47 protein-coding genes and 2 rRNA genes (1 of these 49 cut by a window edge) are annotated in these 54,681 nt (G+C 39.5%); 26 read left to right on the top strand and 23 right to left on the bottom strand.

Features of this window, described 5'->3' with window-relative positions; genetic code table 11:
- Both OK344_RS04190 and rrf read left to right on the top strand, forming a co-directional pair.
- Window positions 1-109, top strand: a 23S ribosomal RNA gene (locus tag OK344_RS04190); the annotation flags it as partial.
- Window positions 110-254: 145 nt separating this feature from the next.
- Window positions 255-362: ribosomal RNA gene (gene rrf / locus OK344_RS04185) — 5S ribosomal RNA — on the top strand.
- Between the two features lie 297 nt (window positions 363-659).
- Here rrf and OK344_RS13440 read toward each other — a convergent pair.
- Both OK344_RS13440 and hutH read right to left on the bottom strand, forming a co-directional pair.
- The gene (locus OK344_RS13440) at window positions 660-803 is read right to left on the bottom strand and encodes a DUF2059 domain-containing protein (protein WP_407936699.1); all 144 of its coding nucleotides are present in this window, start codon (window positions 801-803) and stop codon (window positions 660-662) included.
- Between the two features lie 229 nt (window positions 804-1,032).
- Window positions 1,033-2,520, bottom strand: coding sequence for a histidine ammonia-lyase (hutH, locus tag OK344_RS04180; RefSeq protein ID WP_265143589.1), 1,488 nt, complete (start codon window positions 2,518-2,520; stop codon window positions 1,033-1,035).
- A gap of 162 nt (window positions 2,521-2,682) precedes the next feature.
- Between hutH and uvrC the strand changes: the two genes are divergently transcribed.
- Window positions 2,683-4,479 (top strand): excinuclease ABC subunit UvrC, encoded by a 1,797-nt coding sequence (gene uvrC / locus OK344_RS04175; RefSeq protein ID WP_265143588.1) that lies wholly within the window; start codon window positions 2,683-2,685, stop codon window positions 4,477-4,479.
- Between the two features lies 1 nt (window position 4,480).
- On the opposite strand, the gene OK344_RS04170 is transcribed toward uvrC, so the two are convergent.
- From OK344_RS04170 to OK344_RS04155, 4 genes are read right to left on the bottom strand one after another with little or no spacing between them, the layout of a single operon-like run.
- Window positions 4,481-5,254: a hypothetical protein gene (locus OK344_RS04170; protein WP_265143587.1), complete on the bottom strand. Its 774-nt coding sequence runs from the start codon at window positions 5,252-5,254 to the stop codon at window positions 4,481-4,483.
- Between the two features lie 33 nt (window positions 5,255-5,287).
- A complete protein-coding gene (locus tag OK344_RS04165) occupies window positions 5,288-8,125 on the bottom strand; it encodes a T9SS type A sorting domain-containing protein (protein ID WP_265143586.1) in 2,838 nt (945 codons plus the stop codon).
- Window positions 8,126-8,137: 12 nt separating this feature from the next.
- Window positions 8,138-9,217 carry a putative type IX sorting system protein PorV2 gene (locus tag OK344_RS04160; protein ID WP_265143585.1) on the bottom strand — a complete coding sequence of 360 codons (1,080 nt, stop codon included), beginning with the start codon at window positions 9,215-9,217 and terminating at the stop codon, window positions 8,138-8,140.
- On the bottom strand, window positions 9,217-10,116 hold the full coding sequence (locus OK344_RS04155) for a DMT family transporter (RefSeq protein ID WP_265143584.1): 900 nt from the start codon (window positions 10,114-10,116) through the stop codon (window positions 9,217-9,219). The genes OK344_RS04160 and OK344_RS04155 overlap by 1 nt, the downstream gene beginning before the upstream one ends.
- A 353-nt stretch (window positions 10,117-10,469) precedes the next feature.
- Between OK344_RS04155 and OK344_RS04150 the strand changes: the two genes are divergently transcribed.
- Window positions 10,470-12,098, top strand: coding sequence for an acyl-CoA carboxylase subunit beta (locus tag OK344_RS04150; protein ID WP_265143583.1), 1,629 nt, complete (start codon window positions 10,470-10,472; stop codon window positions 12,096-12,098).
- Between the two features lie 22 nt (window positions 12,099-12,120).
- Entirely contained in the window at window positions 12,121-12,726 is a 606-nt protein-coding gene (locus OK344_RS04145) for a hypothetical protein (protein ID WP_265143582.1), read from the top strand.
- 64 nt (window positions 12,727-12,790) lie between these two features.
- Here the strand turns inward: OK344_RS04145 and ygiD are convergent, their stop codons facing one another.
- Complete coding sequence (gene ygiD / locus OK344_RS04140; RefSeq protein WP_265143581.1) at window positions 12,791-13,618, bottom strand: 4,5-DOPA-extradiol-dioxygenase; 828 nt, start codon at window positions 13,616-13,618, stop codon at window positions 12,791-12,793.
- Between the two features lie 85 nt (window positions 13,619-13,703).
- Entirely contained in the window at window positions 13,704-14,213 is a 510-nt protein-coding gene (locus OK344_RS04135; protein WP_265143580.1) for a YceI family protein, read from the bottom strand.
- A gap of 214 nt (window positions 14,214-14,427) precedes the next feature.
- Here OK344_RS04135 and OK344_RS04130 point away from each other — a divergent pair, with 214 nt between their 5' ends.
- The 3 genes from OK344_RS04130 to OK344_RS04120 all read left to right on the top strand — a co-directional run bounded on the left by OK344_RS04130 (window position 14,428) and on the right by OK344_RS04120 (window position 17,870).
- Entirely contained in the window at window positions 14,428-15,123 is a 696-nt protein-coding gene (locus OK344_RS04130) for a phosphatase PAP2 family protein (RefSeq protein ID WP_265143579.1), read from the top strand.
- Window positions 15,124-15,190: 67 nt separating this feature from the next.
- On the top strand, window positions 15,191-17,332 hold the full coding sequence (locus OK344_RS04125) for a S9 family peptidase (protein WP_265143578.1): 2,142 nt from the start codon (window positions 15,191-15,193) through the stop codon (window positions 17,330-17,332).
- Between the two features lie 76 nt (window positions 17,333-17,408).
- Window positions 17,409-17,870 carry a DUF1801 domain-containing protein gene (locus OK344_RS04120; RefSeq protein WP_265143577.1) on the top strand — a complete coding sequence of 154 codons (462 nt, stop codon included), beginning with the start codon at window positions 17,409-17,411 and terminating at the stop codon, window positions 17,868-17,870.
- Here OK344_RS04120 and OK344_RS04115 read toward each other — a convergent pair whose 3' ends face one another.
- The 3 genes from OK344_RS04115 to OK344_RS04105 all read right to left on the bottom strand — a co-directional run bounded on the left by OK344_RS04115 (window position 17,871) and on the right by OK344_RS04105 (window position 22,732).
- Window positions 17,871-18,419, bottom strand: a complete 549-nt coding sequence (locus OK344_RS04115; RefSeq protein WP_265143576.1) for an L-threonylcarbamoyladenylate synthase — start codon at window positions 18,417-18,419, stop codon at window positions 17,871-17,873.
- Between the two features lie 65 nt (window positions 18,420-18,484).
- Window positions 18,485-21,523: an SbcC/MukB-like Walker B domain-containing protein gene (locus OK344_RS04110; protein ID WP_265143575.1), complete on the bottom strand. Its 3,039-nt coding sequence runs from the start codon at window positions 21,521-21,523 to the stop codon at window positions 18,485-18,487.
- Between the two features lie 3 nt (window positions 21,524-21,526).
- Entirely contained in the window at window positions 21,527-22,732 is a 1,206-nt protein-coding gene (locus OK344_RS04105) for a metallophosphoesterase family protein (protein ID WP_265143574.1), read from the bottom strand.
- A 127-nt stretch (window positions 22,733-22,859) separates the two neighbouring features.
- Between OK344_RS04105 and OK344_RS04100 the strand changes: the two genes are divergently transcribed.
- Window positions 22,860-23,039, top strand: coding sequence for a VF530 family DNA-binding protein (locus OK344_RS04100; RefSeq protein ID WP_265143612.1), 180 nt, complete (start codon window positions 22,860-22,862; stop codon window positions 23,037-23,039).
- Window positions 23,040-23,103: 64 nt separating this feature from the next.
- Here the strand turns inward: OK344_RS04100 and OK344_RS04095 are convergent, their stop codons facing one another.
- The 5 genes from OK344_RS04095 to gldB form a co-directional block, all read right to left on the bottom strand.
- Entirely contained in the window at window positions 23,104-23,478 is a 375-nt protein-coding gene (locus tag OK344_RS04095) for a YchJ family protein (RefSeq protein WP_265143573.1), read from the bottom strand.
- A 396-nt stretch (window positions 23,479-23,874) separates the two neighbouring features.
- Window positions 23,875-24,378 (bottom strand): DinB family protein, encoded by a 504-nt coding sequence (locus OK344_RS04090; protein ID WP_265143572.1) that lies wholly within the window; start codon window positions 24,376-24,378, stop codon window positions 23,875-23,877.
- Between the two features lie 80 nt (window positions 24,379-24,458).
- Window positions 24,459-25,598, bottom strand: a complete 1,140-nt coding sequence (locus tag OK344_RS04085) for a cystathionine gamma-synthase (protein ID WP_265143571.1) — start codon at window positions 25,596-25,598, stop codon at window positions 24,459-24,461.
- A 106-nt stretch (window positions 25,599-25,704) separates the two neighbouring features.
- A complete protein-coding gene (gene gldC, locus OK344_RS04080) occupies window positions 25,705-26,031 on the bottom strand; it encodes a gliding motility protein GldC (protein ID WP_088469894.1) in 327 nt (108 codons plus the stop codon).
- 39 nt (window positions 26,032-26,070) lie between these two features.
- Window positions 26,071-27,051, bottom strand: a complete 981-nt coding sequence (gldB, locus tag OK344_RS04075) for a gliding motility lipoprotein GldB (protein ID WP_265143570.1) — start codon at window positions 27,049-27,051, stop codon at window positions 26,071-26,073.
- Window positions 27,052-27,137: 86 nt separating this feature from the next.
- On the opposite strand from gldB, the gene nadE reads away from it, so the two are divergent.
- The 3 genes from nadE (at window position 27,138) to OK344_RS04060 (ending at window position 28,877) form a co-directional block, all read left to right on the top strand.
- Complete coding sequence (gene nadE, locus OK344_RS04070) at window positions 27,138-27,926, top strand: NAD(+) synthase (protein WP_265143569.1); 789 nt, start codon at window positions 27,138-27,140, stop codon at window positions 27,924-27,926.
- 104 nt (window positions 27,927-28,030) lie between these two features.
- Complete coding sequence (locus OK344_RS04065; protein WP_265143568.1) at window positions 28,031-28,558, top strand: ribonuclease domain-containing protein; 528 nt, start codon at window positions 28,031-28,033, stop codon at window positions 28,556-28,558.
- 31 nt (window positions 28,559-28,589) lie between these two features.
- On the top strand, window positions 28,590-28,877 hold the full coding sequence (locus OK344_RS04060) for a barstar family protein (protein ID WP_265143567.1): 288 nt from the start codon (window positions 28,590-28,592) through the stop codon (window positions 28,875-28,877).
- A gap of 58 nt (window positions 28,878-28,935) precedes the next feature.
- Here the strand turns inward: OK344_RS04060 and OK344_RS04055 are convergent, their stop codons facing one another.
- The 3 genes from OK344_RS04055 to OK344_RS04045 all read right to left on the bottom strand — a co-directional run bounded on the left by OK344_RS04055 (window position 28,936) and on the right by OK344_RS04045 (window position 33,324).
- A complete protein-coding gene (locus tag OK344_RS04055; RefSeq protein WP_265143566.1) occupies window positions 28,936-29,310 on the bottom strand; it encodes a hypothetical protein in 375 nt (124 codons plus the stop codon).
- 260 nt (window positions 29,311-29,570) lie between these two features.
- Window positions 29,571-30,740 (bottom strand): beta-helix domain-containing protein, encoded by a 1,170-nt coding sequence (locus OK344_RS04050; RefSeq protein WP_265143565.1) that lies wholly within the window; start codon window positions 30,738-30,740, stop codon window positions 29,571-29,573.
- Between the two features lie 37 nt (window positions 30,741-30,777).
- Window positions 30,778-33,324: a TonB-dependent receptor domain-containing protein gene (locus OK344_RS04045; protein ID WP_265143564.1), complete on the bottom strand. Its 2,547-nt coding sequence runs from the start codon at window positions 33,322-33,324 to the stop codon at window positions 30,778-30,780.
- 196 nt (window positions 33,325-33,520) lie between these two features.
- Between OK344_RS04045 and OK344_RS04040 the strand changes: the two genes are divergently transcribed.
- From OK344_RS04040 to OK344_RS04005, 8 genes are all read left to right on the top strand, one after another.
- Window positions 33,521-34,198 carry a response regulator transcription factor gene (locus tag OK344_RS04040; RefSeq protein ID WP_088469901.1) on the top strand — a complete coding sequence of 226 codons (678 nt, stop codon included), beginning with the start codon at window positions 33,521-33,523 and terminating at the stop codon, window positions 34,196-34,198.
- Window positions 34,199-34,207: 9 nt separating this feature from the next.
- Entirely contained in the window at window positions 34,208-35,242 is a 1,035-nt protein-coding gene (locus tag OK344_RS04035; RefSeq protein WP_265143563.1) for a sensor histidine kinase, read from the top strand.
- Window positions 35,243-35,367: 125 nt separating this feature from the next.
- Window positions 35,368-35,946 carry an IS1096 element passenger TnpR family protein gene (locus OK344_RS04030; protein ID WP_265143562.1) on the top strand — a complete coding sequence of 193 codons (579 nt, stop codon included), beginning with the start codon at window positions 35,368-35,370 and terminating at the stop codon, window positions 35,944-35,946.
- Window positions 35,947-36,068: 122 nt separating this feature from the next.
- Window positions 36,069-37,421 (top strand): alpha-amylase family glycosyl hydrolase, encoded by a 1,353-nt coding sequence (locus tag OK344_RS04025; RefSeq protein WP_265143561.1) that lies wholly within the window; start codon window positions 36,069-36,071, stop codon window positions 37,419-37,421.
- Window positions 37,422-37,512: 91 nt separating this feature from the next.
- The gene (locus OK344_RS04020; protein WP_265143560.1) at window positions 37,513-37,953 is read left to right on the top strand and encodes a GreA/GreB family elongation factor; all 441 of its coding nucleotides are present in this window, start codon (window positions 37,513-37,515) and stop codon (window positions 37,951-37,953) included.
- 50 nt (window positions 37,954-38,003) lie between these two features.
- Window positions 38,004-38,798, top strand: a complete 795-nt coding sequence (locus tag OK344_RS04015) for a thymidylate synthase (RefSeq protein WP_265143559.1) — start codon at window positions 38,004-38,006, stop codon at window positions 38,796-38,798.
- A 115-nt stretch (window positions 38,799-38,913) separates the two neighbouring features.
- Entirely contained in the window at window positions 38,914-41,424 is a 2,511-nt protein-coding gene (locus OK344_RS04010) for a M1 family metallopeptidase (protein ID WP_265143558.1), read from the top strand.
- A 102-nt stretch (window positions 41,425-41,526) separates the two neighbouring features.
- Window positions 41,527-42,852, top strand: coding sequence for a hydroxymethylglutaryl-CoA synthase family protein (locus OK344_RS04005; protein WP_265143557.1), 1,326 nt, complete (start codon window positions 41,527-41,529; stop codon window positions 42,850-42,852).
- A gap of 116 nt (window positions 42,853-42,968) precedes the next feature.
- Here OK344_RS04005 and OK344_RS04000 read toward each other — a convergent pair whose 3' ends face one another.
- The 4 genes from OK344_RS04000 to OK344_RS03985 form a co-directional block, all read right to left on the bottom strand.
- Window positions 42,969-43,793, bottom strand: coding sequence for a hypothetical protein (locus OK344_RS04000; RefSeq protein WP_265143556.1), 825 nt, complete (start codon window positions 43,791-43,793; stop codon window positions 42,969-42,971).
- Between the two features lie 110 nt (window positions 43,794-43,903).
- Window positions 43,904-45,133 carry a dicarboxylate/amino acid:cation symporter gene (locus OK344_RS03995; RefSeq protein ID WP_265143555.1) on the bottom strand — a complete coding sequence of 410 codons (1,230 nt, stop codon included), beginning with the start codon at window positions 45,131-45,133 and terminating at the stop codon, window positions 43,904-43,906.
- A gap of 48 nt (window positions 45,134-45,181) precedes the next feature.
- Window positions 45,182-45,817, bottom strand: coding sequence for a hypothetical protein (locus tag OK344_RS03990; protein ID WP_265143554.1), 636 nt, complete (start codon window positions 45,815-45,817; stop codon window positions 45,182-45,184).
- Window positions 45,814-47,859, bottom strand: a complete 2,046-nt coding sequence (locus tag OK344_RS03985) for a TonB-dependent receptor (RefSeq protein WP_265143553.1) — start codon at window positions 47,857-47,859, stop codon at window positions 45,814-45,816. The genes OK344_RS03990 and OK344_RS03985 overlap by 4 nt, the downstream gene beginning before the upstream one ends.
- 105 nt (window positions 47,860-47,964) lie before the next feature.
- On the opposite strand from OK344_RS03985, the gene OK344_RS03980 reads away from it, so the two are divergent.
- From OK344_RS03980 to OK344_RS03955, 6 genes are all read left to right on the top strand, one after another.
- Window positions 47,965-48,885 carry a DnaJ C-terminal domain-containing protein gene (locus OK344_RS03980; RefSeq protein ID WP_265143552.1) on the top strand — a complete coding sequence of 307 codons (921 nt, stop codon included), beginning with the start codon at window positions 47,965-47,967 and terminating at the stop codon, window positions 48,883-48,885.
- A complete protein-coding gene (locus OK344_RS03975) occupies window positions 48,882-49,169 on the top strand; it encodes a chaperone modulator CbpM (RefSeq protein ID WP_088469915.1) in 288 nt (95 codons plus the stop codon). Before OK344_RS03980 ends, OK344_RS03975 begins: the two co-directional genes overlap by 4 nt.
- Window positions 49,170-49,307: 138 nt before the next feature.
- Window positions 49,308-51,662 (top strand): GEVED domain-containing protein, encoded by a 2,355-nt coding sequence (locus OK344_RS03970; RefSeq protein ID WP_265143551.1) that lies wholly within the window; start codon window positions 49,308-49,310, stop codon window positions 51,660-51,662.
- 274 nt (window positions 51,663-51,936) lie between these two features.
- Entirely contained in the window at window positions 51,937-52,308 is a 372-nt protein-coding gene (locus OK344_RS03965; RefSeq protein WP_265143550.1) for a PadR family transcriptional regulator, read from the top strand.
- A gap of 4 nt (window positions 52,309-52,312) precedes the next feature.
- A complete protein-coding gene (locus OK344_RS03960) occupies window positions 52,313-54,022 on the top strand; it encodes a PspC domain-containing protein (RefSeq protein WP_265143549.1) in 1,710 nt (569 codons plus the stop codon).
- Between the two features lie 346 nt (window positions 54,023-54,368).
- Window positions 54,369-54,681: the 5' portion of a 1-acyl-sn-glycerol-3-phosphate acyltransferase gene (locus tag OK344_RS03955; protein ID WP_265143548.1), read on the top strand. Its footprint extends 254 nt past the window's final position; 313 of the gene's 567 nt are visible here — the first part of the coding sequence; it begins with the start codon at window positions 54,369-54,371; its stop codon lies off the right edge, out of view.

Raw genomic sequence — 54,681 nt, 5'->3', positions numbered from 1 at the left:
ATGAGACATCTTTTAAGGGTCGTTGGAGATGACAACGTTGATAGGCTACAGGTGTAAAGTCAGTAATGGCATAGCCGAGTAGTACTAATTACCCGTAGATTTATAGCCTAATAAGGCGCGCTCCCTAAGTGCATCAAAGGTTTACTCTTTGTGAAAGTTTTTATCGATAAAAATAGAACCAAGATATCAGAACCAAGAACCAAGATTTTAGTCTTGCATCTTGAGTCTCGGATCTTGACTCTAAATAACATATTTAGGGTGGTTTTAGCAGAGGGGCTCACCTGTTCCCATTCCGAACACAGAAGTTAAGCCCTCTAGCGCCGATGGTACTGCGAAAGCGGGAGAGTAGGTCGCCGCCAGTTTTTTTTAATCCTCAGTCATTTATTTGATTGAGGATTTTTTGTGTTTATACAACTTACTAAAGGAAAATGCAGTTAAACTTACTTAAAGGAAAGTTTAAATCAAAAAAAAGTATCGTGTAATTTTTATTACAAAAAAACTTCCAACAATAAATTCGTGGAAGCTTTTTATTATAATCTGATCTTTAATAGTAAGTTAACTATTTAGAAGGCATCGGAGGAGGAGGCGATGGATATACCTTTTTGGTAGCAAACGAGATTTCTTTTTCAAGTTTTTGAGTTAGTTCAACTGCCCACATTTTACCGATTTCCATGCTTTCTTGTAGAATTAATCGGGTTTTTATCAACCATTTTCTCACATGTTGTACTATGATAAAATGTTATGAGACTTTCTATTTCCTGCTCAGTAAAATGTTTGGTATAGACGGGAATCAATTTTTCTATAAGTTCATTATAATTAACATATTTTGATGCTTTATCCCAATATTTAGTTGGAAAATCGGGCTAGTTCTTTTTATATTGTTCTATCATATATTCATATGATGTTTTCAGCGCTTGTGTGCTGCCCATCGAATCTAACAGTTCGGATACCTTCGTGTTTTTACTAGATGAGCATTTACCATAAAACTAAACAGCAGAAAACGGCTACTATTATATTTTTTCTCATATTTTATTAATTTACGTCAAATTTTCTCTCACGAATTAATTGCACTATGGCCCACATATCTTCACCAATTAATCTGTCATCTTCTAATTTTTCAACTTTTGTACGAATGAGATTATAAGCATTTTCAACATAATTCGAGCATTTTGCTGGTCTTCGGAACTCTAATCCTTGAGCGCCAAACATAAGTTCCACCGCTAAAATATTTTCTAAATTCCCCAAAACCTGATTGAATTTTCTTCCGGAAATACTTCCCATCGAAACATGATCTTCCTGTCCTAAACTTGTTGGGATTGAATCTGCGGAAGCAGGAAAACACAGTGTTTTGTTTTCGGTTACCAAGGCAGCCGATGTATATTGAGGTATCATAAATCCGGAATTTAATCCTGAACTTTCAACCAGTAATTTTGGCAGACCGTATTTCCCTTCCAATAAAAGATAACTTCTTCTGTCCGATATATTGCCAAGTTCTGCAGCTGCTAAAGTAGCATAGTCTAAAGGTAATGCCAACAGCTGTCCGTGGAAATTCCCGCCGGAAATGGATTCTTCTTCACTTAAAACAATCGGGTTATCGGTGACTGAATTAAGTTCTGTTTCGGCTAAGTTTTTAAGATGTTCGTAGGCATTTCTGCTCGCCCCGTGAACCTGCGGAACACAGCGCATTGAATACGGATCCTGCACGCGGTCACAAAACTCGTGTTCCTTTAGGTTTTCGGAACCTTCCAGAAACGTCAACATTCTGCCAGCTACTTTTCTACTGCCATCAAACGGACGGATATCATGAAGTTCTTTTTTGAATGGGCTGGATGAGCCGCGGTACGCTTCCAATGACATGGCAGCAGTTAAGTCGGCAAGATTTAAAAGATATTCAAACTTGTGAAGACCTAAAATGGCATGAGCTAGAATAAACTGAGTACCGTTAATTAGTCCCAAACCTTCTTTCGGGCCTAAAATCAGTGGTTCTAATCCATGTTTGTTCAGTACTTTGGCTGTTTCTACTATGGAATCATTTTCCCATACTTTTCCAAGACCTAAAAGCGGCAGAACCAAATGTGCCAAAGGGGCCAAATCTCCGGATGCACCAACAGATCCCTGTTCCGGAACGGCAGGGATGATGTCTTTTTCCAGCATCAGAATCATTCTTTCAATAACTTCCAGCGAAACCCCCGAAAATCCTTTCGACAGTGCGTGAATTTTGGCAATCATCATCATTTTGGACAACTCTTTGGCAATTGGTTTACCAACACCCACTGCGTGAGAAATAATGAGATTATACTGAAGTTGCGCCGTTTCTTCTTCTGAAATTTTCACATCGCAAAGTGGTCCGAAACCAGTATTGATTCCATAAACCGTACGGTCGGATTCAACAATTTGCTGAACGTTTTTCTGAGATCTTAAAATTTTGTCTTTTGATTCCTTATTAAGTTTTGCTTTATTGGGATTTGCTAAGATTTCCATTACATCGGAAATGGTAAAGTGGTCTACGCCGTAAATCATCGGTAAATTTTTCTTTAAAAATACAGTTTTTTACGGGATTGTGGAAATATGCGTCGAGGACTGAACAGAGCGCTTTTCTGTAAGGAAAAAGACCTACAGAAAAGGGGAAATGGAAGAGCGAAAAAAACGCCCGAATAAAAATCAATTCCCTATTTTTGTTACATGAATCCTGACCTTGAACTTCAGCTGAAAACTTTACCTTCCGAACCCGGCGTTTACCGTTACTATGATAAAAACGGACAGTTGCTCTATGTCGGAAAAGCCAAGCATCTGAAAAAACGGGTGCTTTCGTACTTTAATAAAAATCTTTCAGGATACAGAACCAGAATTATGGTTGGAAAGATTCACCGGCTAGAAACCACCATCGTTCCGAGTGAATATGATGCGCTGTTGCTCGAGAACAATCTTATTAAAGAGCATCAGCCGTTTTATAATGTAATGCTGAAGGATGATAAGTCGTATCCTTGGATCTGCATCAAAAACGAAAATTTTCCGCGCATTTTTTTGACCAGAACCATGATTAAAGACGGTTCAGAATATTTCGGACCTTATGCGAAAGTTAGTCCTGCAAAAGTTTTGCTCGATACCATTAAACATATTTACAAAATCCGCACTTGTAATCTGAATCTATCTCCGGCAAAAATTGCAGAAGGAAAATATAAGGTTTGCCTGGAATATCACATCAAGAACTGCGAAGGTCCTTGTGAAATGCTCGAAACAAAAGAAAATTACGACCAGAAAATTGATGCAATACGGGGAATTATGAAGGGAGATTTCCGTCAGGCGAAAGATTATCTGGTAAAGCAAATGACAAGGTATGCTGAGAATCTTGAATTCGAAAATGCCCATATGATCAAGGAAAAAATAGATATGCTCGAAAATTATAAGCACAAACATACCGTAGTTAACCCCAATATCGATGATGTAGATGTGTTCGGGATGACGAGTGATGAAACTGCGGCTTATGTGAATTACTTTAAAATTCAGAACGGAAATATCATCCAGAGTTTTACGACGGAGATTAAAAAAATTCTTGAAGAAAGTGATGAAGATATTCTGGAAGAAGCCATGATCGAAATCCGGCAGAAATTCCACTCAGATTCCAAGGAAATCCTGATCCCGTTCCATCTTACGCTGCAGATTCCGAATGTAAAACTCATTGTTCCGAAAGTGGGCGACAAAAAGAGAATTGTGGAACTTTCAGAAAAAAATGCCAAAGAATACCGCATCGAAAAACTGAAACAGGTACAGATTGTAGATCCCGAAAGACATACCAACCGAATCATGGCAGAAATGCAGAAACTGCTGCGGATGCCGACAGAACCACGACACATTGAAGGTTTTGATAACTCGAATATCCAGGGAAGTAATCCGGTTTCGGCGTGCGTTGTATTTAAAAACGGAAAACCAAGTAAAGCAGATTACCGGATTTTTCACCCGAAAACAGTAGTGGGTCCCGACGATTTCAAGACCATGGAAGAAGTGATCTACCGCCGGTATAAACGACTTTTGGATGAAAATGAACCGTTGCCTCAGTTGATTTTGATCGATGGAGGAAAAGGCCAGCTTTCGTCTGCCGTGAAAAGCCTGAAGCTTCTTGGCCTTTATGGAAAAATTACCATCATCGGCATTGCGAAACGGCTGGAAGAAATTTATTTTCCGGAAGATTCGATTCCGCTTTACCTGGACAAAAAATCGGAAACGCTTAAGATTTTACAGCGTGTCCGGGACGAATCTCACCGATTTGGCGTAAAGCATCATCGCACAAGACGGAAAAATTCAACCATCAAATCAGAGCTTGAACAAATCCCGGGAATTGGGGAAAAAGCCATCGAACTTCTGCTTTCAAAACTGAAATCGGTAAAAAGAGTAAAAGAATCTTCCAGGGAAACTTTGGAGGAAATCCTTGGTAAAAGCCGTGGCGGATTGGTTTGGGAGTATTTTAACCCGAATTTGTAATTTATTTTCCTTCAAAAATTTCCTTTCTGAAGCTCCCATCAGCATTGGGTAATTCAATTACGATGTTTCCGTTTTCTAGATATCCTAAAGTTTGCGATCCATCCTGAAGCTGAACTCTGTACACCTCTTTTTTAGTAGTCGCTTTAAAGATGGCGTAAGGTGTAGAATTATTCGGGCTGGCGAGGATAAACTGGCTGTCGGAAATGAAAATCCTGTTCAGCATCATTTTTCCGGTGCTGAAGATTTCTGCTTTATTTTCAGTTTTTGCACCGCTGTTCGGAGTTTGGTGTGATGTTGATTTTACAGGTTCGGCCACAGCTGCGGTATTCGGTTTGGGAGTTTCATTGGTAACCGCCAATTTCACAGGATTTGATACAGGAAATGTTTTCAACGCCGTATTTAAAGCATCTTTAAATCCGGGTTCAAATTCTTTGATGTTTGACTTTCCTTCAAATGAGGCTACCGTTTTTCCGCTGCAGTCTTTGAAGTTTACCTGTATTTTATTTTTAAGGAAAGTGCTGGTGTCCTCAATTTCTGCTTTCAGAACACCGCAAGGGTTATTTTTTGCAGCTTCAGGCCAAGAATCATTGCTCTCACTCACAACTTCGTATTTCCCCGCCTTAAGTTTTGAGCTTAAAATCCCACTCAAACCGTATTTGGCGGATTCGAACTTCCCCGTTTTCGCTGCTATAGAAACATATTCGTAATTGGAAATATTCTGGCTGTAAGCCGCGGCAAATAGAATGAAAAATGATAAGTGCAGAATTTTTTTCATGATAATTTATGTTTGACTTAAACTGACGAATGTTTATTTTTTAATAAATTTTTGAGAAAATCGGCTTCCGTTCTTAGTTGTGATTTCGATAATGTAATTTCCTGTGAGCAATCGCGAAATATCGATGGATTGATGCTGACCGGCGTATTTTCCACTCAGGATTTGTTTTCCCGTTGTGTCAAATATTTTGTATGTCTCGATTTGCGGGGTTTGGTTTTCTTTGATTTTAATAAATGATGTTGCTGGATTTGGGTATAAGATTAATTTGATCTTTTCGCCTCCCGCCGCTGCATTTCCTGTACTGAGATAAACTGGTAATTCGGTTTTCACAATATAAAGTTCTGTGCCTGAACTTTTGGTTTTTGCCACAAAATAAATATAGTCATCATAAGAATGTAATTTTAAAATTTGATCATCAGAAGCGATCTGTTCGTCATTTAAAACGTTGATCGGCAGAGAAATTATGCTTTCAGCGGTTCCGTTTGTCCGCCAAACTTGTGTGTTGTTTTCCCGGAGAAAATATAGATAATTTTTCGCACATGTTAAATTAGAAATCGAAGCGTCAGCATTATAGTTGATGATTTCTTTAGCCGAAGAGGTCGCGGTATTAATGCTCCAAAGCACGCGCAGCTTATCGTCATATGTTCCGTTTCCTACATAAATCTGATTTCCACATTTTTTAAAGGAAGTCTGGGTCCCAAAAAAGTTAGCACTGAGCAGATTGGTGGGCTCCGACTGCAGATCATTAAATCTGAAAACACTTCCATAACCGAGCTGAGACAAAATATATAATTTCCCATCATCGATCAACGTATTGTCGGCAACATTCCAGTCGCCGTATCCCCAGTCATTTGTGGGGAAAGGAATTTCTTTTATCTGCTCGGTATCTCCATTAAAGGCCCAGAGTTTTGTGTTTTTAGCCACTAATAGATGATTGTCAAAGACTTGTAAAAGTCGTGGAACATTGCTGTAGTAATCATTATCCGGAATGTCGAAAGCGATTTTTGTTCCGGTCGCGGTGCCGTCGGTTTTCCAGATCTGTGTTTGGTAATCTGCCGTATACACCGTGAAATATACATTGCCTTTGTAAGAAATACTTTTGGCGTTTTGAACTGTGGAACCAGTCGGGATTTCTTTGATGAGTTCTACGTTATTACTCTCTACATTGTTTTTCCAGACGCGAATGTTTCTTTCCGGATTGGAGCTGTAGGTCGTCACGATGAGCGCTTCATCATTGAGATTTCCAAAAGAAGCAGAACTGTCAAAAGTTTGAGGAAGCGATAAAAACTGCGTCTGCGTTTCCTCACCGTTTGTTTTTGCCAAAGCGCTCGTATATTCCGAAGGTTTTACGTAATAATATGTGCCTACTTTAAAAAGATCGCCCGTTGGCACGCTGTTCCAGCTCGGACTTTGCTTAATGACTTTTGGGATGTCACCTTTAGTGGTAATGCTGTAAAACTGGTTTCCAAACTCACCATCATTAGCGGTGAAAATGAGAGAGTTTTGTGCCGTGGTCTGCAGGTTCGACGGGAAACTTCCTATTTCATGTTGACTGTCTTTAAAAAGTAAAATTTCTGCAGTAGCCGGATCGAACTGAGATAACTCCAGACCAAATTTTTTGGTGTACAGATTAAAGATCAGTTTGTTGTCCTTTTCAACCGCATCGTGCAGTCGTGTTTCGTTGAGGGCGGTTACATTTAGATTTTCATCAAGCAGATAAAATAAGTTATGGGAGGCATTTTCAAGGAGCAGAAGTTTATTTTCCGGAAAATATTTCAGAAAATTCGGGCGAGCATAATCCGGGATTATGATATTTGTCGAAACCGTTCCCGCCATGGTACCGTCTGTTTTCCACAGCCTGTTCCGTTCGTTTATATTCGCGAAAAAGTAAACCGAATCTCCCAAAATCTGCAAACCTGTCCCTTCATTAACCGAGCTTGCAAAATGCATGGTAGCGTTTAAAGCCTTCGTGTTTTCGGCAGTTCCATCGGTGGCAAAAAGATTATTGCCGTCAGTTGAGGTGTTACCAAAGAAAATAAGCTTATTGTTCAGAACCTTGCCGGAATTCACTCCATTGGTCTTAAAAATAAACTTTGCTTTTTTTGTGGCATTATCCAGGGCCCACAAACCATTTCTAGTTCCACTTGAGTCCTGGCCGTAGAAAAACAGTTGACCATTTAAAATATAACAGTCCAGATCTACATGTACGGTCAGCTGGTCATTGGTATCTAAAGATTTTATTTTAAAGGTGCCCGAAGTACCGCCGTCGGTCATCCAAAGTTCATTTTTATACGATGCATCTTTTGCGGCAAACACAAAATAAGACTGGTAAGGAAACGGTTTTTTCTCTATTTCACCTGCCGTCGGCATAAGTAGTTGAGTTCCTGCCGTTGAACCATCAGAAATATAAACTGTTTTATTTCCGGTAATGATGATTTTTTCCGTATTTGAAGTCATTTGCATGACATAATTATCGGGAAATCCGAAAACCTTCCGGGTACCGTCCGTAGTTCCATTAGTTTCCCAAAGTTCATATTTGGAGTTTATTTCTGCGAGGAAGTAGGTTTTTCCTTTAAATAAAAGAAATTGGGGATCGCGCCCGAAAGGTGAGCTCGCATACGGCACAAGCTCTTTCAGAAGCGTTGTTTTTTTTGTGGTGAAATTGTAAGACCAAAGTTCGTAATTCATATTCCAATACCCTGGCGACATATCGTTTTTGGCACCGGCGAAAAGAATTTGATCGTTATATTTAAATAAATTCCGGGCATCTAAGCTACTTTGGTAATTGATTTCGTACAATTCAGCATCGAGCTGTTGAGAAAAACCGAGTGTATAAAATACAGAAAGGACGAGGATGTAGATTTTTTTCATAGGAAAGTGGAATTAGTTTCGGAAATCTCCCATATCGAGTTTTAAGGAGAAAAAGTTGGAGTAAAAATTAGAGCCGCCAATCCCGGAATTGGTAATGGCGTAATCAAGTGTGAGGCCCTGATATTTAATGCCGATTCCCGCACTGGGCTGAAAAGAAACTTTGCGTTTTAAACTTTCGATATCGGTAATATTCTGAAATCTGTTCACGCCTACACGCACGAAAATCATGTCCTGAAATTTCAGTTCCGCGCCCGCATAAGGTGTGATGCTCGCAAAATCTGTGGAAATTACCGCTGCTGTTTTAGTAAAATCGATATTTAAACCTGCTTCGGGCTGCAGTTCCAGATCACGGTTGATCTCAAAATTCTTGCTGATTCCCAAATTCAGTTTGGGCATTGTAATCTCCATTTTATCTTTTGGCGCAGGGTTAAATTCTTCACCATTTACCACAGCTGAAAGTTCTTTTTGATTCACCGTCCAGAAGTTCACCGTTGTAGTTGCATCCCGCAGCATGGCACCATAATTTACGCCATTGTCAGCGTTATAAAGCACGCCAAGATCAAACCCAAAACCGTAACCGCTAGCAAATTTTCCTACATTTCTGTAAACCATTTTTGCATTTACACCAACTGAAAGCCGGTGACTGCCAGGTCGGAAAGCATAGGAAAGGAGTGCCGCGTAATCTGACTGTGAGAAACTGCTGATCTTATCGTAATCAATATTTCCTTCTGAATCGATCATTTGAGTGGTGTTCAGAATATTGTCAACTCCAAGGCGAACAACTGAAATGGCGAAAACACCACCGTTATTATCCAAAGGCTTCGCAAACGCAATATAATCGTATTTCGCAATCGACTCGAAATATTCGGCGTGCATTGCAGCACCCTGCCAGTCGCGGTCAATATCAATTAAACCTGCCGGGTTCCACATAGGCGAATAAACATCGTTCTGGTTTGAAATTACCGCACCGCCCATCGCAAGGCCGCGTGCGCCTGCACCAATATTGAGAAATTCGTTGGAGTATTTCCTGATGATCTGCGCATCAGAAAAAATTCCTGAAAAAATAAAGAGTCCAAAGAATATTTTTTTCATCAAATTTCAACTTTTTGTGTGTTTGCTGTTTTCCTTGCTTTAATAACTCCATTGGCAACAATGGCTAAAATCATAATGAGAGAGGCAATATAAAATACCGGACTCATCTGCTCTGAATCACCAAAGATAAAAAAAGCAAGAATAATCCCATAAACAGGTTCTAAATTAACAGTGAGTATTAAAGTGAACGGAGAGATGTATTTCATCAGTTTTATCGATTCCAACATCGGGAAAGCGGTGAAGACACTTGCCAATAGTATGATTAACGATAAATCGCGGTAACTTATTTCATTAAGCTGTGTAATTTGTCCCGTAACGAGGTAAAAGACAGTTAAAATAAGAAATCCTGCAAAAATTTCGTAGAAAATAATATTTCCTGAACTTGTTTTTCCATAGATTTTTCCGTTGAAAACGGAAAATATTGTTCCAAAGAGCGCAGTGAGGATACCAAAGAAAATCCCTTCTTTGTAATGGAATTCGGTTTTGAAAATCATTCCCATACAGATTACGATCACAATTCCCATGATGACCTCCGAAAGATCAATTTTCCTTTTAAAGATGATGGGTTCCAGAATTGCGGCGAAAAGTGTTGAAAGCGAAAGGCAGCTCAGCGCAATTGAAACATTAGAAACTTTTATCGAATGAAAGAAAAAAAGCCAGTGAAAAGCCATAAATCCACCAATGATTGAAAGCTGTATCAAAAGTTTCCGGGAGATTTTTAAACTGTCACGCTTGAAAAAACGGATGAAGACAAAAAGAAAAAACGCAGCAAAAAGCATTCGGTAAAAAACCAGGATTTGTGCATTTACATGAATGAGCTTTCCCAAAATTGCAGTGAAACCCCATAAAAAAACGATAAGATGCAACCTGAAAAGCGCGGAATTTTTTAACACTGCCATTATTTTTTCAATTCATGCAAATCTACAAATCTCTTTTAAAATTTCAGTTAAAATATTGAATTTGATAGCAATAAATTAAGGAGCAAAAACCCCAAAAGTCTGTTGAACTTTTGGGGCCTTCAAATAATAAACTATTAAAAAAATAAATTAGGAACTGAATTTAAAAAATTCATGAAACTATTTAGGTTTTGTAAATCTTTAACGGGAAATCTGCTAAAATATTTTCAAAACAAAGGTTATTAAATGTTAAAATATGATAATTAATTTTCTGTGATTCAAATATTTACTGCAAAGCATTATCAATAAAGGAATTACAATTAAAAATCTTATCTTTAGAAAAATTTTTTTCACGGATGGATATCGAATTTAATAAAAGAGAAGATCAAAATAAATTAAAACTTGCAGAAATCAACAGGTTATTTGCAGAGATAAAAAAAGGCGGGGGCGAAAAACGTTTGCAAAAGCAGCGCGACGAAGGAAAATTAACCGCCCGCGAAAGAATTGAATACCTTCTTGACAAAAATTCAGAATCCATAGAAATCGGCGGATTTGCAGGTTATGGGATGTATGAAGAAGAGGGCGGCTGCCCAAGCGCAGGTGTTGTTGTCGTGATGGGATATGTATCAGGAAAACAGTGTCTTATCGTGGCAAACGATGCTTCGGTAAAAGCGGGTGCCTGGTTTCCGATCACTGCGAAAAAGAATCTTCGGGCCCAGGAAATTTCAATGGAAAATAAATTACCCATAATTTATCTTGTAGATTCCGCAGGTGTTTATCTGCCGATGCAGGACGAAATTTTTCCAGATAAAGAACATTTCGGAAGAATTTTCCGTAATAATGCGAAAATGAGTTCCATGGGGATCGTACAGATTTCGGCTGTCATGGGAAGCTGTGTTGCCGGCGGTGCCTATCTCCCGATTATGAGCGATGAAGCCATGATTGTAGATAAAACAGGCTCTATATTTTTGGCCGGAAGTTATCTTGTAAAAGCCGCCATCGGTGAAAACATCGACAATGAAACTTTGGGAGGTGCAACCACGCACTGCGAGATCTCCGGAGTTACCGATTATAAAGCCAAAGACGATCAAGACGCGCTGGACCGCATTAAAAATATCATGAAAACCATCGGCAGTTATGAGAAAGCAGGCTTCGACCGGATTGAAAGTTTCCCCCCGAAAGAAGATATCAGCAATATTTTCGGACATATGCCGGCGTCCAGAGCCGATCAGTACGATACTTACAATATTATTAAATGCCTTGTCGACAATTCCGAATATGAGGAATACAAACCGGATTATGGCAAAACCATCATCTGCGCCACCGCCAGGATCGAAGGCTGGAGCGTTGGGATTGTCGCCAATCAAAGAAAACTGGTAAAAAGCGGCAAAGGTGAAATGCAGTTTGGTGGCGTGATTTATTCAGACTCTGCTGACAAAGCGACAAGATTTATTGCCAACTGCAACCAAAGAAAAATTCCGTTGATTTTCCTTCAGGATGTTACCGGATTTATGGTGGGATCCAAATCAGAACACGGCGGAATCATTAAAGACGGAGCGAAAATGGTGAACGCGGTAGCCAATTCTGTTGTTCCCAAATTCACCGTAATTACAGGAAATTCCTACGGAGCAGGAAATTATGCGATGTGCGGAAAAGCATACGATCCAAGACTGATTGTTTCATGGCCATGGAGCGAGCTTGCGGTGATGGGCGGAAGCCAGGCTGCAAAAGTTTTGGCCCAAATTCAGGAATCTACTTTAAAGAAACAGGGAAAGGAGATCAGCGAAGAAGAACATAAGGAAATCCTCGATACAATTTCGAAAAGATATCAGAAACAGACCGAACCTACGTACGCCGCTGCAAGACTCTGGACCGACGCAATTATTAACCCAATTGACACCCGTACGTGGATTTCAATGGGAATTGAAGCTGCCGATCATGCTCCGATTACAGAGAAATTTAATTTAGGAGTTATTCAGGTTTAAAAAATAAAATATCTAAAACAACATGAAAAAAATTCTACTCTTACTCACTTTTTTGAGTTCCACTTATGGTTTTGCGCAGTGTTATATTGAAGGTAATTCTTCAATAACTGTGGGGGAAACGGAAACTTATACGCTAAAAAATAATGCGGGACAATGTACTGACTGCCATCACTGGAGCACTTTTGCACGGAATGTTACCCTTCAGGGTGATGTAAAACAGAGCATTATTAAAGTAAACGCTCATGGGGCAGGACAGTTTATTCTGTCTATGGATATGCTTAGTTCACGCGGAAAGGTGCAGTGCAGCAAAGTGATCGATGTGGTTCCCAAGCCTTCAGCTGAAATTTATAATTCCCCGGCGTGCGATATTGGAACGGAAGGTTTTAAGGAAGTGAAAATAAGCGACGGAACTGTCTCTTTTGTTCCCTCAAAAGCAGAAACTCATTTGAAGTATGAATGGACAGCAGAATATGACAATGGCGAAAAGAAAATATCTGCCGAGAGCGCTGCGCAGTTTGCTTATTCGAAAGAGAAGGGCATCAGATCAGTAAGCCTTAAAGTTTATACCTCGAAATGTATGCGTACTTTCACCAAGACTTACGATGCAAATTACTGGCGGTTTTATTAAAATTCAGAATTCAAAAAAAAGATTCAGGAATATTTCTGAATCTTTTTTTACCTTAACTTTAATCTTAACCAATTCTCACACTGGTCATGCTCAGGCTTCCGCCGATGAGTTCGTCGTTGAACAGCGAGAGGTTTTCGGATTTTTCTTTCAAACCTAAAGAATAAATAAGAGGCAGGTAATGATCCGGACTTGGTACCGCGGTTTGCAGTGCAACACCCTGACGCTGATAGTCGATGAGATTCTGAAAATTACCGTCAAGAAGCCAGTTGTTGGTTTTTTCTCTTGCCTCAACAGCCCAATCCCAGCCTGCGCCAACGGTATTAATGTTTTTCCAGTCGATCATTCTTAAGTTATGCACGATATTTCCGCTTCCGATGATCAGAATTCCTTTTTCTCTTAATTTCTGTAGTTTTTTTGCCAAATCAAAATGATATTGTGGTGGTTTGGTGTAATCAATACTCAACTGGATTACAGGGATTTCTCCGTTGGGGTACAAATGTTTAATAACGCTCCACGCACCATGGTCGAGGCCCCAGCTGTGGTCTTCTTCCACGATTTCGGGAAGCAGGAGTTCTGCGGTTTCCTTAGCCAGTTCAGGATTTCCCGGAGCAGGATACTGCACCTCAAAAAGTTCTTTCGGGAAGCCATAGAAATCGTGAATGGTTTTCGGGTTTTGCATTGCAGTAACAAAAGTCCCGTTCGTGAACCAGTGCGCCGAAATACACAGAATGGCGTTGGGTTTTGGGATTTCTCGGGAAATATTCCGGAAACCCTTAACAAACTGGTTTTCTTCAATCGCATTCATCGGCGAACCATGCCCGAGAAACAGAACCGGCATTTTTTCAGTGCTATTAAACTGTTGAGAAATATTTTCTAAATCGTTAAGATTCATACCGTTAAATCATTTAAAAATGAAAAGAGTTCACCGAAGCATAAAACTTTGGTGAACTCTAAAAAAAATAAACTATGAATTACTTTTATGCTTTTACGAACTGCAGTTCACCTGCGATTTTCACTTCGTCAGAAACCATTACACCACCTGCTTCCAGCGCTGCGTTCCAGTTAAGACCGAAGTCGCTTCTATTAATTTTTCCTTCGAAAGAGAAACCAGCTTTGGTCTGCCCCCAAGGATCTACGTTAATTCCACCAAAATCAACATCCAGTTTCACCGGTTTTGTAACACCGTTAATCGTAAGATTTCCGGTAACCTCCTCATTTAAAGAATCGGTTTCAAAGGTAATTTGGGGATGAGCCTCCGCATTGAAAAATTCTGCTGATTTCAGGTGATTGTCTCGGTCGGTATTGTTAGTACTGATGGATGAAGTATCAATACTTGCGCTTGCTTTTACATTTTTGAAGTTTTCGTCTTCACTTTCCAGATCTACGTTAAAGTTTTTAAATTCACCTTTTACGTTAGAAATCATCATGTGTCTTACTTTGAAAGTAATTTCACTGTGCGACGGGTCTAAATTCCATTTTGTTGACATAATATTTTATTTTTTGGTTGTTATTTAATTTTGATACTGCAAAGATACCTTCAGCGCAAATCTCCGGCATTGATGTAAGATAAGAAAAATCACTGATCTTATGAGGCGGTTATTTACACTCTAAATTTATCCAATAAAACATATTTGTAAGAAAATTTAATATTATTTAACGCAGTAAGGTTTTCTTTTCAGTATTTTTGAGTAAACTTTACGTATGAACCGCTGGCTTTCGTTTGTTCTTTTCTTTAACGTTTTTATCCTGAATTATGCTCAGCAAAAAGACAGCTTAGGGATAGAAAACCGTCCTTTGAGTTTTAATTTGAAAAAAACCATTGTTCCGGTTGCGCTGATGACCTCCGGAATTATTTTCGATGCAAACGGCAGGGAATCCCTAAAAAATGAGGTGGTAGAAGAACGTAACGAGCATCTTTTCGGTTTTACCAATCATCTTGATGATTATGCGCAGTTTGCGCCTTTTTTTGCACTTTACGGTTTCGAACTTGGAGGCATGAAACCCCGTACCGACTGGAAAAACCGTACGGCGATTTTAATGAAATCCCAGTTCGTAAACCTCGGTCTGGTTTATGTCCTAAAAACCACCCTGAAAAGAACCCGTCCGGACGGCACTGCATTTTCCTTCCCGTCGGGTCATACCGCAAACGCATTTTCGGGCGCTACCATGCTTGCCATTGAGTATGGTGAAAATCATCAGTGGGTTCCTTACGTTTCTTATGCATTCGCCAGCGGAATCGGTGTGATGCGCATGGCAAACAACAAACATTACATTTCCGATGTGCTGTTCGGTGCAGGTTTGGGAATTTTATCGGTAAAAGCCGCATACTGGACCCATCAGTACCGATGGAACAGGCAAAAAAGTGAAAGCGATCCTTTTGCCGGAATCATTTACTAGCGCACAAATTAACATTCCTTAACAGATTCGTTTTTATTTCTTATTTTTAGCACATTAAATTTAAGAAATGAAATTTTCAAAATTACCTTTATTAGTGGTTGGTTTCGGGAGCTTAGTGTTTGCCCAGAACCAAAAATATACCATGGCTGAAGCAGTGAACGGACTGCGCAGCAATCTGGCAATTAAAAGTATTCCGCAGTTTTCGTGGAGTGATGATGCGAAATCTTATATCCAGGGAACCAAAAATGCTTATCTGATTACTGAAGTACAAAGCATGAAAGCCGATACGTTGGTTTCATTATATCAGCTCAATAAAAATCTTGCTGCAGATAAAAAACTCAAATCTTTTCCGCAGGTAAAGTTTACAGGAAAAGATAAAGGATATTTTACCAGAGAAGGGAGGTATTTCCGGCTTGAAAAAACCGGTTCGGACTGGAAAATCACAGAATGGACTGCACTGAATGAAGGCGCAGAAAATGTAAAGGTTCTCGGCGATAACAAAACCATCGTTTATACCGTAAAGAACAATCTTTTCATTAACAGAAACGGCAAAACTGTAGCCATTACTGATGATGAAAATGCAGCCATTTTAAACGGACAGGCCGTACACCGAAGCGAATTTGGTATTGATGGCGGAATTTTCGCTGCCCCGAATAACAACAAAATTGCATTTTACAGAATGGATGAAAGCATGGTGACAGATTACCCGATCATCGACTGGGCGCAGACTCCTGCAAAAAATGTCAACATCAAATATCCGATGGCGGGAAATACCTCGCATCAGGTGACTTTGGGCGTGTATGACATTAATTCCCAGAAAAAGACCTTCCTTAATATTGAAGGAGATAAAGAGCAGTATCTTACCGCAGTGACCTGGAGTCCCGATTCAAAGTATATTTTTGTAGGCGTGCTGAACCGCGATCAGAATCATCTGAAAATGAACCAGTACGATGCGGTTTCCGGCAATCTGGTAAAAACTTTATTCGAGGAAAAATCGGATAAATATGTAGAGCCTCAGCATCCTTTATTATTTTTTCCGAACTCCAACACCGATTTCATCTGGCAAAGTCAGCGCACGGGTTACAACCATCTTTTTCATTACAGTCTTGAAAAAGGGTTGATCGCTCAGATTACCAAAGGCGACTGGCTGGTGACGGATATCTTAGGCTTTAATGAAAAAAAGAAGGAAATTTATTACGCTTCCACCCAGGAATCCCCGATGGAAAGACATCTCTACAGAATCAACTGGAATAATTTCAAAACCCAGAAATTATCTGCCGCTCCCGGCATGCATACGGGGATTTTAAGCAAAGACGGAACACAGCTTTACGATATTTACAGCAATGCAACCACGCCGCGCTCTGTAAATCTTTTGAACACAGCGACTTTAAAATCGAAAAACATTCTGACTTCAGAAAATCCTTTAAAAAATTATAAAAGGCCTGAAATTAAAAATGTAACGCTAAAGGCTGATGACGGAACGCCTCTTTTCGGAAAAATTATTCTTCCGACCGATTTCGATGCTACCAAAAAGTATCCGACCATTGTTTATCTTTACAACGGGCCGCATCTTCAGTTGGTGACCAACAGTTTCCCGGCTTCCGGTAATCTTTGGTACGAATATATGGCGCAAAACGGCTATATCGTTTTCACGATGGACGGCAGAGGATCATCTAACCGAGGTTTGAAATTCGAACAGGCAGTTTTCAGAAATTTGGGCGAAACTGAAATGAATGACCAGCTTAAAGGCGTAGATTACCTGAAATCGCTTCCTTATGTTGATGGCGACAGATTGGGAATTCACGGCTGGAGTTTCGGCGGTTTTATGACGACAAGTTTCATGCTTAAACATCCGGAAGTTTTCAAAGTTGGCGTAGCTGGCGGGCCGGTAATCGATTGGAGCATGTATGAAATTATGTATACCGAAAGATATATGGATACGCCACAAACCAACGCGGAAGGATATAAAAATTCTAATCTCCTGGATAAAGTGCAGAATCTGAAAGGTAAACTCCTGATGATTCACGGCGCGCAGGATGATGTTGTTGTTTTGCAGCATTCTATGAAGTTTCTCAAAGCTGCAGTTGACAACGGTGTTCAGCTTGATTACTTTGTTTATCCGGGCCATGCGCATAATGTGATGGGCAAAGACAGGGTTCACCTGATGCAGAAAGTAACCGATTACTTTGATGAGTATCTGAAAAAATAAAAAGAAATCCGGAAATAATTTTTCCGGATTTTTTATTTTAAGATTCGATTGTGTATTTTGGTAAAAAATTAAAGCCATGCAAATTCCGGCAGCCTCAATTGAAGAATATCTTGTAAATGTTCCAGATGAAAGAAAAGAAGCATTAACAAGGTTGTATAAAACTATTTCCGAACATCTTCCCAAAGGTTTTCAGGAAAGTTTAACTTACGGAATGATCGGGTGGAGCGTCCCTTTGGAAACGTATCCGGACGGTTATCACTGCACACCAAACACACCGCTGCCTTTCATCAATTTGGCATCGCAGAAGAATTTCATAGCACTGTATCACATGGGCATTTATGCCGATCCCGAACTGCTGGATTGGTTTGTGAATGAATTTCCGAAACATTCCAAACGGAAACTGGATATGGGAAAATCGTGCATCCGCTTCAAAAAACCTGAAGATATTCCTTTTGAATTAATTGCAGAACTATTGCAAAAAATGTCACCACAAGAGTGGATTTCGCTTTACGAAAAACTTTATAAAAAGAAGAAATAATTATTCGCGGAGGACTTTCACACGGCCATCCTTCCACATTCTTATGACCGAAGATCCTGAATATTGTGAGATTTTGTCGTGATTTTCTTCTGCAACAGCGTCGACAGAACTGATGATTTCCTTGGAAATATCTGAGAACTGCATGGGTGATTTGTCGCCGCTAAAGTTGGCTGAGGTTGAAACAAGTGGCTTATTCAGTTTTCCGATGAGTTTTTTGAGATAATCGTCTTTTACCAGACGGATTCCGATGCTGCCGTCTTCCGCAAGGATTTCATTTGGCAAACCTATAGGATTGTCATAAATCAAAGTCACGGGTTTTTCTGATAAATCCATGATTTCCCAGGCCAGTTCCGGAACTTCTACCAAATCCTGCAGTCTTTTCTCCGATTCCACCAGGATAATCATCGATTTGGATTTTTCCCGCTTCTTGATTTCAAATATTTTATTGATAGCTTCAACATTGGTCGCGTCGCAGCCAATTCCCCAAATGGTATCGGTTGGATAAAGGATGGTTCCGCCGGATTTAAGGGTGTCGATGAGGTTTTGCATAAAAAATATTTGTGGGCGTAAATTTAAAATATTGTTTTCAGATTTCAATAAAACGGTGCGAAGGTTTACATCACCTCAATCAAACTGCCTCTTTCCTCGTCTTTACGGATGTTCAGGGAGACCGGGATTTTCTCTTTCAGTTCTTCCACATGCGAAATAATTCCGACAATTCTGTTTTCCTTTTGCAGACTGGTTAAGGTTTCGAAAACCACATTTACAGATTCCAGATCCTGGGTTCCGAAACCTTCATCGATGAAAAAGAAATTCTTATCTGCTCTCGCATTGGTCTGAACGCTTTCTGCAAGTGCCAAAGCAAGGCTGAGTGATACCTGAAAAGCCTGTCCGCCGGATAAAGTTTTTACACTTCGGGAGCGGCCTTCGTTGAGATAATCGATGATTTCAAAATCGTTGTTTTCATTCAGCTGAAGACTCAGCTGGTTGCGCGTCATGCGGTGAAAACGGATGTTCGCCTGGTCGCAGAGCTGACGGAGATAAATGGAAGATACATACTGCACAAAACCCGCAGCTTTAAAGAGATTCGTCATAATTTTCAGGTTTTCAGCGCGCTTCTGAAGTTTAGAAAATTCTTTCAGTAAAGTCTCTTTTTTACTGAACTCCATGACTAACCTGTCAATCTCTGAACTTATTTTTATAACCGCATTATTGGCGTTTGTTTTTTCGGTTTCAAGGGTTTTAAACTGCGTTCCGGCTTCTGTGAAACGGTTTTCATCAAAATTAAATCCTTCGAGTTTGGTTTCGAGCTCAGAGATTCCGTTTTTTAGCGTTTCGAACTCAATCCTGAATTTTTGGATTTGATTTTTTGCTGCTGCTACATCAATTTTTTGCGCTAACAGAGGTTCAATTTCATTAAGATACGCGAATTTGTTTTCGGTTAAAGCCTTGTTAATCTGGCTGTTGTTTTTTGAAATCTCTTCATTTAAAGATAAACTCCTTTTTTCGAGTTCTTTTTTAGTCGTTTCTTCAGCAGAAATTTTTACCGCAAGTTCCTGTTCCTGTTTCTTTAAATTTTGGTAATTCTGCTCAGCTTCGAGATTGGTTTTTGATAAATCGGAATGTAATTTTCCGACTTCGCTCACACTTTTTTCACGGTAATCATTCCAGCGTACAATCTTCAGATTCGCTTCATTGGTCGTGATTTTGGTTTCAACTTCGTGTTCTTTCAGTTTAAAATCCTGAAGTGCTTCATTATATTTGTCTAACTGTTTCTGAGATTTTTCCAGGTTTTCCTGTTCTGCTGAAATATGTTTCTGAAGTTCGTCGATCTGTTTTTCGATTGCAAAAGATTCAGATTTTTTACTCAAGAATTCTGTTTCATTTTGAGGATCAAATTCTTTCCAGATGAACAGATTTTGATGGTTTTCAACCTGGATTATTATCTCGTTTAAATTTTCCTCCTCAGTATTTAGCCGAGATTGCTGTATTTTCTTTCTTTCCAGAATTTTTTCGACTACTGAAATGTGAGACAGAATCTCTTTTTGCTGGAAATCAATTTGCGCCAAATGCTCATTTAATAAATTCATTTCAGCGGTAACATCATCAATTTCCACAATATGCGGATGCTGCAGTGAGCCGCAAAGCGGACAGGATTTTCCGTCGTGAAGTTCGTCCACGAAATGGGCCAACTGCTGCTGAACTTCGAGCTGGCTTTTCTTTGCTAAACTTTTGGTTTTATCACTTTCAAGCCGATCCATTTTCAACCGAAACTCTTGAGGAAAGTTTTCCGGATCGATGTTGAAAGGCTGTAATTCTTCTTCAATTTTCAGAAGTCCGGTCTTAATTTCAGTGATTTTACTGGTTTGTTTCTGAAAAGAATCGCTTAAGTTTCTTTGTTCAGAAAACCAGTTCCCAACGTTCAGCAGCAAGTTGGTGTCGAGTTTTTTGGGTCGCAGATTTTCAAGCTGAGCATGTAATCCGGAGATTTTTTCTTTGATTTTTTTTTGAAAATTTTCAACTTCCTTTACTTTCGCAAAGCCGTTTTCTGTGCGCTCTTTTAGAGATTTAATGTCCGTTGAATACGTGAGCATCTGAAAAATCAGATTCAAGTCATTTTCTTGAATTTTGGAATCACTTAATGTTTCATATTTCGGCAAAACAGCTTCAAATTCCTTCTTATTTTGATCAACTTTTGATAAGGTTTCTTTTAAAAGTTCTGCATTTAAAGTCTGCTCTTTTTGAAGATGGTGTAATTCCGTTTGAAGTTTTTCTTTTTCTGAAATTAATGGATTAAACGCGCAAGAAATTTTATCATACAAATCCGTTTTTGCTTCCAGTGCATCAATTTTTTCTTTTTCGATAAGAAGTTTTGCGAAGTTTTCTTTCTTCGAATTGAGCAGTTGGAAATCGGTTTTCAGATTTTTTAGTTGCCGGAAATGATCTTCTGCTTTTTTAAATTCAATATTAATGTTTTCGAATTTCTGTTTTTCTGTTTGCAGTAATTCTCGTTGTATTGAGATGTTTTCTTCATTAATATCTTCAAAACCTTTTAGCTGACCTTCCAATTGATTGAGCGCTGCAGTGTTTTTATTGTTTAAAATCGAGGCATTGTTCTGCAGATCATATTGCTGAAGACTGAAAATTTCCTTCATCATATTCGTGCGTTCTGTTGCACCCAATTCGAGAAACTCTTTAAACTGTCCCTGGGGAATAATGATGGTGCGTTTAAAGTTCGCATAACTCAGTCCAATAATTTTTTCGCAATCCGAATGGTCCAGCGGAATCCAGTTTTCGTTGTGTTTTTCGTAAAACGTTGCCTGCACGGGTTTTACATCGTCAAATTTTTTAGAATTCCGTCTGAATTCCCTTTGAACGCGGAAAGTTTTATTTTCATGATTGATGAAATCGAACTGAATGAAGGACTTATTCGCTTTCAGATTCATCATATTGTACGCCCTTTTATCCTGCTTATTGAGGCGTTCGGTTTCGCCGTACAATGCAAAAGAGATGGCTTCTAAAATGGAAGATTTCCCGGAACCGACAGCCCCGAAAATACCGAAAAGTCCGGCTTCCGTAAGGTGGGAAAAATCAATGGACTGCCGCTCTTGATAAGAGTACAAACCTTCAAGGGTGAGCTGAACTGGGATCATAATTTAAAGGTTTTTAATTTCGTTAAACAGTTCGATGAGATCTTCGTTCGGTTCCTGGCCGTTGTTTTTAGTTTTGAAGTAATCTTTAAAAAGCGCCTGGATATCCTGATTTAAATTGATGGTTCTCAACTGATTTTCACTGAATTCTTCATTTTTCATTTTAGGAATTAAATGGACAATTCCGGGGTGAGCCTGATAAATTTTTTTGCGGTCCTCCGCTTTCAAAAAAGTTTCGCTTTCCAGAGTGAGTTCCACCAAGGTATTTTGATTTTCGTTGAGCCATTCAACAGCGTGTTCTATATTGTTGAAGGTTTTTCTTACCAGGGATTTTCCTTGCTGTAAAGCAATTTTTTCAAAAGAAACATGCTGATTCGGCTGTGCCTCGATAATAGAAACAAATTTGGTCTGTCCGGCTTCACTGAAACTGTAGCAAAGTGGGGAAGAGGAGTACACAACGGGTTTTTCAGCCGTCCCGATATTTCTGAAACCGTGCAGATGTCCCAAAGCCGTGTACTGAATCTGAGGTGGAATGCTATCTGAAAAAATAAGATCAGCATTGCCAATTTTAATAGGTTTTTCACCTTCAGGTTCGTCCAGAAGCGGTGTTCCCTTTCTGTTCATGTAAAGATGCGCCATCATAAGGTTTACACCTGCTTCATCACAGAATTCATCAGCCAAACGCTGCCAGTTTTCTGCCAATACCTGATTAAGATCTTCTTCTTTATTTTCACCGAAATATTCTTTCAGGCGGATTTCGTTTGCATAAGGAGTATGAAGAATCCTCACCGGAAATTCCTGATTTTTGAGCTTTATTTCTATAAAACCCGGAACCGAACACGTAATTTTAAACCCATTGAGTTCAAAAGGATTTACAACTGCTTTGGGATGACCAATTAAGACAATGCCACATTCTCGGGCCAGCGGATCGGGTGCATCAATCAGGTTTGGCGAATCGTGATTGCCGGAAATTGCGATGACCGGGCGTTTTCCGTTCAGCGATAAACGTTTCAAAGTTTTGTAAAAAAGTTCGGTGGCTTCAACACTCGGATTGAAATTATCGAAAAGATCGCCGGCAACCAGAACAAGATCAACATTTTGTGCGTCGGCAATTTCTACGATTTCATTCATGACCAGAATCTGTTCTTCGAGTCTCGAAAAACGGTCCAGCCGTTTACCCAAATGCCAGTCGGCTGTATGCAGAATTTTCATGTTCAGAAAAAATTAATGATGAAATGGAACCTGTAGCGATTTCACCTCTCAAATGTAAGGACAAAAAATAGTGATTTTTTACTTTTTACCGCATAAATAAATTGTAATGTTTACTTTTACGGGCATTATGGAACATAAAGATCCTTTACACGGAAAACGTTTAGATGCCATTTTAGAAGAATTGGTTGAATATTACGGAGGTTTTGAAGAGTTAGGGAAACAAATCAATATCAAATGTTTTACCGATAATCCGAGTATCAATTCCTCGGTAAAATTCCTTAGAAAAACTGATTGGGCCAGATCGTAAGTGGAAAGTCTTTATCTCTATGTCCTACGACAGAAAAAGAAGCAGGAGAAAAGGAAACCATAAATTAATCTATAAATTTTCCAGAAACATAATACCATCTTCCGTTCACATTTTCAAAAAGCGAATGTTCATGATGAATTTGCGGTTTTCCATTTTCATCATTATAATAAGCTTTAAATTCTACTTGGTTTAAAGTTGATTTCAAGATTTCCAATTTCGTCCATTCGTTGATTTCTCCCCATTCCTGCAAATCCTTTTTGTTATGGAATTTTCTTTTTGCAGGGAGCGTGGTTTCCATCAAATATTCACCATTCGGAATTGCAAAAGCCGAAAATCTCGATCGCATCAAAGCTTCCGCAGTGGGAGCGTGTTGTTCTACCGAATGAAAGGGTTTACAGCAATTTTCGTAAAGATTTCCAGAGCAACAAGGGCAGTTCATTTTTTAATGGATTTGGTAAATTAAAATTTAGTCGAATGATTTTGTTGAATTTTGAAAATTATTTCTCAGCAGAAACCCGTAATTCTTTTGAATCAAGAAAACCTTTTCTTTCTAAAGTTGAAAAAACAAGATGCACATCAATTTTAATCAATGACATGGCAATAGGTTTATTCAAATATAAAAAATTTTGATAGGTTTTGGCTAAAGCCGAGTCTAGGGATCAAAAAAAATGGGCTAAAGCCCGTTCCTATTGAACTTTGTAAATCATATCCGGAAAAATTATCACAGTTTCAACCGAACTTTTAGTTTCTAATTGGAAAAGTATCAGAAGCGGTGGGCTTTAGCCCACTTTTTAATTTGCGGATAATTTTGGCTTTAGCCAAAACTTATAAAAAATTAAAATTTTGATAAATACCTTTCCTCAATAATATTCAAATGGTGAATTGTATGACCTACGATCAATTTCCCTATCGTTTCTACCGAAATTTCATTTCCATTTGCAACTCCTGTTGCCGAAAGTTGAATTTTATTTAAATTTTCAAAAAAAAGAGTAGAAGATTTCCTCACGGTTTCAAATTCATCGATAAGACTTTGCACCGATCTTTCAGAAGAAAAATAATGTTTTGCGTAGGCTTCTTCGTCCCAACCCGCAAGTTCGGTTTGGTCATTTCGGGCGAAACGAAGAGCACGGTAAGCGAAAATTCTTTCCGCATCAATTAAATGTTGCAAAAGTTCTTTCAGCGTCCATTTTCCTTCAGCATATGCGAAATTTGATTGTTCTTCTGCTAAAAATGAATAAAGTGCAACGGTTTTTTCACTTGTTTTTTTCATTTCTTCCAGCCAATTTTCAGTTGGAATAAGGTCTACATACCGTTGAATGTATTTTTGAAATTCTGTCATGCTCAAAAGTGTAAAAAACCTCCAAGCTTTTCGGAACTTGAAGGTTTATTTTTTAATATTTGCGGCTAATTCTTAGAAATTTAAGAAAAAGCTTTTTCCAAATCAGCAATCAAATCCGCTTCATCTTCAATCCCTACACTTAGTCTTACCAAATCGTCGGTAATGCCTAATTCTGCACGTTTCTCTGCCGGAATCGATGCGTGAGTCATCAACGCAGGATGATTTGCCAAAGATTCTACACCGCCTAGAGATTCTGCCAACGTGAACACTTTTACTTTTTCTAAAAACTTGATGGCATCTTCTTTTTTTCCAGATTTAAAGGTGAAAGAAACCATTCCACCGAAATCCTTCATCTGTTTTTTTGCCAAATCGTGTTGAGGATGAGATTCCAAACCTGGATAAATCACTTTGTCCACGGCAGGATGAGATTCCAGATATTTTGCAACAGCCATTCCGTTTTCCGAATGTCTCTGTACTCGTAATGCCAACGTTTTAATTCCACGAAGAACCAAATAAGAATCGTGTGGACCGAGAATTCCACCGCTCGCAAACTGTATAAAATGGAGTTTTTCGCCCAGTTCAGCTGTTTTAGCAATCAGTGCTCCTGCAATCACATCGGAGTGTCCGCCAAGATATTTTGTCGCGGAGTGCATCACAATATCAGCTCCCAAATCAATGGGTCTTTGCAAATATGGCGTCGCGAAAGTATTATCCACCGCAACCAAAATATCTTTTCCTTTTGCTAAATCTGTTACTGCTTTGATGTCAACCAGTTTCATCAATGGATTTGTTGGAGTTTCAATCCAGATTAATTTCGTTTGATCGCTAATTAAATCAGAAATTTTCGAAACATCGTCAAAATTCACGAAGGTAAATTTCAGTTGATATTTTTCGAAAAGGCGGGTGAACATTCTGTAAGTTCCGCCGTAAAGATCGTCAACCGCAATTACTTCATCGCCCGGATTTAATAATTTAAGAACACAATCGATTGCCGCCAAACCGGAACCGAAAGCTAAACCTCGCGCGCCGTTTTCAATGCTAGCCAAACTATCTTCCAATGCTTGTCTGGTAGGATTTGCCGCTCTGGAATATTCGTAACCGGAATGGATTCCCGGAGATTTCTGCGCAAAAGTTGAGGTTAAAAAAACGGGTACATTCACCGATCCTGTCGCGGATTCATGGTGTTGACCACCGTGGATTACTTTGGTATTAAAATTCATAATTGTATTGCTTATTGCAAATGGCTTTTCGCTTTTGGCTTATCCTATTTGCATATTGTTAAGTTTTAAAGTTGCCATCAGCCAAAGGCCATCAGCAAACCGCCTGCTACATTCTTATTGCCGATTTGGCTGCGAATTCTTCGGCCATTTCCTCCATCCATTTTGCAACATCTTCTTCGCCGGTCGCACGTTCATAAGTATTAGCCAATGACACGAGGATTTGGTGAAGGAACATTTTCATTTGGTCAACCGGCATATCTTTCGTCCAAAGATCAATTCTCAGGGCTTCCATCGCTTTATCATCCCACACGGAGATCATAGTGGCTTTGGTTTCCTGGGCTTCGATTCCGCCATCCTGTGCGTTCCAGGTCATGGTTTCGGGAATGTGGTTTTCGTCGAGTTCTACGTCTATGGTAATCTGGGTTTTTCTCATGATTTATTGGGTTACGGAATCGCGGTAAAGCGAACTCTTTTAATATTTAGGTTTATAATTGCTTTGGTTGAAAATATCCTGAGCGTTCATTTTCAGGAAATCGGTAAGTTTGGTTTCAGGATTTTGCTGAAAGAATTTTCTGGTGATTTGCCATCCGGTGAAAATTCCGACTCTTGGGGAAGATTCGTTATCGATTTCGGTATAGAATTTTGAAAACGGCCCCGGATTGATGAAGCGCTCTTTTAGCCGGAGATCGTCACTGAAAATCAGGTTGTTTTCCACGAAATAATTCCAGATGTTTATTTCGTTTTCTGTTGCCCATTCAAATTGTTTCTGGGAATAATGCATTTTTAAATAATCAGGAAAATCTGGTAAGAAAGCATCCTGAAGGGTCATAATTTTCCCCTGATAAATAATCTCGTCGATAAATTTCTGGTGATTGGGATTTGGCTGCACAAAATAATTTGCTAAAACTTCAGAAACCTTAGGAACGATATTCTGCGGATTCATCGAAGTCTGGAAATACTGCTCCAAACCTTTATAATTAGGATTGTTTTCGCCCATAAATCCAGTAATGTCAATAAAAAGCATATTCACGTCATCTCTGTAAAAAACTGGTTCCATAATTCCGCTCAAAACAGAGGAAAAAAGATAGACTTGGGGTGTTTTAAATTCTGGGAAATAGTATTTGATGTGAGAAAACAAATCCGTTAAATCGCTGTTGAGTTTTGCGATGTCGATCTTAGAAATAGCTTCTTTATAAATCTTAACTTCAGCCGTATCGGCGCGTCTTGTGCTGTAATCTTCATCTGAAACACTGCCCTGAAACCAGGGATATTTCTGTTTGAAATCCTCCAGCGGAACGCCGGTATTGTAAAATTCTTTTGAAATATCGGTGATTTCAACTTTAGGAGCAGGCTCTTTAATCTCCACCGCCCAGATGTTTTCAGCATCTTTTTTGCAGGAAACTGCACCGAAAATGAAAACGGCTGAAAAAAGCAAATATCTAAAAAACTTCATTATTTTTACATCAGATTTAAGAGGCAAAAATAAGGAAAATTTTAAGGATTCTTCCATCTAAGTTCCTCAGTTTAAACCCAGCAAAAATGCAAACAGAAAAAATAACAGAAAAAATAGTTTCGTGGCTGAAAGATTATGCCCAAAATGCAAAAATGAATGGTTATGTAATTGGTGTTTCGGGAGGTGTAGATTCCGCAGTTGTATCCACACTTTGTGCAATGACGGGACTGAAGACACTTTTGATCGAAATGCCGATTCATCAGAAAGAAGATCAGGTGAACCGCGCCTGGGAACATATTGAAGACCTGAAATCTAAATTTTCGAACATTCAAGCCATTTCACTTAACCTTACGCCGGCTTTCGATGAACTATACAGATCCTTTAAGGCAGATGACCAGGAATATCCGGAAGAAAAACTTGCTTTTGCCAATACCAGAGCAAGACTCAGGATGCTCACGCTCTATTATTTCGGACAACTCAACGGACTTCTTGTTTGCGGAACCGGGAATAAAGTTGAGGATTTCGGGATTGGTTTTTATACCAAATATGGCGACGGAGGAGTAGATGTTTCGCCGATTGCCGATCTTTATAAAACCGAGGTTTACGCACTGGCGAAATCGCTGAATCTGGTAGAATCCATTCAGAACGCAATTCCAACCGACGGACTTTGGGATGTGGAAAGAACTGATGAGCAGCAGATTGGCGCAACTTATCCGGAGCTCGAAAAAATTCAGAAAGAATGGGGAACCAAAACAGAAGCGGATTACTCGGGAAGAGATTTGGAAGTGTATAAAATTTTCAGCAGAATGAATAAAGCTGCACAGCACAAAATGCAGCCAATCCCGGTTTGCGATATTCCAGAAGAATGGAGATAAAAAGCCAGGTAAAAAGTAAAAAGAGCCAAGGGAAAAAGAAAAAAGAATCAAGAGAAATTATTCAAGTTTAAAGAAGAATATTGAACTTAATCTAAAATTAAAATATGAACAGACAGAACTTTAAGCTTGTCTTATTTTTTATCATCGGAATGCTGAGCGCATTTTTGGTAATGTATCTTTTCGAGAATTATAAAATCGAAAAAAAACCACAGCCTGAAAACCAGGAAAACGTTGTTGTTAAAAAGCAAACCAGAAACGAAAGTTTTAATGATAATCAGGAAAGAAATTCTTCAGAAAGTTCGGGAAATATTGATGAACTCACCGAAGAGAAACTGGTCATTGATTATGTGAAAGCCAACAGAAAACTTCCGGATTATTATCTTACAAAAGGTGAAGCCCGAAGCCAGGGCTGGGTGGCATCAGAGGGAAATTTATGCGATGTTTTGCCTGGTCGTGCGATTGGTGGCGATAGATTCAGCAACCGTGAAAAGACTTTACCCACAGGAGCACAATATTTTGAGGCGGATGTAAATTACAACTGCGGACGCAGAAATGCCGACCGAATTGTCTTCACCAAAAACGGTGAAGTTTGGCTGACTAAAAACCATTACAAATCTTTTGAAAAGCAATAGAAAAACTTTAAATCACATCTAAAAAATAGAAATGAAAACAGTTTATATCGATTTTACAGACATCGGCGATTATGATGATTTTTATGTCCAGTTAAAGGAAAAACTGACACTTCCGGAATTTTTCGGTGACAATTTGGATGCGCTTTACGATTCACTCACGGGGTTTGTAGAACTTCCGCTTCATATCGAATTTGTAAATATGAGTGTTGACCAGCTCGAAATTTTCGAAGATTTGCTTGTAACGCTCGAGGATGCCGATGACGAACTCGACGATTTTACATTTACCTATTATCTGGAACAGTACGAAGACGAAGAATAAAAAACACCTGCAAATCTGCAGGTGTTTTATTTTATCATGACCGAAGTTTTCAAACCTCTTATTTGGAGGCAATAAAAACAGTAACCGGCAGCGCATAAACGCTGTTCATTTTAGAAGCGTTGTCGAATTTGTATAGAAGATTCGACATCACGTTTTCGATTTCTTTGTTTACATATTTACAGTCGCCGTTTACCGAAACGTGTGAAATTCTGCCGTTTTCAGCAACTTCAAAACTAACAGTGCTGTTGATTTTTCCTTCCGTAAACTCCGGATTGGTAAAATCGAAATTCTGCATTACCAGATTTCTTAACTCACCGAAGCCGTCGTTTGAATTAATTTTAACTTCTTTTATAACGTTGCTGTCTTGCGCGCTGATATTTGAAGTGAATCCTGCTGCTATTAAAATCCCAAAAACCCCGAGTATTTTAGCCATATTTTTCATGTTATTCCTTTTTTTATTTGTGTGAATGAGTAAGTAAATTTCTGTTTTGTTATACAAAGCAAGTAAATTCATTTTTAATTAACAAATAATTCATATTAAATTCACATAGGAAAGTTAAAATTTAATATTGGAACAGAAAAACGGTTTAAAATGCATGATTTCAGGAGATTGCAATATGAACTTAATGTTAACAAAAAAAACCACCGGAAATTCCGATGGTCTAATTTGATATGAGTAGAAGTGAAAAACTATTATAAGCTTGACCAAGTTGCCGCCCAAGATGGAGTTGCAGTTCCGCTTCCAGCTCCCGTTGCACTTGTGTTTTCGGTAAAAGTGTTCGCTTGTACATCAACACTAGCTCCAGCAGAGGATTTAGCGGACGCAATTTTATCTACAGCGTCAAATTTCACATTAGTGATTTTTCCGCCACCGTTAAAATAAGACACTGATGCATCATGTTCTACATTGATTCCTGTTTTCCAGTTAGAAAGGACAACGTTGTCCATTGTTGCATAAGTTCCAAATCTTAGTTTCAATCCGTCGCTTTCAGTTCCGTCGTTTTTAGCACCAATGAAAGTAGCATTTTTGATGGTTGGGTTCGATCTTGGCGAAGCATTGTTATCGTTCGAGTTATTATCCGCCTCGATTCCTCTGTTTCCAACTCCGTTGCTTCTTCTTTTGGTATAAAGGTTCGTTGCAGTTCCGTTCCAGCCTTCTGTCCAGTCTACTGCATCATCTTCGTTTCCTACAGAAATAATATTAGATACATTCACAGTACCACCGAAGAATTCTACTCCGTCATCGGCTCCGTTGAGTACAGCGATGTTGCTGATGGTTGTACCTTTTCCTACACCGAAAAGAGAAAGTCCGTTGAATTCTTTTTCACCTGTAAAGATTGCTCCAGAATATTCGATTCTTACATAAGTTAATGAACCTGAGTTATCATCTGTAGCAGTACCTCCATACGTAGCGTTTCCAACCTCAGCAGAAGCGGTAGTTCCTTTGTTGATAGGAGCTTTACCAGCGATTACAATACCGCCCCAGCTTCCTGGCGTAGCAGCAGGTGAAGTGAATACTACAGGCGCAGAAGCAGTTCCGTTTGCGAAGATTTTCCCACCTTGCTCAACAGTAACATAAGCAGCGGTACCACCAGTAGATTCGATTCTTGTTCCGGCAGGAATTACCAATTGTCCACCGTCTTTTACGTGTACAGCCCCTGTTAATTTATATACTTTAGTTGCATCCAAAGTTACCACCTCGCCAGATTTTACATCTCCTTTAAAATCGTTTGGATTCGCTGCAATTCCTACAGGAGTTACAGGAGTTATTGGATCGTCATCTCCGTTATTACAAGATTGTACAGCAAAAGTTGCAGGTAATAGTAGCGATAGTGCTAATACTTTTAAATGATTCTTTTTCATAATATTTACTTTTAGATTTAATCTATTTTTATTTTTATTAAAATTCGTAGGAAACTCCTACTCCTATGTTAGTTCCTTTTTTATAATCTCTTACAGAAACATCGCCGTTTGTATTTTCTTGTACTCTTTTGAAGCTAGGATTCAGCAGGTTTTTACCACTTACTGAAAATCCGATTCCGTTAGCAAATTTCACTTTTGCAACTGCATCTAATACGTTGATGGCTTTGTCCACAAGGTTTCCTTTGTTTGCATATCCAATAGCGTAGATGTTATCGGAAATATGGGAGTAAGAAACCACCAAATCCAAAGCGTTTTGGCTTCCCCATTTTTGTTCGAAACCAAGGTTCACGTTTGCAAGGAAATCGGACGCACCTTGCATTTTGTCGCTTGATGTTGATGGGTCGATAGAAATTGTGTTGCTGTAAGAAGTTGTGGTTTCTGCAACAACTTTTTCTCTATCAAGATCTTGGTTGGTGTTTAGGTATGTACCGTTCAAGAAAGTGTAAATCCTTGTATTATTGTTTTGGTAAAGATCTTTTCTAAATTCCATTTCCACTCCGAAAACATGACCTTGGTCTCCGATATTCACAAATGAAACTGAATTGGAGGAAGAGTTTACGGTAACTCTGGAAATTGGATTTTGTATGTATTTCCCGAATGCTGTAACAGATATTACTTCACCTTTTTTCGGGAACCACTCCCATTTTAGGTCTGCATTGTAGTTATCTGATGGATAAAGCGCAGGATTACCAAAACTTAGCTCATCAACTTCCTCATACTCATAAGGTGCAATTTCCAAAAGAAGTGGAGTAGTATAAGTTTTAGAAGCGGAGAATCTTAGGTTATTCGTATCGTTTACGCTATATTTCAAGTTTAATGCAGGTAAGATTTTAGAATAATTTTTCTCAACCGTTCCTTCTTTAATAGAAGTGCTGTAATCTATTTTTTGGTCAAGATTATCGTATCTTAAACCGACCTGTGCTGTAAAACGATCACTAAACTTGTACTCTAAATTAGCGTAACCAGCATTATTTAAAACTTCAGAGTTGTAGAACTGAGGAACCAAGGCAGTTTCCGGATTCCATTTGATATCTCCACGGAAAGTTACAATATCAAAAAGTCCTGCAGCATAGTTGGTAGCGTTGAAGAAACTACCGTAATCCCCAGGATTTAGATAATAATTTCCTTGAGATGTGTTGATTCTAAAGTTAAACTGTGTAGCGCGGAAATCACTTTCTTTATATCTTCCGTTGTAACCGAAAGTAAGTTTTACATTTTCGTTAATTTCATAATCCGCGTGGATGTCGCCTACATAATCGTTTTCAATCAGTTTATCAAAATATCTGTGATTCGCTCCAGGATTACTCGCTCCGAAATAATTAGAGTCAGTTCTTTGGTTATAGATGGAGATATTCTGCATTCTGTCTGGTCTGCGGCTATCTAATCTGTTGTACCCAAGGTTCCAATATAATTTCAGTGGAGAAGCAATCTTGTGTTCACCGGCCAGTTGATTGATGAACAAATCATTGGTTTTATAGTTTGCTCTACGAAGCAAAGCTGTTTCTTCAGCTCTATTTTCGTTGGTATCTCTTATGTAACCGGCGTAATTTTCCAATTTTTGTTCCGTAGTGTGGATGTAATTAGAAACAAACTTCAAATTATGGTTGCTGTTCAGTTTGTAATTAAGGTTAATCAATCCTGTAGAATTCGTAGCGTAAGAATATTCAGTTCCGAAAAGATCTTTCATTGCAATTCCTACATTATCGACAGATCTTATGATTCCTTCCTTGTAACCATAGTTGTTATCAAATGAACCGAATCCGAAAACGCTCAGTTTTCCTTGTTCACCAACTTTAAAAGTTCTTCCGAAATCAATACCCAGTGAAGAATTAATCGGTGTGAAAACCGCTCTATCCGCCCATGAAGTTTTGAAAACATAACCGTTATTTACTAAAGCAGCGTTACTTGGTTTATTAATTTGTTTGAATCCGAAATAATCAGGGCCATTTTGCAAATAAAAATTACTTTGATTAATCGCATTAGCATTAACAGACGAACCAAGATTTACTTTAAAATAAGGCTTACCGGTATATACTTTAGAAACAATATCTACATTCGCTCCCGACATGTCGCCCCACACTTTTGGGTTATACACTTTTTCAAGGCCTACATAATCGATCATATCAGTTTTTATGATGCTTAGATCGATGTTTTTATAAACAGGATCATTGGATGGAATCGGCAAACCATTCATCGTAGTGGCATTGCTTCTATCACCTAGTCCACGGATGAAAACCTGGCCGCTGCCTTCCTGTTTTTGTGCGCCAGTGGCTTTGGTAACCGCTACCGATACATCGCCAACTCCCTGTTTTTCGAGTTGGGATGCACCTACACGCTCAATTACTTCCACCGATTTTTTCTGAAGACTTATAATGTTGCTTTCAGAACTTTTTTTAACACTGCCCTGTATGGTAACTCCTTCAATGCGCTTTTCTTTCTTAATGGTGTCGTTCCTTGTTTCCTGTGCGTATAGTATTGTTGTTGAACAGCTTAGAAAAATAACTGCAATACTTAGTTTGCTCATCTTACTTGATTCTTTTTAATAAATTTCTCTCGTTGCAAAGGAATAAAGAACTCACCGCTTTGGTGTTTCTACAGTCTTAAGTTTGTTTTAATAAATTTTGAACATACGACGGCAAATATTAACTAATTGTGAATATTACCGTTAAGTGAACACCTGTTTTCAAAATTGATTAACTTTGAAAGGTTAAATAGTAAAGATGAATCAGAAAAAAATTCTTTTGATTGATGATGAGCAGGATATTTTAGAAATTTTATCCTACAATCTCGAAAAAGAAGGCTACGAAGTGTATACCGCCAGCAATGGCAATGAAGGGATTGAAAAAGCCAAACAGATTATCCCGGATCTTATTCTACTGGATGTGATGATGCCCGAAAAAGACGGTATCGAGACCTGCCAGGATTTACGAAAGATTAAAGAACTCCAGAAAACCCTCATCGTTTTTCTTTCCGCAAGAAGCGAAGAGTTTTCCCAATTAGCCGGTTTCCAGGCAGGTGCCAACGATTATATCGTAAAAATCATTAAACCAAAAATCCTGATTTCTAAAGTTAATGCTTTACTGCAGCTTACCTCGCAGGTTTCGGATACTACAAAGAATATTACGGTGGGAGATTTAATGATTGATAAAGACAACTTCCGGGTTTCTAAAGGCGGACAGCAGTTTCTGCTCCCGAAAAAAGAATTCGATCTGCTTTACCTGCTGGCTTCCAACACCAACAAAGTTTTCAAACGCGAAGAAATCCTCGAAAAAGTCTGGGGAAACGATGTAATTGTGGGCGAAAGAACCATCGACGTACATATCCGAAGACTGCGCGAAAAACTCGGCATCGGTACGATTCAAACGTTAAAAGGCATTGGTTATAAATTAGTTGTGTAAATTTGTAACATGAGGTTTCACCGGCTTACTTTGGTCGCTTCTGTATTTTTAACCGTGGCGATGTCTCTGGTAGCACTGCTTTTCGAATATTCTAACAGTGTAGCTTTTCAGAACCAGAATAATTTTTACCTTACGCTCTTTGCTTGTGTAGTGCTTATTTTTGTGCTGAATTATGTGATTCTGGATTACCTCTTTAATGTTTACGGTAAAAGGCAGGTAAAAGAAATTTCGACCATACTTCCCGAAGGAATTAATCCCGATACCGCCAATGAGATGAATCTGCGCGAACTCGGTGAACGGGTTTCCGAATTCAGCCAGAAAAATGCCACCGAAATGGGAACCATGAAAGAGATGGAAACCTACCGGAAAGAATATATCGGCAATGTATCCCACGAGCTCAAAACACCGCTTTTTTCCATTCAGGGTTATGTGGAAACACTTATGGATGGCGGCGTAGAAAATCTGGCCATCCGGGACAAATATCTGGAAAGAATCGATAAATCTGTCGAGAGACTCCTTAATATTGTAAAGGATCTGGACATGATCAACCAGTACGAATCCGGCGAAATCAAGCTCAATATTTGCAGTTTCGATATTAACAGTGTTATACGCGAAATCATCGATCTTCTTGACCTGGAAGCGGTACGAAAAGACGCCAGAGTACAGCTGCAGACAGTGTCGCCACAGATTTTTGTGAATGCCGACAAGCAGAAAATTTCTCAGGTTCTTATCAATTTAATTTCAAATGCCATTCATTACGCCAACCGCGACAAGGCGCAGATTACCATTAAAACCACCATTCTTAAAAACAAAGTCCTGGTAACAGTAGAGGACAACGGAATGGGAATTAAGCCCGAAGTTTTGCCACGTATTTTCGAAAGATTTTACCGTGTAGAAACCAGCAGAAACCGCAACGACGGAGGTTCGGGGCTGGGCCTTGCAATCGTAAAGCATATACTGGATGCACACGGCGAAAATATCTCCGTAGAAAGTGTATATTTGGAAGGTACACGGTTTACTTTTTTACTGGAAAAAAGCAATTAGAAAACGCAAAATGTAAGCAAAACTTTTTTAATAAAAACGCTGCGATTTCTTTTTTGTCAAAATGCAATTGTTTTATATTTGTATCCGTAAGTTAATTCTAAAATCTATCTAAATTTAAACTAAAAATGGTTTATAAAATCCGTATTATTTTAGATACCAAAGATGATATCTTCCGTGATGTTGAGATCAAGGATAAACAGAATCTCTGGAATCTGCATTTGGGAATCAAGAGCGCATTTACCCTCATGGGAGAGGATTTGTCGCTTTTCAATATTCTTGATGAAGAGGGAATGGTGGTTAAAACGGTGCCGCTGGAAGACATGAGTGACGACGGTGACGGCGAAATAATGTCGGATGTATATATCAGCGAAGCCTTCGAAAAAGTAGGAGACAAAGTACATTTCCAGTACGGTTTTATGGATCTTTGGGAGTTCTTCTGCGAGCTGATCGAAATTATCGACGAGAAGCCTGCCGTAAATTACCCCATCACTGTTTTCCGTTTCGGAAACATGCCGCTGAAAGCACCAAGCAAATCTGGAAAGAAAGCACAGAAGAATTCAACAATACCTTTGGTAGATGATTTCGAAAACTTTGGCGACGATTTTAATACAGGTGAGTTTGCCGACGAAGACGAAGATTTCGATGATGAAGAAGATGACTTTGATGATGATTTCTTTGAAGAAGATGATACTGATGAAGTTTAAAAATACAACCCCGGAATTCCCGGGGTTTTTTAATGACTTTTAACATTCAGTTCCTTCAAAAGATTACTTCCGCAACCCGAATTTAATAAAAAAACCATTACATTTGCTAGCAAATCATCAGCATGAAAAAACTCATACTTTTAGCAATCATCGGACTGGGAATCGCATCCTGTACCACACAAAAATCTACAACAATGAACGAGTTGCCCAGTGAATGGAAACACACCACCAATATCTACGAAGTTAATATAAGACAATATACCGAAGAGGGCACCTTCCGCGCATTCGAAAAAGAAATGCCGCGACTGAAAGAAATGGGAGTAAAAACGCTTTGGTTTATGCCTATCACTCCAATTGCTCAGAAAAATAAAAAAGGACCTTTGGGAAGCCAGTATGCAGCGCAGGATTATACGGCGATCAATCCGGAATTCGGCACGATGGAGGATTTCAAGCACATGGTAAACAAAGCGCACAAAATGGGTTTCAAAGTCATCATCGACTGGGTAGCCAACCACACCGGCTGGGATCATGTATGGACCAAAACAAACCCTGAGTTTTATTTAAAAGATCCAAAAACCAACGATTTCCAGATTGCTTCCGGAATGGATGATATCATCGAACTCGATTACAGCAATCCGCAGATGAGATTGGCCATGATCGAAGCCATGAAATTCTGGGTACGCGAAACCAATATCGACGGCTTCCGATGCGATTTAGCAGCTTGGGTTGAAGTCGATTTCTGGCAGCAGGCCAGACCTGAAGTTGAGAAAGTAAAACCTTTATTCTGGTTAGGCGAATTCGATGAACTCGATAATCCAGATTACGGTAAAGTGTTTGATGCAAGTTACATCTGGAACTGGATGCACAAAACAAAAGACTATAACGAAGGCAAAGCGTCTTTCGGTGATTTAAAAAATCTGCTCGGAAGATATACCGCAATTGGCGACAATTCCATGCGCGCCTGGTTTACTTCCAACCACGACGAAAACACCTGGAACGGAACCGAGTATGAAAAATATGGTCTACTTGCAAAACCTCTAGCGGTATTTTCAGTTACATGGAACGGTGTTCCCTTGATCTACAACGGTCAGGAACTTCCTTTAAAAACCAAGAGACTGGAGTTTTTTACCAAAGATCCAATTCCATGGAACGGAACGTATGAACTTCACGATTTTTATAAAACATTGTTGAATCTAAAGTCGAGCAATCCTGCTTTACGCGGTGGCGATCCGGAAGCAAAAACTATTGCCCTGCGCACTTCTGCAGATGATAAAGTAATGGCTTACCTCAGAAAAAACGGAAAAGATGAGGTTTTAACCGTGCTGAACATGTCTAAAGAAGCAGTAACATTCCAGATTACCGATGACAAAGTGGCGGGCGTTTACAAAGATATTTTCGAAAAGAAAACAAGAGACTTTTCACAGGACAAAGGTTTTGTGCTGAAAGCTGGCGGCTACGCCGTATTCGAAAAATAATCATCAGTTCATAGTAATGATGAATGAAAACGGGCATTAGCCCGTTTTTGTTAAATACAGCGGTAAGGCTTTAGCTAAAATTAAGATAATCATGAATAAATCCGAGATCCTTCAAATCATCCGCGGGAAATTGTCAGAGAAAACTGATTATTTAGAACATCTGATTTCCGAAACCCGCGCCGCCAACAACGAAACCAAAAGTTCGATGGGCGATAAGTATGAAACCTCACGCGAGATGGTGCAGCAGGAAATTAATAACCTTCAGGTTCAGCTTAATGAAAATTTAAAAGCACTGAATTCTTTAAAATTAATCAACACCAACCAATATTCGGTTATTGGTTTGGGTTCGCTGGTTGAAACTGAAAAAGGCTTTTTTTATATTGCGGTTTCTTTGGGAGAAATCAGGTTTCAGGAAAAGAAGATTTTTGTGATTTCTACCGAAAGCCCTCTGGCTAAAGCAATGCAGGGAAAAAGCAAAGGAGACGAATTTATTCTGAATAATTTAAAGCAAAGCATCATCAATCTTTGGTGAAAATTTGCGTATTTTTGAAACATACATATTGCTTAAATTTTCTCCTAAAAATGCAAAACTATCACGATCTTCTCCAGCATATTCTCGATAACGGAACCGATAAAACCGACAGAACCGGCACCGGCACCCGAAGTGTTTTCGGATATCAGCTGCGGTACAACTTATCTGAAGGTTTTCCGCTCGTGACCACCAAAAAAGTCCATTTAAAATCAATTATTTACGAGCTGCTGTGGTTTCTGAATGGCGATACCAATATTAAATATCTTACCGATAACGGTGTATCGATCTGGAACGAATGGGCCGACGAAAACGGTGATCTGGGGCCGGTTTACGGTGCTCAGTGGAGGAGCTGGGCCGGCGCTGACGGAAAAATCGTCGATCAGATTTCGGAGGTCATCGATCAGATTAAAAAAAATCCGGATTCCAGAAGATTGATCGTTTCCGCATGGAATGTTGCGGAAATTCCCAATATGGCGTTAGCTCCTTGTCATGCGATGTTTCAGTTTTATGTTGCCGATGGAAAACTGTCGCTTCAGCTGTACCAGAGAAGTGCCGACGTTTTCCTGGGAGTTCCGTTTAATATTGCAAGTTATGCGTTGCTTTTGATGATGGTTGCGCAGGTTTGTGATTTAGAAGTGGGCGATTATGTACATACTTTCGGCGATGTACATATTTACAACAATCATTTCGAACAGGTGAAAAAACAGCTTTCAAGAACTCCAAAAGCTTTACCAACAATGAAACTTAATCCTGAGATCAAAAATATTTTTGATTTCGGTTTTGAAGATTTCACACTTGAAAATTACGAACCTTATCCCGGAATTAAGGCGCCGGTTGCGGTTTAAGAATAATTCAAAGTTTAAAGTGGAGCAGCAGGCTTCACTTTTTTTTGTAACTTTCTGTAAGAAAACGTGACCTATCATTTTTAAATTTTACACCGAAAAAATCTTTCAAAATATTATGAAGAAAATATTCATTGCGGCTTTATTTCTTGGTACGTTATTCAGTTCCAATGCCATTTTTGCACAAACCGAAACTTCCGGAAAAACCGAATATCGACAAACCCACACCAAATCAACCGAGCTTAAGCATACGAAACTCAAAGTAAATTTCGATTATGCCAAAGAGCAGATGAATGGGGAAGAATGGCTAACTGCCAGTCCGCATTTCTATCCTTCGGATTCCCTGATTCTGGATGCAAAAGCGATGCTTATCCACGAGGTTGCTTTGGATAAAAACGGAGCCAAAACTCCATTGAAGTACGCGTACAAAGACGATATACTCAGAATCACTTTAGATAAAACCTATACCCGAAATCAGGATTATACGGTTTACATTAAATATACAGCACGTCCCAACGAAGTGAAAGACAAAGGTAGCGCAGCAATTACAGACGCTAAAGGTCTTTATTTTGTTAACGCACAGGGAAAAGACGCTGATAAACCTACCCAAATCTGGACGCAGGGCGAAACAGAGGCTAGCTCCGCATGGTTCCCCACCATCGACAAACCCAACCAGAAAACCACTCAGGAAATTTATATGACCGTGCCCGATAAATATGTCACTTTATCCAACGGTTTAATGAAATCGTCGGTTAAGGAAGGCAACGGACTGCGTACCGATCACTGGGTGATGGATAAGAAACACGCACCCTATTTGTTCTTCATGGGAGTGGGAGATTATGCCGTGGTGAAAGATAAATGGAGAAATATTCCGGTAGATTATTATGTTGAAAAAGAATATGAAGCGTACGCGAAACAGATTTTCGGAAACACGCCGGAAATGTTGGAATTCTTTTCTAAAAAACTGAATTACGATTATCCGTGGTCCAAATATGCGCAGATTACCGCCAGAGATTATGTTTCCGGTGCGATGGAAAATACCACTGCGGTCCTTCATCAGGAATCGGCACAGCAAAAACCCGGCGACCTGATCGACGAAAACCGCTGGGAAGATGTAATCTCGCACGAACTGTTCCACCACTGGTTTGGCGATCTGGTAACCACCGAAAGCTGGAGCAACCTTACCGTAAACGAATCTTTCGCCAACTATTCCGAATATCTTTGGAACGAATATAAATATGGAAAAGATTTCGCAGATTATACGTTGATGAAGGCTGCTGAAGGGTATTTCCGCGACCCTTCGAATGTTACCAAAGATTTGGTAAGATTTAATTACCATCACAAAGAAGATATGTTCGATGCGGTTTCCTACAATAAAGGCGGCTCTATTCTTCACATGTTGAGAAATTATCTTGGTGACGAAGCGTTTTGGGCCGGAATGCACGATTATCTGAAAACCAATGAATACGGCACGGGCGAAGCGCATCAGTTCCGTCTGTCCCTCGAAAAAGTTTCGGGTAAAGACCTGAACTGGTTTTTCAATCAGTGGTACTTCAACAGCGGACACCCGAAAGTTTCTTACACCACAACCTTTGAACCGGTGAAAAAAGAAGTGAAAATTACAGTGAGTCAGGACCAGTTGGGCGGTAATTTCCAGTTTCCGTTGGCACTTGATATCTACGAAAACGGAAAACCTGCCAGAAAAAATGTTTGGGTTTCTGCGAAAGATAAAAATGTTTTCACCTTCCCGGTTTCCAAAAACCCCGATTTCATCAATCTGAATGCTGATGGCGTAATACTGGGAGAATTTACTGGCGAGAAAACATCGGAGCAGTATTTTGCACAGTATTCGAATTCCAAGGAATTTTTGAGCCGTTACAGAGCGGTAGAGCATGCTGCAGAGAATAAAGGCGCCAATCCTGCGGCACTGAAAATTTTGGTGGCAGCCTTGAAAGATTCCAATTTCAGAATCAGAATGAAAGCGTTGAGTGGATTAGATTTATCAAAACCTGATCAGGCAAAAGCAGCGTTGTCAACAGTGGAAAAAATGGCTTCCGAAGATCCGAAAACTTTGGTTCAGGCAGCAGCAATTTCTGCTCTGGCAAAAACAAAAGACAAAAAATATCTCCCAGTTTTTGAAAAGGGCATGAATGCAGTTTCCAATGCGGTAAAGGGCAGTTCACTTTCCGGGATTGCAGCGGTTGATCCTTCAAAAGTAGCGACTTTGGCCAGCAGCATTGATCTTGATGGAGCAAGTGAAGATTTAATTGCAGAACTTTTACCGATTATTGTGAAAAACAAAATTGAAAAGCAAATGCCTGCGATTGCTTCTACCGCAGCTTTTTATCCGTTTTTGAAATTCCAGAATCCCGAATTGGGAGCCGCTGCAGAAGACGGCTATAACTGGATCATGAGTTCTGATAACCTGAAAGCGACTGAAAATGTTACCAAAATATTAACTCAGGTAAAAGGCCAGCTCGGTAATAATCCGCAGGCAAAAATGATGATTGTTCAGATTCTGAAAGAAGGTCTGGCTAAAAAAATGGCAGTGTTGAAGGCAAATCCTGCCAGCCCGACCATCAATCAGCAGATCGATTTGATTAATAAAACGATTGAAGCTTACAAATAAACTTATGTATCAGTGTTAAAATTTTTGCCGGAGCAGCAGTTCCGGCAATTTTTATTTTCTCATGGAAGATAATTTTCGGAGATTTGTCTAAAATTAAGCAGTATGATTTACGGTATTGAAGCGGCAAGCTTCCACGTTCCTTCCCTTTATTTAGAAATTAAAGATTTAGCAGAAAAAAGAAACATTGAGCCTGCGAAACTCGAGAAAGGTTTGGGCTTACACAAAATGGCTTTTCCGGATGTGCATGAAGATGCAGCAACTTTTGCTGCGGAAGCTTTACTGAAACTGATTAAAGATTACCACCTCAATCCAAAAGAAATTTCCCGCATTTATCTCGGTACCGAAAGTGCCCTGGATGCAGCAAAACCTACCGCAACCTATGCGATGCAAATGGTGGAAGCACTTCTGGAAAAGGACTTCGGAGCAAGATGTTTCAAAAACTGTGATGTGGTGGATATGACGTTCGCTTGTGTAGGCGCTGTGGACGCTTTGCAGAACTGCCTGGATTTCTGCCGTGCAAATCCCGGTAAAAAAGCCGTGGTAATCGCATCAGATTATGCAAAATATGAGCTGGAAAGCTCGGGCGAATATACCCAGGGTGGAGGCGCGGTTGCACTTCTTTTGTCCAATAATCCTCGACTTTTGGAAATTGAAAATGTGTACGGTGTAGCCACAGAAAGTGTTTTCGATTTCTTTAAACCAAGAAGGGCAGCGTTGAAATCTGATCTGAAATCTGCCGCAGCATCCATGCCCGATAAAATTGAAATTTTTACTGACGAACCGGTTTTTGATGGGCAGTATTCCAACCAGTGTTATCAGGACAGAATTCGCGAAGCTTACGAACATTACAAAGAGCAAACAGGACTCGAAAAACCTTATGAAAACTGGCGTTACCTAATTTTCCATTTACCCTATGCGTTTCACGGGAAAAGAGTTTTTACTGAACTTTTCAGCCTCGAGAACAATCTTCCGTACGGAACTCCTGAGGAGCAAAAAGCCGTTGCAAAATCTGAAGAATATTTAAGCTTCATCAACCGAAAAATTGAGCCTTCACAACGCGCTTCCTCCGAAGTGGGCAATATGTACACGGCTTCGGTTTTCATGGCTTTGCTTTCGGCAATGCAGGTGAGTTACGATAATCAGGAAGATCTGAAGGATCAGAAAATTGGGTTTTTAGCCTACGGAAGCGGTTCGAAAGCGAAAGTTTTTGCCGGAAAAGTAGGAAAATCCTGGCGCGAAGTAGTTCAGAAATGGAATGTTTTTGAGAATTTAAAAAACAGAAAAGCCATTGATTTTGAAACCTACGAAAAACTTCACCGAAAACAACTGGAATCGTCGGTAAATTCAGATTATAAAGGTTTTGGATTAAACCAGATTGAAACAGAAAATCAGGTTTTGGTTGGATCGCGATACTACGATTATCGATAACAATTATATAAAAAGCCGTTCCAAAAGAGCGGCTTTTTAATTTGCAAGTACTGATTGTTTTTTAGAAAGCCTTATCTCCTCGTGCGATTACTATTAGCGCAGGAATGTAAAATGAATTACATATTTTCTGTTGTTTTTTCGTGTGAATCTGGTATTATCTGAGACGTTGATTTAGTATTAAAGGCTAAATTTTTCTGTTGATGAAGCTTCCATAACCAGTAAATCCCACCTAAAGGAATTCCGAAAGTCCACACCGAGCCAAGATATCCCATAAATGAAAATCCAACACCAAACAGTATCTGAAAGTTCAGAAGCTTATACGAAAGGCCGTCGACCGCAGCATAAGAGATTGCCGGTACATTTAAAACAATAACTGCAAGGTATTTTATCCATTTTCTCTTTAAATTGCTTTTCTTTATTTTTCTGATGACATAAATATTGAATAATAAAACAGTTAATGGCAGAATTCCGAAAAGCCAGAACAGCAACATATTGGGTTTCTCTGCTTTTATCTCCAAAGTGTGTATGTTGAGAATTTTATTGGAGGTGTCATCAAATAAAACCTGAAAGACGCCAATATTTTTTCCATTTGAAAATTCAATGTGAGCCAGTGTGGTATTGGGTGGTGTATTTTCGGCGGCTACGGTAGAGCGTTTCTTTTCGGCATTCATGAAGGTGTATTCAAAATTTCCATCTCCAAAATTGCTGCCTATTACTGCCCTGAATTGATCTAAACCAGATTTCAGTGAATCCCGGTTTGTCTTTTTTGCCGTCTCGTGATCCGTTGCCATCAGATTGATACACTCGTCGTAATTCTTATCCATTAGGGCTTCAACAAAATTTTCAGTTTTGTCTTTGTAAGTGAAAGTGTTTTTAATGAAATCACAACTTGTAAATAAAGCGAAGCTTACAAGCAGGGCAAAAGTGGAAAATTTCGTCATAAATTGTGCTGTAAGGAATTGGGTTTGTAGGTTTGCTCACAGCATCTCAAATATGCACATATTTTTCAGATCTTCAAAATTTATGTTCGGAGACGGTTGAATTTTCTAATTTATACCGAAAACTCCTTTGGTTCTTCAAATTTTTCACCTGAAATTTTTGTTACAAACATTGCGGCAACGGTATCTCCAGTAGAATTTAAAACGGTGGCCAGTGGATCTACCAAAGTTCCGATAATCATCACTGCCGGAATGGCTTCCACCGGAAGCTGGTACACCGAAATCATGAGCATTTCCCCAATATAGCCTCCATTCGGGATTCCGCCGGCTACAATACTTACAAAAACCGTGATTCCGATTGCGAGAAGCAGATTCATCGGATCGAAGAAATTTTCGCCGATAATTAAAAACGCTACATAAATTTTAATGATCGACGACATGGAGGAACCGTTTTTGTGCAGCGTACTTCCGATGGGAATCACAATATTGGCAACTGCATCCGGCACACCGATTTTTGCGGCGGCCTGTAAATTGGCAGGCATTGTGGCGAAACTGCTGCAGGTTGAAATGGCCGTTAAACTCGGATAAATATTGTTTTTCCAGAATTTCCGAACACCGTCTTTTCCTTTCGCCATGAAAGCGTAAATTGTAAAAAACAGGAGAAAGTAAACTGTTCCGGCAATGTAATAAAGTCCGAGCGGCTTCGCATAAAATCCGAAAAGCTGAGGCCCGACGGTGGCAACCTGATATGCGAAATACGCTCCCAAACCAATGGGAGCGGCTTTCATGACGATGAGCAGCAGTTCTTTCATTACCTCGTAGCCTGAAGCAAGAAATTGCCGGAACGGTGCCCCGGAATCACCTGTTTTTCTCACTGCAGTTCCCGTAAGAAAAGCAAATATTAACAAAGCCAGCATGTTTTTTCGGGAAAAAAGTTCGGTGAATTCACCCACGGTAAAAAAGCTTACAATCCGGTCGCCCCACGAAGTTTCGGCTCCGGTATCGATTGTTTCACCAGAAGTGGAAGGTAAAGCTTCTGTCGGAAAAAAATAAACTGCCGCAATGGTAAACAGAGCAGCAATAATGATGAAGAGCAGAAATGTAAAAATCATAGAGAAAATTATTTTCCCAAATTTCGACTGTTGCTCTAACGATGAGATAGAATTGGAAACTGCAAAAAATACCAGCGGTACCACGCTCACAAAAAGCAAATTCAGGAAAATATCACCCAGAGGTTTCAGGTAAATAACAGCAGCCGGAAAAAAAATGCCGATAAAACTGCCTGCAATAATTCCTGTAAGAAGCAGAATAATTCCCGAGTAGTTCTTTAGAACGTCTTTCATATTTTAAAATTTAATCAAAGATATTGGTAAATTTCTTTTCTCGGGAAATTAAACAGTCCATTCATCATTAATGAGGGCTACAAGGTAATATTTGCCCTGAAATTCCTCAAAAACAAAACGCAGAGAATTCCAGTCCATGCCGCTGTATTTCTCAGATCCGGGAATGTAATTTTCAGTGAAATCAGCGTTAGGATAAATCTTTAACAAGTTATTGAGTGAATTTCCTTTTCCCTTAAATTCATTCAAATAAAATTGAGCTTGCGTGAAATCTCTTTTAAAAACCCACTGTTGTAAATAATTTTGCAGCGAAACCACAAGCAGATCGCCTGTTCCGTCTTTTTCTCCCCAGGTAAATTTCGTAGGCATTGAAATATATCTGTTGAAATCTTCCCGGGAAAAATGTTTGTCTTTTTCAGGTTGCACATACGCGTACATCGAAAAACGTATGCCCTTATGTGGATGTATAAACTGCGAAAAACGTGTGTAATCGTTTGATTTTAAATAAGATATAATTTCGGAATTGAGGTTTTTCAAGATATTTTCTTTCGTCTGTTCTCGAACGGATTTTAAAGAACCAGTTACCGGAACATCTGCCGAATTATTCTGTGCAGGTTGTGAGTTTGGTTTTTCTTTGGTACAGCTGGCCAATAATGTGATCAGCATGGTGTAAATAAGTTTTTTCATAGCGGTGAGTTTAGCGTTAAATTTATGCCAAGCAGATAATTTCTGCCCGCCGCAGGGTTATAAAACCTGTTGCCATAAGCGTTCGTGTCATAGCCCAAACTGTACGGCGTGTTATAAATATTCTGAATGCTCAGGCATAAACTTCCAATGAAAGTTCTTGATTTCAAAAGATAGCTGGCAGAAATATTGCCGATAAAAGAAGGTTCTGCAAAGACAGAATTGGCATCGTTCAGTGGAATTTTCGAGGTGTAAAAATGTGCGATATCTATTTTTAAACCCTGCAACAGTTCAATATTCATCAGATTTTGCAAAGAGGTGGAGGGAACGCCGGTGAGTTGATTACCTGAAAAATCTTCGCTGTTTTTGATGTAATTTTTAAAGATGAAATCATAAAGATTACCTGCGAGATAGAACTTTATGCTGTTCAGTAATTTTTTGTTGATGTGAATTTTTCGGCTCTCTGCAACAAATTCAATTCCTTTTTGAACCGTTTCTCCGGCATTCACAAAATATTCCTGACCGTTGTCGTTTTGCCTCCTTACAATCGCGTCTTTAAGCCTGAAATCGAAAAAACTCAGTTCAGTAAACAGTAAATTTCCCCACTGTTTTCTGATGCCGATTTCTTTATTCCATCCAAATTCCGGATTCAGACTGCGGTTGATTTCCTGCGCTGAAGAGCGGAGTTCTTCGGTTGTGGGAGCAGAATTTCCCTTCCCAATTTTTCCGCGAGCAGAAAATCCATTTCCCAACAGATATGAAATCCCCAAATTCGGCAGAAATTCATTTTTAAATTTTCTGTTGCCTGATGTTTGTTCCGGAAAAATGCTTTTCCAACGGTAGTTCATTAAGTTTAGGCTTCCGGCAAGGTCGATCGTCAGTTTTTCTCCGAAGACAGCTTTTTGGGAAAGGAAAACAAAACCGCTGTTGGCATATATATTATCAAAATTCTGAGGATTCGTCGGAACTCCAAGCCTGTTATCGAAATTTCTGATGCTTGCTTTTGCGGCCGCACCTTCAAAACCCAGACGTGTTTCATAAACGGAATTCAGCGATTTTTCAGCGAAATTTAAATGGGTACGAACGGTAAAATTGTTTTCAAATCTTTTTTCGAAATTGGTGATAAAAGGGTTCCGGAAATCATTATAATTTCCCTGTACCACAATAAAATGACTAAAATTTTCAGTAAAATTGATAAGATTAGACAGTCCGGCGAAAATCATTTTGTTATAAATACCGGCCTGCTGTTCCGCGGCTCCCGGAAGTGTGGCAGTTTTTGGCCGGGCCTGCCTGGGATTTTCCTGCATTTGGGCAAGCGTTAATCCACCGGGAGTTTCGTAATGAACCTTGGAGAGCAGGAGCAGCACGTGGAACTGGTTGTTTTGGCCATAGCGATACCGGTCGTTCAGAAACATGAATTTTCTTTGTAATGCAGCGTGGTCACGGTAAGAATCCGTGGTTTCGTAACTGGTATAGACTTGCAGAAAATGATTTTTAAACTGCTCAGCGAATCGAATTTTTCCTTTATAATGACTGAAGCTTCCGGCTGAAATGCCAAAACTTTTTTCTTCTGAATTTTTTGTCTGAAGCAAAGCTGTTCCGCCTGTAACTGCTCCGAAATCTCCACTTTCAGGACCTTTGTAAATTTCAATTGATTGAAGGATTTCAGGATCCAGAATATTCAGATACGTATTTCCCGCAGCGTCTGTGAGGGAGAAATCATCAAGATAAATTTTCACATTTCTTACCCCGAACGGAGACCTCAGCGTGCTTCCCCGAATCGAAAAACGGTAGCTTCCGGGGGATCGTTCTTCCATTTTACTTCCCGGCAAGAGATTTAATGATTCCAAAAGGCGGCCGGGTGCGTTCTGTAAAAGAAAATTTGGAAGCGCTACAGATACCGATTTGGTAGCCGTGATGAGTTTCGCCGGTTTACGGTAGACATCAAGCTGAACTTCAGAAATATGCATTGCAGAATCCTGCACTTGTGAGAAAACAGGTACATAAAAAATCAGGAAAAAGAATGGCAAGCCTTTGAAAAACAATGAGATAATTTTTGAGCTAAAATAAAATATTCACTTTAAAGTTTAACAGTTCTTTAAATTAAGATTGCAGCAAAATTTCCTAAATTTGAATAAATCAATGATACTATGGCTTATATAGATTATTATAAGATTTTGGGAATCGATAAAAACGCGTCGGCCGAAGATATTAAAAAAGCTTACCGCAAACTTGCCAGAAAATACCACCCCGACGTGAATCCAGGCGATAAGGAAGCTGAACGGAAATTTAAGGAAATCAATGAAGCCAATGAAGTACTGAGTCACCCGGAAAACCGCAAAAAATATGACAAATACGGTGAACACTGGAAACATGGCGAAGAATATGAAAAGGCCAGACAGCAGCAACAGCATTCGAAACAGAGTGCGAGTTATGGTGGATTTTCAGGTGCAGATTTCGGCGAAGGTGAGGATTTTTCAGATTTTTTCCAAAGCATGTTTGGTGGAGGCGCAGGTAGCGGTTTTGGCAGAAGTTCGCGGGGAAGTACATCCGGAAAATTTCGCGGTCAGGACATCTCTGCAGAACTGAATCTTCATCTCCGCGACGCGGCTACCACTCATCAGCAAACTTTTGAGATTAATGGTAAGAAAGTACGCATTACGATTCCTGCCGGAATTGCCGACGGACAGAAAATTAAACTGAAAGGTCACGGAAGCCCCGGTTATAACGGCGGCCCGAACGGAGACCTGTATATTACCTTCAATATTGCAGAAGACCCTCATTTTAAAAGAAACGGCGACCAACTGAGTGCGGAGGTGATTGTTGATCTTTATACGGCTGTTTTGGGTGGCGAAGTGAACGTGAAAACTTTGGATGGCAGTGTAAACCTTAAAGTAAAACCCGGAACACAGAACGGTACAAAAGCACGATTGAAAGGAAAAGGTTTTCCGGTGTATAAAAAAGAAGGCGAGTTCGGAGATCTGGTGGTTACTTACCACGTAAAAATTCCTACAAATCTATCTGAGAAAGAAAAAGATTTATTCCAACAACTAAAAGATTTACAGCGATGAGCGAGAGAATATCACGGGAAGAACTCGTAAAGATTTACAATATAGAAATTACTTTTTTTGATTCTCTGGAAGAAGCGGGGCTGCTAAAGACCGTGACCGAGAATGAAGTAAAATATCTGCTTTATGATGAACTTGAATTGTTCGAAAGGTTTGCGAACTGGCATTATGATCTTGATGTAAATCTCCCCGGTGTGGAAGTGATCCACCATCTCCTTCAGAAAATGGAAAAGCTTACGGCAGAAAACAGAAGACTGCTGCAGCATATGGGGAGTGATTCTTATTAGATTCAGTTAAAGATCTATTCATTGAAGGTTTTTTTGGAATTGACAACCTTATTGGGGTTTTGTTTTAAATTTACAAAAGATTTTGGCTTTTAGTTGAAATTAATTTTTAAATTTGGTGTCACTTAACAATTAAATATTATGAAGAAATTTTTACTTTCATGCTTTTTGGCATTGGGATTTGGTGCAAATGCACAGTACGCCTATGTAGGCAATTTTGAAGATCCGGGTTACAATACGACCATTTACAAACAGTTTGGTGGCGGAAGCCGAACCACTGCAGCTGCATGTAACGGAACAAACGGGGGGCAACTCGCGATCAGCTCATCGGCAACACAAACAGGTTATATGATCGATCTGAGCGAAATAGGACAAACCGGAAACGGACAAAAAATTGACGTAAGCGTAGGTTATAAAAAGGCATCAACGGTTACGGGTACCTTAAGCTTAGCCTATTTTGTTCTGAACACGGCGACAAATCAGTGGTCGGTAAATACTTTCGGAACTCCGGTTACTTTAACTTCTGCCGCAACCACAACTTGCGCTACTTTAAGCGGTACAATCCCTGCCGGTATCATTCAGCCGGGACAGGTTTACGGAGTAGGTGCTTGGTTTGTAAGAAGCGGATCAACTTCCGGAAATATTTATGTAGATGATATTACAGTTAATCAGGAAGTTGTTACTACTGTCCCTGCATGTACTACAATCAATTATCCTGCAAACGGATCTACCATATCAGCAGGAAATCTATCTTTGGCATGGGATGCAGTACCAACCGCAGTAAGTTATGATGTGACGTTAGGAACGACTCCGGGAGGATCAGATCTTGTAAATATTACAGTTGGGGGTACTACAACCAACCTTACTTTGGCAACCAACACTACTTATTATGCAAAAGTTACTCCTAAGAACCTGAACGGAAGTGCTGCGGGATGTACTGAAATATCGTTTACAACAAATAATGATATCGGTTATTGCGGCCCAATTACTGCCTCAGCAGTTACGTATCCTATTTCTTCTGTTTCTCTTAACGGTGTAACCAATACGTCATCGGCTGCCACAGGAGCATCTGCACACGAAGATTTTACAGCGATTGTTCTACCTGTATATGCTGGTATTCCTAACCAACTTACAGTAGCAGCGACAGGTCTGGGAACAAACAGGTTTGGGATGACCGTGTTTATCGACTGGAATAACGACGGAGATTTTAATGATGGCGGTGAACAGTACTTTACCACGCCACCATTGGTTGGAGGAACAGGTGCAACAGTAAATTTGGCAGGAAATATTGCAGTACCGAATGGGGTAAGTTTGGGTAATAAGAGAATGCGAATCAAATACAATTTCAACAGTTCTACAACTGCACTGATCGACGCTTTACTAAACCCATGTGCTAATTTAGGAAATGGGCAGGTTGAAGATTACACGCTATCATTACTGAATCCGCCATCAGCTCCAATTTGTGCAAGTGTTAGTCTGCCAGTTTCCGGATCAACAGATTTCCCGGCAAACGGAACTATTACGTGGAATACTGTTCAGTACGCAGCGGGATATAAAGTATATATTGGTACGACCCCTGGAGGAACCGAAATTGCAAACGGAACGGTAGTTACCGGGACTACTTATAAGCCCGCTTTACAGGCTAACACCATGTATTACTTAAAGGTAGTACCGTATAACACTGTTGGGGACGCTGCAGGATGTACAGAGATCAGTTTCACCACTACCACAGTTCAGTATTGCGGACCACTAACATATTCTACAGTGGAGCCTACAACGAACGTAACTTTTGCAGGGATTAACAATACAACTTCTGCAACGGTAGGCGGAAGCCCTGCCCACGAATTCTTCCTGGATAAAATAGGGACGGTGTTGACAAATACGACTTATCCTATTTCAATGAATGCGAATACAGACGGGACTACATTCAGACATTTCTTTGCTGTATTTATCGACTGGAACCAAGATGGGGATTTTGATGATGCTGGTGAAAAATATTTTACAACTCCTGAAACCTTTAAATTTGTATTGGGCTCGGATGGAGTAAATGGAACTCCGGCAGTAGGATCTATCGTAGTTCCTGAAGATGCAAAATTAGGACAGACAAGAATGAGGGTTAAATCTGCTTATTACGGTAGTACGGGCCCAAATACAGAACCTAACCTGAGTAATTTTGCCAATGCATGTGTTACCACGGGCTCCAGCTTTGGACAGGTTGAAGATTATACGATTCAGGTGAATTCAGCTACTACGGGAACTTCAAATGTTGATAAAGCTAAAGTTACTGCTTATCCTAATCCATTCCACGATGTTTTAAATATTTCAGATGTGAAAGGAGTAAAATCTGTATCTGTGAGCGATGTGGCAGGAAGATTAGTGAAAAATATGAAAGCAGCTGCTCAACTTAACCTTTCGGATCTGAAGACCGGCATGTATATCGTGACATTACACATGGAGGACGGTTCTGCTAAATCAATCAAGACGATTAAAAAGTAATATTTTAATCTTTAATTACTAAATAATTAAATCCGTCTCATTAATGAGGCGGATTTTTTTTGTTTAATCTAAATGGTGAAATCGTTTGAAAGTGCTTATTATATTAGTTTTTAAAGGTTTTCAAAAATACATCAAGAAAGAATTTTTAAAAAATTTAAAATTTTTTACTACTTTGTATTGCATAATACTAAATTAATTATATATCTTTGCATTGTAAGATTGATAGGATGAAAAATCCTTTGCAAATTAGAACCAATTAATAACCTAAAATAATATGAACACAGAAAACACCAAAGCGCAAATGCGAAAAGGAATTCTGGAATTCTGTATTTTGAGTTTGATCGACAGAAAAGAAATGTACGTTTCCGATTTGATTGATGAACTTAAAAAAGGAAAACTGGATGTGGTGGAAGGGACTCTTTATCCCCTCCTCACAAGACTCAAAAACGGCGAGTTCCTCGCTTACCGATGGGAAGAATCTACCGGAGGCCCACCAAGAAAGTACTATCAGATAACAGAAAAAGGTAAGTTATTCCTTGCCGAACTGCTGAATACCTGGAAAGAACTTACCGACTCAGTAAACCAAATTACTAAAAACAATAACTCAACGGACGCACCTGAAAGCTCGTTCCACCCAAACTCTTAAAACTATGAACAAGACACTCTCAATAGGACTTGCCGGTTTCTCCTTTACGATCGAGGAACACGCATATATTAAACTCAGCGATTATCTTGCCGCGCTCAGAAGCTCTTTGGATGCAAACGAAGCTGATGAGGTAATGCACGACATCGAAATCCGGATGGTTGAAATCTTTAAGGACACTTTAGGAAAACGTGAAGTCATCAACGATACAGATGTAGAGAAAGTTATCTCACAAATCGGTAAGCCGGAGCAGATCGAAGAACAGGAAGAGGCTTACTTTTCTGACAAATCTTCAAGAAGAGACCACAAAACTACAGGAACGTTCACCGGCCAGAAACAGCTCTTCCGCGATCCTGAAAAACAGAAAATCGCAGGCGTGTGCGCAGGTTTAGCACATTACGTTGGGATGGATGTAAGCGCCATGCGAGCCATTTGGTTAGGAATCGCAATCCTTGGAGTTTTCACGGCAGCAATTTCAACTTCACTGATTATTTTGATTTATGTAATTCTGTGGATCGTTTTGCCAAAAGCAGAAACCGCAACAGATTTTCTGAAAATGAAGGGAAAGCCCATGAACTTCGACAATCTGAAAAACGAATCCAACAAACTGGTTCAGTTTGCCAATGAATCTACACAGAGAGTCGGAGAAATTTATCAAGAAAACAAACCTTACATCAACAATGCCGGGAGCGGAATCTGGAATGTAATCCGTTATATTCTTGGCGGAATCTTCGGATTGATGGCATTAGGTTGCATCATTGGAGCATTCTTTATCTTCGGATTATTTGGTGGAAATTCTGACTTTTCCCCAATGCGCGAATTCAACTTTATGTTTGAGGATGATGGTATGAGCAATGTGCTGTATGCCATGATGCTGATCGGGACCCTGATTCCGGCAATTCTCTTCAGTTTGCTTTCCATTAAACTCATTTCTCCGAAAACGCAGCTCAGAAATGTAGGATACGTACTCGGTGCGTTATTGCTGATTCTTATCGGTTTCGGGACATACTTCGGAGTAAATATGGCCAAAAAAGACATGATTTACAAAGGTCATAAAGAAGATACCGAGAATGTGGCCATCAACACCACTTCCGACAGTCTGTATATTGATGTGAAGCAAATCACGATTCCGCAGAACTTCACCGCTTACGATGACGATATCTTTTCAGACAAGCAGATGGTTTACGAAGAAGATTATCCTTACGTTGATGTAACAAGAAACGCAACTGCTACGGCGCCATATTTAATCATAAAAAAAGAAGGGAAGGGCTATAATATTCCGATCCAGCTTAATGTACCGGTAGAAATTCAGGATAACAAAATCTTACTGCCCAATTTTGTAAAATACCCTTACCAGGACCGCTTCCGCGATTATAATGTTAACTATGAACTGGTAGTTCCGATGAGCACCAAAGTTTTCAAAGTGAAAGAAAATGCACTGAATCTGGACGGCGACCTTGATGGCGACGGAGTTCAGGATGACGATGACGACGATGCGCACGGCGTAGTTATCGAGAAAAATAAGATCAAAATAAATGGATCTACCATTCAGTACAGTTCCTCAGATAAAGACAGCGTCATTATCAATGGGACCAAAATGCCGAAAGCAGAGGCCGATAAAATCATCGATTCCATGAAAACAAATATGGGCAAAATGGAAAATGTTGACATCTCCATTAAAGACGGAAAGAAAGAAATATCCATTAAAACCAAATAATGAGAGTGGATGAGCAAAGGCGGAGGATCTGCTCCACAGAAAAATCCGCTTTTCGCTTGTTCATTTCAGGTTTAACCAAAATTTAACATCCGGATTGGTATTTTCATTAAAAAAAATACTAATTTCGTAACGCGAATTTAATCAAGTTAGTAATCACACTCAAAAACCTCAATCATGGTACAGTTCGTTTTAGAAATCGCAATGAGAATCATTGATTTCGTTAGCAGTTTATTTTAGTTAGAATTTTAATTCAATATATTTGTAAAGTATAACCAATACCTTTGGTTATACTTTTTTGTTTAATAAGAAACAGTAAAATTAAATTCCTTTCCCGGAATCAATTGATATGAAAAAACTCATCGGAAAACTCATCCTGAAACTTATCGGCTGGAAAATTGTTCTCGAAGGCGATGTAAATAATCTTAACCGTTGTATTCTTGTCGTTGCACCACATACGTCCAATCAGGAATATCTTCTTGGCAATCTTGCCTATTGGGCACTCGATAAACCGTTGAAAATCATTATCAAAGATCAGCACACAAAAGCCTGGTACGGCGGAGTGGTAAAAGCGCTGGGCGGAATCGGGATCGACCGTTCCCAGAAAAACGACCTCGTGAAATTTGTGGTTGATCAGTTCAAAAAAGAAGATTTCAGTCTGG

It is taken from the genome of Kaistella yananensis (genome assembly GCF_026107505.2).
Taxonomy (GTDB): Bacteria; Bacteroidota; Bacteroidia; order Flavobacteriales; family Weeksellaceae; genus Kaistella; species Kaistella yananensis.
Note: the sequence above shows the minus strand (reverse complement) of the source record. Positions and strands in the feature narration are given on the sequence as shown.

What these genes read in the sequence shown, in the direction of transcription:
- hutH (WP_265143589.1), bottom strand. Translation starts at nt 2,520, where the DNA reads ATGATTTACGGCGTAGACCACTTTACCATTTCCGATGTAATGGAAATC.
- uvrC (WP_265143588.1), top strand. Translation starts at nt 2,683, where the DNA reads ATGAATCCTGACCTTGAACTTCAGCTGAAAACTTTACCTTCCGAACCC.
- OK344_RS04170 (WP_265143587.1), bottom strand. Translation starts at nt 5,254, where the DNA reads ATGAAAAAAATTCTGCACTTATCATTTTTCATTCTATTTGCCGCGGCT.
- OK344_RS04165 (WP_265143586.1), bottom strand. Translation starts at nt 8,125, where the DNA reads ATGAAAAAAATCTACATCCTCGTCCTTTCTGTATTTTATACACTCGGT.
- OK344_RS04160 (WP_265143585.1), bottom strand. Translation starts at nt 9,217, where the DNA reads ATGAAAAAAATATTCTTTGGACTCTTTATTTTTTCAGGAATTTTTTCT.
- OK344_RS04155 (WP_265143584.1), bottom strand. Translation starts at nt 10,116, where the DNA reads ATGGCAGTGTTAAAAAATTCCGCGCTTTTCAGGTTGCATCTTATCGTT.
- OK344_RS04150 (WP_265143583.1), top strand. Translation starts at nt 10,470, where the DNA reads ATGGATATCGAATTTAATAAAAGAGAAGATCAAAATAAATTAAAACTT.
- OK344_RS04145 (WP_265143582.1), top strand. Translation starts at nt 12,121, where the DNA reads ATGAAAAAAATTCTACTCTTACTCACTTTTTTGAGTTCCACTTATGGT.
- ygiD (WP_265143581.1), bottom strand. Translation starts at nt 13,618, where the DNA reads ATGAATCTTAACGATTTAGAAAATATTTCTCAACAGTTTAATAGCACT.
- OK344_RS04135 (WP_265143580.1), bottom strand. Translation starts at nt 14,213, where the DNA reads ATGTCAACAAAATGGAATTTAGACCCGTCGCACAGTGAAATTACTTTC.
- OK344_RS04130 (WP_265143579.1), top strand. Translation starts at nt 14,428, where the DNA reads ATGAACCGCTGGCTTTCGTTTGTTCTTTTCTTTAACGTTTTTATCCTG.
- OK344_RS04125 (WP_265143578.1), top strand. Translation starts at nt 15,191, where the DNA reads ATGAAATTTTCAAAATTACCTTTATTAGTGGTTGGTTTCGGGAGCTTA.
- OK344_RS04120 (WP_265143577.1), top strand. Translation starts at nt 17,409, where the DNA reads ATGCAAATTCCGGCAGCCTCAATTGAAGAATATCTTGTAAATGTTCCA.
- OK344_RS04115 (WP_265143576.1), bottom strand. Translation starts at nt 18,419, where the DNA reads ATGCAAAACCTCATCGACACCCTTAAATCCGGCGGAACCATCCTTTAT.
- OK344_RS04110 (WP_265143575.1), bottom strand. Translation starts at nt 21,523, where the DNA reads ATGATCCCAGTTCAGCTCACCCTTGAAGGTTTGTACTCTTATCAAGAG.
- OK344_RS04105 (WP_265143574.1), bottom strand. Translation starts at nt 22,732, where the DNA reads ATGAAAATTCTGCATACAGCCGACTGGCATTTGGGTAAACGGCTGGAC.
- OK344_RS04100 (WP_265143612.1), top strand. Translation starts at nt 22,860, where the DNA reads ATGGAACATAAAGATCCTTTACACGGAAAACGTTTAGATGCCATTTTA.
- OK344_RS04095 (WP_265143573.1), bottom strand. Translation starts at nt 23,478, where the DNA reads ATGAACTGCCCTTGTTGCTCTGGAAATCTTTACGAAAATTGCTGTAAA.
- OK344_RS04090 (WP_265143572.1), bottom strand. Translation starts at nt 24,378, where the DNA reads ATGACAGAATTTCAAAAATACATTCAACGGTATGTAGACCTTATTCCA.
- OK344_RS04085 (WP_265143571.1), bottom strand. Translation starts at nt 25,598, where the DNA reads ATGAATTTTAATACCAAAGTAATCCACGGTGGTCAACACCATGAATCC.
- gldC (WP_088469894.1), bottom strand. Translation starts at nt 26,031, where the DNA reads ATGAGAAAAACCCAGATTACCATAGACGTAGAACTCGACGAAAACCAC.
- gldB (WP_265143570.1), bottom strand. Translation starts at nt 27,051, where the DNA reads ATGAAGTTTTTTAGATATTTGCTTTTTTCAGCCGTTTTCATTTTCGGT.
- nadE (WP_265143569.1), top strand. Translation starts at nt 27,138, where the DNA reads ATGCAAACAGAAAAAATAACAGAAAAAATAGTTTCGTGGCTGAAAGAT.
- OK344_RS04065 (WP_265143568.1), top strand. Translation starts at nt 28,031, where the DNA reads ATGAACAGACAGAACTTTAAGCTTGTCTTATTTTTTATCATCGGAATG.
- OK344_RS04060 (WP_265143567.1), top strand. Translation starts at nt 28,590, where the DNA reads ATGAAAACAGTTTATATCGATTTTACAGACATCGGCGATTATGATGAT.
- OK344_RS04055 (WP_265143566.1), bottom strand. Translation starts at nt 29,310, where the DNA reads ATGGCTAAAATACTCGGGGTTTTTGGGATTTTAATAGCAGCAGGATTC.
- OK344_RS04050 (WP_265143565.1), bottom strand. Translation starts at nt 30,740, where the DNA reads ATGAAAAAGAATCATTTAAAAGTATTAGCACTATCGCTACTATTACCT.
- OK344_RS04045 (WP_265143564.1), bottom strand. Translation starts at nt 33,324, where the DNA reads ATGAGCAAACTAAGTATTGCAGTTATTTTTCTAAGCTGTTCAACAACA.
- OK344_RS04040 (WP_088469901.1), top strand. Translation starts at nt 33,521, where the DNA reads ATGAATCAGAAAAAAATTCTTTTGATTGATGATGAGCAGGATATTTTA.
- OK344_RS04035 (WP_265143563.1), top strand. Translation starts at nt 34,208, where the DNA reads ATGAGGTTTCACCGGCTTACTTTGGTCGCTTCTGTATTTTTAACCGTG.
- OK344_RS04030 (WP_265143562.1), top strand. Translation starts at nt 35,368, where the DNA reads ATGGTTTATAAAATCCGTATTATTTTAGATACCAAAGATGATATCTTC.
- OK344_RS04025 (WP_265143561.1), top strand. Translation starts at nt 36,069, where the DNA reads ATGAAAAAACTCATACTTTTAGCAATCATCGGACTGGGAATCGCATCC.
- OK344_RS04020 (WP_265143560.1), top strand. Translation starts at nt 37,513, where the DNA reads ATGAATAAATCCGAGATCCTTCAAATCATCCGCGGGAAATTGTCAGAG.
- OK344_RS04015 (WP_265143559.1), top strand. Translation starts at nt 38,004, where the DNA reads ATGCAAAACTATCACGATCTTCTCCAGCATATTCTCGATAACGGAACC.
- OK344_RS04010 (WP_265143558.1), top strand. Translation starts at nt 38,914, where the DNA reads ATGAAGAAAATATTCATTGCGGCTTTATTTCTTGGTACGTTATTCAGT.
- OK344_RS04005 (WP_265143557.1), top strand. Translation starts at nt 41,527, where the DNA reads ATGATTTACGGTATTGAAGCGGCAAGCTTCCACGTTCCTTCCCTTTAT.
- OK344_RS04000 (WP_265143556.1), bottom strand. Translation starts at nt 43,793, where the DNA reads ATGACGAAATTTTCCACTTTTGCCCTGCTTGTAAGCTTCGCTTTATTT.
- OK344_RS03995 (WP_265143555.1), bottom strand. Translation starts at nt 45,133, where the DNA reads ATGAAAGACGTTCTAAAGAACTACTCGGGAATTATTCTGCTTCTTACA.
- OK344_RS03990 (WP_265143554.1), bottom strand. Translation starts at nt 45,817, where the DNA reads ATGAAAAAACTTATTTACACCATGCTGATCACATTATTGGCCAGCTGT.
- OK344_RS03980 (WP_265143552.1), top strand. Translation starts at nt 47,965, where the DNA reads ATGGCTTATATAGATTATTATAAGATTTTGGGAATCGATAAAAACGCG.
- OK344_RS03975 (WP_088469915.1), top strand. Translation starts at nt 48,882, where the DNA reads ATGAGCGAGAGAATATCACGGGAAGAACTCGTAAAGATTTACAATATA.
- OK344_RS03970 (WP_265143551.1), top strand. Translation starts at nt 49,308, where the DNA reads ATGAAGAAATTTTTACTTTCATGCTTTTTGGCATTGGGATTTGGTGCA.
- OK344_RS03965 (WP_265143550.1), top strand. Translation starts at nt 51,937, where the DNA reads ATGAACACAGAAAACACCAAAGCGCAAATGCGAAAAGGAATTCTGGAA.
- OK344_RS03960 (WP_265143549.1), top strand. Translation starts at nt 52,313, where the DNA reads ATGAACAAGACACTCTCAATAGGACTTGCCGGTTTCTCCTTTACGATC.